This window comes from Streptomyces sp. NPDC058231 (assembly GCF_042882275.1).
Lineage (GTDB): Bacteria > Actinomycetota > Actinomycetes > Streptomycetales > Streptomycetaceae > Streptomyces.
In genome coordinates this window covers 1-55,943 of sequence record NZ_JBHVWN010000038.1, presented here as the reverse complement: position 1 = coordinate 55,943, position 55,943 = coordinate 1, and the positions used below count along the sequence as shown (strand labels likewise).

51 protein-coding genes (1 of these 51 running past the window's edge) are annotated in these 55,943 nt (G+C 70.1%); 20 read left to right on the top strand and 31 right to left on the bottom strand.

Features of this window, described 5'->3' with window-relative positions:
- The 6 genes from ACFVXE_RS23800 to ACFVXE_RS23775 all read right to left on the bottom strand — a co-directional run.
- Positions 1 to 150, bottom strand: partial view of an aldose epimerase family protein gene (locus ACFVXE_RS23800; RefSeq protein WP_389673876.1) — the 5' end (the start) only. Its footprint begins 1,005 nt before the window's first position; 150 of the gene's 1,155 nt are visible here — the first part of the coding sequence; the start codon lies at positions 148 to 150; the stop codon falls past the left edge of the window.
- A gap of 24 nt (positions 151 to 174) precedes the next feature.
- Entirely contained in the window at positions 175 to 1,419 is a 1,245-nt protein-coding gene (gene mmsB / locus ACFVXE_RS23795; RefSeq protein ID WP_389673874.1) for a multiple monosaccharide ABC transporter permease, read from the bottom strand.
- Entirely contained in the window at positions 1,416 to 2,966 is a 1,551-nt protein-coding gene (gene mmsA, locus ACFVXE_RS23790) for a multiple monosaccharide ABC transporter ATP-binding protein (RefSeq protein ID WP_389673873.1), read from the bottom strand. Before mmsA ends, mmsB begins: the two co-directional genes overlap by 4 nt.
- 57 nt (positions 2,967 to 3,023) lie before the next feature.
- A complete protein-coding gene (gene chvE / locus ACFVXE_RS23785; RefSeq protein ID WP_389673871.1) occupies positions 3,024 to 4,136 on the bottom strand; it encodes a multiple monosaccharide ABC transporter substrate-binding protein in 1,113 nt (370 codons plus the stop codon).
- Positions 4,137 to 4,140: 4 nt separating this feature from the next.
- A complete protein-coding gene (locus tag ACFVXE_RS23780) occupies positions 4,141 to 5,133 on the bottom strand; it encodes a hypothetical protein (protein WP_389673869.1) in 993 nt (330 codons plus the stop codon).
- A gap of 778 nt (positions 5,134 to 5,911) precedes the next feature.
- On the bottom strand, positions 5,912 to 7,021 hold the full coding sequence (locus ACFVXE_RS23775; protein WP_389673868.1) for an NAD(+)/NADH kinase: 1,110 nt from the start codon (positions 7,019 to 7,021) through the stop codon (positions 5,912 to 5,914).
- 543 nt (positions 7,022 to 7,564) lie between these two features.
- On the opposite strand from ACFVXE_RS23775, the gene ACFVXE_RS23770 reads away from it, so the two are divergent.
- The 3 genes from ACFVXE_RS23770 to ACFVXE_RS23760 all read left to right on the top strand — a co-directional run bounded on the left by ACFVXE_RS23770 (position 7,565) and on the right by ACFVXE_RS23760 (position 9,573).
- A complete protein-coding gene (locus tag ACFVXE_RS23770) occupies positions 7,565 to 8,359 on the top strand; it encodes an SDR family NAD(P)-dependent oxidoreductase (RefSeq protein ID WP_389673867.1) in 795 nt (264 codons plus the stop codon).
- Between the two features lie 558 nt (positions 8,360 to 8,917).
- Complete coding sequence (locus tag ACFVXE_RS23765) at positions 8,918 to 9,232, top strand: hypothetical protein (protein WP_389673866.1); 315 nt, start codon at positions 8,918 to 8,920, stop codon at positions 9,230 to 9,232.
- A 53-nt stretch (positions 9,233 to 9,285) separates the two neighbouring features.
- Positions 9,286 to 9,573, top strand: a complete 288-nt coding sequence (locus tag ACFVXE_RS23760; protein WP_389673865.1) for a hypothetical protein — start codon at positions 9,286 to 9,288, stop codon at positions 9,571 to 9,573.
- A gap of 316 nt (positions 9,574 to 9,889) precedes the next feature.
- Here the strand turns inward: ACFVXE_RS23760 and ACFVXE_RS23755 are convergent, their stop codons facing one another.
- The 3 genes from ACFVXE_RS23755 to ACFVXE_RS23745 all read right to left on the bottom strand — a co-directional run bounded on the left by ACFVXE_RS23755 (position 9,890) and on the right by ACFVXE_RS23745 (position 12,461).
- Positions 9,890 to 10,444, bottom strand: coding sequence for a cysteine hydrolase family protein (locus ACFVXE_RS23755; RefSeq protein ID WP_389673863.1), 555 nt, complete (start codon positions 10,442 to 10,444; stop codon positions 9,890 to 9,892).
- A gap of 95 nt (positions 10,445 to 10,539) precedes the next feature.
- On the bottom strand, positions 10,540 to 12,006 hold the full coding sequence (locus ACFVXE_RS23750; RefSeq protein WP_389673861.1) for an MFS transporter: 1,467 nt from the start codon (positions 12,004 to 12,006) through the stop codon (positions 10,540 to 10,542).
- Positions 12,003 to 12,461: a MarR family winged helix-turn-helix transcriptional regulator gene (locus tag ACFVXE_RS23745; protein ID WP_389673860.1), complete on the bottom strand. Its 459-nt coding sequence runs from the start codon at positions 12,459 to 12,461 to the stop codon at positions 12,003 to 12,005. Before ACFVXE_RS23745 ends, ACFVXE_RS23750 begins: the two co-directional genes overlap by 4 nt.
- A gap of 194 nt (positions 12,462 to 12,655) precedes the next feature.
- On the opposite strand from ACFVXE_RS23745, the gene ACFVXE_RS23740 reads away from it, so the two are divergent.
- A complete protein-coding gene (locus ACFVXE_RS23740) occupies positions 12,656 to 13,699 on the top strand; it encodes an alpha/beta fold hydrolase (protein WP_389673859.1) in 1,044 nt (347 codons plus the stop codon).
- A 289-nt stretch (positions 13,700 to 13,988) separates the two neighbouring features.
- Here the strand turns inward: ACFVXE_RS23740 and ACFVXE_RS23735 are convergent, their stop codons facing one another.
- Genes ACFVXE_RS23735 through ACFVXE_RS23725 form a run of 3 tightly spaced genes read right to left on the bottom strand, consistent with a single transcriptional unit; the run spans position 13,989 to position 16,753 of the window.
- Positions 13,989 to 15,032, bottom strand: coding sequence for an ABC transporter substrate-binding protein (locus tag ACFVXE_RS23735; protein WP_389673858.1), 1,044 nt, complete (start codon positions 15,030 to 15,032; stop codon positions 13,989 to 13,991).
- A 52-nt stretch (positions 15,033 to 15,084) separates the two neighbouring features.
- Positions 15,085 to 15,948 carry an ABC transporter permease gene (locus tag ACFVXE_RS23730; protein WP_389673856.1) on the bottom strand — a complete coding sequence of 288 codons (864 nt, stop codon included), beginning with the start codon at positions 15,946 to 15,948 and terminating at the stop codon, positions 15,085 to 15,087.
- A complete protein-coding gene (locus ACFVXE_RS23725; protein WP_389673854.1) occupies positions 15,938 to 16,753 on the bottom strand; it encodes an ABC transporter ATP-binding protein in 816 nt (271 codons plus the stop codon). The genes ACFVXE_RS23730 and ACFVXE_RS23725 overlap by 11 nt, the downstream gene beginning before the upstream one ends.
- 217 nt (positions 16,754 to 16,970) lie before the next feature.
- On the opposite strand from ACFVXE_RS23725, the gene ACFVXE_RS23720 reads away from it, so the two are divergent.
- The 5 genes from ACFVXE_RS23720 (at position 16,971) to ACFVXE_RS23700 (ending at position 22,287) form a co-directional block, all read left to right on the top strand.
- Positions 16,971 to 18,569 carry an ATP-binding protein gene (locus tag ACFVXE_RS23720; protein ID WP_389673852.1) on the top strand — a complete coding sequence of 533 codons (1,599 nt, stop codon included), beginning with the start codon at positions 16,971 to 16,973 and terminating at the stop codon, positions 18,567 to 18,569.
- Positions 18,566 to 19,264, top strand: a complete 699-nt coding sequence (locus ACFVXE_RS23715; protein ID WP_389673850.1) for a response regulator — start codon at positions 18,566 to 18,568, stop codon at positions 19,262 to 19,264. Before ACFVXE_RS23720 ends, ACFVXE_RS23715 begins: the two co-directional genes overlap by 4 nt.
- A 253-nt stretch (positions 19,265 to 19,517) precedes the next feature.
- Entirely contained in the window at positions 19,518 to 19,907 is a 390-nt protein-coding gene (locus ACFVXE_RS23710) for a hypothetical protein (RefSeq protein ID WP_389673849.1), read from the top strand.
- A 326-nt stretch (positions 19,908 to 20,233) separates the two neighbouring features.
- The gene (locus ACFVXE_RS23705; protein ID WP_389673847.1) at positions 20,234 to 21,760 is read left to right on the top strand and encodes an MFS transporter; all 1,527 of its coding nucleotides are present in this window, start codon (positions 20,234 to 20,236) and stop codon (positions 21,758 to 21,760) included.
- A gap of 116 nt (positions 21,761 to 21,876) precedes the next feature.
- Positions 21,877 to 22,287, top strand: a complete 411-nt coding sequence (locus tag ACFVXE_RS23700; RefSeq protein ID WP_389673845.1) for a VOC family protein — start codon at positions 21,877 to 21,879, stop codon at positions 22,285 to 22,287.
- Between the two features lie 105 nt (positions 22,288 to 22,392).
- Here the strand turns inward: ACFVXE_RS23700 and ACFVXE_RS23695 are convergent, their stop codons facing one another.
- From ACFVXE_RS23695 to ACFVXE_RS23670, 6 genes are read right to left on the bottom strand one after another with little or no spacing between them, the layout of a single operon-like run.
- The gene (locus ACFVXE_RS23695) at positions 22,393 to 24,774 is read right to left on the bottom strand and encodes a family 43 glycosylhydrolase (RefSeq protein ID WP_389673843.1); all 2,382 of its coding nucleotides are present in this window, start codon (positions 24,772 to 24,774) and stop codon (positions 22,393 to 22,395) included.
- A 5-nt stretch (positions 24,775 to 24,779) separates the two neighbouring features.
- The gene (locus tag ACFVXE_RS23690; RefSeq protein WP_389673841.1) at positions 24,780 to 26,291 is read right to left on the bottom strand and encodes a sulfatase-like hydrolase/transferase; all 1,512 of its coding nucleotides are present in this window, start codon (positions 26,289 to 26,291) and stop codon (positions 24,780 to 24,782) included.
- On the bottom strand, positions 26,288 to 27,271 hold the full coding sequence (locus ACFVXE_RS23685) for an aliphatic sulfonate ABC transporter substrate-binding protein (RefSeq protein WP_389673839.1): 984 nt from the start codon (positions 27,269 to 27,271) through the stop codon (positions 26,288 to 26,290). The genes ACFVXE_RS23690 and ACFVXE_RS23685 overlap by 4 nt, the downstream gene beginning before the upstream one ends.
- Positions 27,272 to 27,331: 60 nt before the next feature.
- Positions 27,332 to 28,105, bottom strand: coding sequence for an ABC transporter ATP-binding protein (locus ACFVXE_RS23680; RefSeq protein ID WP_389673838.1), 774 nt, complete (start codon positions 28,103 to 28,105; stop codon positions 27,332 to 27,334).
- The gene (locus ACFVXE_RS23675) at positions 28,102 to 28,929 is read right to left on the bottom strand and encodes an ABC transporter permease (protein ID WP_389673836.1); all 828 of its coding nucleotides are present in this window, start codon (positions 28,927 to 28,929) and stop codon (positions 28,102 to 28,104) included. The genes ACFVXE_RS23680 and ACFVXE_RS23675 overlap by 4 nt, the downstream gene beginning before the upstream one ends.
- Positions 28,926 to 30,134 carry an ROK family protein gene (locus ACFVXE_RS23670; protein ID WP_389673834.1) on the bottom strand — a complete coding sequence of 403 codons (1,209 nt, stop codon included), beginning with the start codon at positions 30,132 to 30,134 and terminating at the stop codon, positions 28,926 to 28,928. Before ACFVXE_RS23670 ends, ACFVXE_RS23675 begins: the two co-directional genes overlap by 4 nt.
- Positions 30,135 to 30,633: 499 nt before the next feature.
- Here ACFVXE_RS23670 and ACFVXE_RS23665 point away from each other — a divergent pair, with 499 nt between their 5' ends.
- Entirely contained in the window at positions 30,634 to 31,329 is a 696-nt protein-coding gene (locus ACFVXE_RS23665) for an NADPH-dependent F420 reductase (RefSeq protein ID WP_389673832.1), read from the top strand.
- A 96-nt stretch (positions 31,330 to 31,425) separates the two neighbouring features.
- Here the strand turns inward: ACFVXE_RS23665 and ACFVXE_RS23660 are convergent, their stop codons facing one another.
- The 5 genes from ACFVXE_RS23660 to ACFVXE_RS23640 form a co-directional block, all read right to left on the bottom strand.
- Entirely contained in the window at positions 31,426 to 32,652 is a 1,227-nt protein-coding gene (locus ACFVXE_RS23660) for a cytochrome P450 (RefSeq protein ID WP_389673831.1), read from the bottom strand.
- A 12-nt stretch (positions 32,653 to 32,664) separates the two neighbouring features.
- A complete protein-coding gene (locus tag ACFVXE_RS23655) occupies positions 32,665 to 34,038 on the bottom strand; it encodes an NAD(P)/FAD-dependent oxidoreductase (RefSeq protein WP_389673829.1) in 1,374 nt (457 codons plus the stop codon).
- Complete coding sequence (locus tag ACFVXE_RS23650; RefSeq protein ID WP_389673827.1) at positions 34,035 to 34,244, bottom strand: ferredoxin; 210 nt, start codon at positions 34,242 to 34,244, stop codon at positions 34,035 to 34,037. Before ACFVXE_RS23650 ends, ACFVXE_RS23655 begins: the two co-directional genes overlap by 4 nt.
- Positions 34,245 to 34,269: 25 nt before the next feature.
- A complete protein-coding gene (locus tag ACFVXE_RS23645; protein ID WP_389673825.1) occupies positions 34,270 to 34,779 on the bottom strand; it encodes a DUF664 domain-containing protein in 510 nt (169 codons plus the stop codon).
- Positions 34,780 to 34,905: 126 nt separating this feature from the next.
- Positions 34,906 to 35,361 (bottom strand): hypothetical protein, encoded by a 456-nt coding sequence (locus ACFVXE_RS23640; protein ID WP_389673917.1) that lies wholly within the window; start codon positions 35,359 to 35,361, stop codon positions 34,906 to 34,908.
- A gap of 356 nt (positions 35,362 to 35,717) precedes the next feature.
- On the opposite strand from ACFVXE_RS23640, the gene ACFVXE_RS23635 reads away from it, so the two are divergent.
- From ACFVXE_RS23635 to ACFVXE_RS23625, 3 genes are all read left to right on the top strand, one after another.
- Positions 35,718 to 36,089 (top strand): VOC family protein, encoded by a 372-nt coding sequence (locus ACFVXE_RS23635; RefSeq protein ID WP_389673823.1) that lies wholly within the window; start codon positions 35,718 to 35,720, stop codon positions 36,087 to 36,089.
- Between the two features lie 593 nt (positions 36,090 to 36,682).
- Complete coding sequence (locus tag ACFVXE_RS23630; RefSeq protein WP_389673821.1) at positions 36,683 to 37,144, top strand: cyclic nucleotide-binding domain-containing protein; 462 nt, start codon at positions 36,683 to 36,685, stop codon at positions 37,142 to 37,144.
- An 82-nt stretch (positions 37,145 to 37,226) separates the two neighbouring features.
- Entirely contained in the window at positions 37,227 to 38,264 is a 1,038-nt protein-coding gene (locus tag ACFVXE_RS23625; protein WP_389673819.1) for a zinc-binding alcohol dehydrogenase family protein, read from the top strand.
- Between the two features lie 60 nt (positions 38,265 to 38,324).
- Here the strand turns inward: ACFVXE_RS23625 and ACFVXE_RS23620 are convergent, their stop codons facing one another.
- Positions 38,325 to 38,876 carry a hypothetical protein gene (locus tag ACFVXE_RS23620; protein WP_389673818.1) on the bottom strand — a complete coding sequence of 184 codons (552 nt, stop codon included), beginning with the start codon at positions 38,874 to 38,876 and terminating at the stop codon, positions 38,325 to 38,327.
- Between the two features lie 301 nt (positions 38,877 to 39,177).
- Here ACFVXE_RS23620 and ACFVXE_RS23615 point away from each other — a divergent pair, with 301 nt between their 5' ends.
- The 3 genes from ACFVXE_RS23615 (at position 39,178) to ACFVXE_RS23605 (ending at position 43,801) form a co-directional block, all read left to right on the top strand.
- Positions 39,178 to 40,686, top strand: coding sequence for a glutamate synthase subunit beta (locus ACFVXE_RS23615; RefSeq protein WP_389673816.1), 1,509 nt, complete (start codon positions 39,178 to 39,180; stop codon positions 40,684 to 40,686).
- A 181-nt stretch (positions 40,687 to 40,867) separates the two neighbouring features.
- Positions 40,868 to 42,394: a carboxylesterase/lipase family protein gene (locus tag ACFVXE_RS23610; RefSeq protein ID WP_389673814.1), complete on the top strand. Its 1,527-nt coding sequence runs from the start codon at positions 40,868 to 40,870 to the stop codon at positions 42,392 to 42,394.
- Between the two features lie 189 nt (positions 42,395 to 42,583).
- Positions 42,584 to 43,801: a cation:proton antiporter gene (locus tag ACFVXE_RS23605; RefSeq protein WP_389673813.1), complete on the top strand. Its 1,218-nt coding sequence runs from the start codon at positions 42,584 to 42,586 to the stop codon at positions 43,799 to 43,801.
- A gap of 220 nt (positions 43,802 to 44,021) precedes the next feature.
- On the opposite strand, the gene ACFVXE_RS23600 is transcribed toward ACFVXE_RS23605, so the two are convergent.
- Both ACFVXE_RS23600 and ACFVXE_RS23595 read right to left on the bottom strand, forming a co-directional pair.
- Positions 44,022 to 44,375: an ArsR/SmtB family transcription factor gene (locus ACFVXE_RS23600; protein ID WP_389673811.1), complete on the bottom strand. Its 354-nt coding sequence runs from the start codon at positions 44,373 to 44,375 to the stop codon at positions 44,022 to 44,024.
- Positions 44,372 to 44,818, bottom strand: coding sequence for an SRPBCC domain-containing protein (locus ACFVXE_RS23595; protein WP_389673809.1), 447 nt, complete (start codon positions 44,816 to 44,818; stop codon positions 44,372 to 44,374). The genes ACFVXE_RS23600 and ACFVXE_RS23595 overlap by 4 nt, the downstream gene beginning before the upstream one ends.
- A gap of 237 nt (positions 44,819 to 45,055) precedes the next feature.
- On the opposite strand from ACFVXE_RS23595, the gene ACFVXE_RS23590 reads away from it, so the two are divergent.
- Both ACFVXE_RS23590 and ACFVXE_RS23585 read left to right on the top strand, forming a co-directional pair.
- Positions 45,056 to 46,714: an FAD-dependent oxidoreductase gene (locus tag ACFVXE_RS23590; RefSeq protein WP_389673807.1), complete on the top strand. Its 1,659-nt coding sequence runs from the start codon at positions 45,056 to 45,058 to the stop codon at positions 46,712 to 46,714.
- Positions 46,711 to 48,144 carry an ATP-binding protein gene (locus ACFVXE_RS23585; protein WP_389673805.1) on the top strand — a complete coding sequence of 478 codons (1,434 nt, stop codon included), beginning with the start codon at positions 46,711 to 46,713 and terminating at the stop codon, positions 48,142 to 48,144. The genes ACFVXE_RS23590 and ACFVXE_RS23585 overlap by 4 nt, the downstream gene beginning before the upstream one ends.
- A gap of 76 nt (positions 48,145 to 48,220) precedes the next feature.
- On the opposite strand, the gene ACFVXE_RS23580 is transcribed toward ACFVXE_RS23585, so the two are convergent.
- From ACFVXE_RS23580 to ACFVXE_RS23560, 5 genes are all read right to left on the bottom strand, one after another.
- Positions 48,221 to 48,760 (bottom strand): MarR family winged helix-turn-helix transcriptional regulator, encoded by a 540-nt coding sequence (locus tag ACFVXE_RS23580; RefSeq protein WP_389673803.1) that lies wholly within the window; start codon positions 48,758 to 48,760, stop codon positions 48,221 to 48,223.
- A 100-nt stretch (positions 48,761 to 48,860) separates the two neighbouring features.
- The gene (locus ACFVXE_RS23575; RefSeq protein ID WP_389673801.1) at positions 48,861 to 49,496 is read right to left on the bottom strand and encodes an SRPBCC family protein; all 636 of its coding nucleotides are present in this window, start codon (positions 49,494 to 49,496) and stop codon (positions 48,861 to 48,863) included.
- A gap of 52 nt (positions 49,497 to 49,548) precedes the next feature.
- Positions 49,549 to 51,936, bottom strand: coding sequence for a xanthine dehydrogenase family protein molybdopterin-binding subunit (locus ACFVXE_RS23570; RefSeq protein ID WP_389673800.1), 2,388 nt, complete (start codon positions 51,934 to 51,936; stop codon positions 49,549 to 49,551).
- A 5-nt stretch (positions 51,937 to 51,941) separates the two neighbouring features.
- Entirely contained in the window at positions 51,942 to 52,478 is a 537-nt protein-coding gene (locus ACFVXE_RS23565) for a (2Fe-2S)-binding protein (RefSeq protein ID WP_389673798.1), read from the bottom strand.
- Positions 52,478 to 53,347, bottom strand: coding sequence for an FAD binding domain-containing protein (locus ACFVXE_RS23560; protein WP_389673796.1), 870 nt, complete (start codon positions 53,345 to 53,347; stop codon positions 52,478 to 52,480). The genes ACFVXE_RS23565 and ACFVXE_RS23560 overlap by 1 nt, the downstream gene beginning before the upstream one ends.
- A gap of 142 nt (positions 53,348 to 53,489) precedes the next feature.
- Here ACFVXE_RS23560 and ACFVXE_RS23555 point away from each other — a divergent pair, with 142 nt between their 5' ends.
- On the top strand, positions 53,490 to 54,584 hold the full coding sequence (locus ACFVXE_RS23555; RefSeq protein ID WP_389673794.1) for an XdhC family protein: 1,095 nt from the start codon (positions 53,490 to 53,492) through the stop codon (positions 54,582 to 54,584).
- A gap of 125 nt (positions 54,585 to 54,709) precedes the next feature.
- On the top strand, positions 54,710 to 55,943 hold a 1,234-nt coding region (locus ACFVXE_RS23550), incomplete at its 3' end, for a TetR family transcriptional regulator (RefSeq protein WP_389673792.1).

The window sequence follows — 55,943 nt, the reverse complement described above, 5'->3', positions numbered from 1 at the left end:
GTGCACCTTCGTGCCGTCGGCGAGCCTGCCGAAGAGCTCTTTCACCGGTGCACCGCGTCCGCCTGCCGCGTGGGCCGTTCCGACCGACGTGCTCGCTGCGAGCCCGGCGGCCGCGGCCGCCGCCAACACCGTGCGTCTGCTCGTGTCCATGTCGTACGGCTCCTTCATCAGTGGTTACGAACCGACCTTGCGCTTGTTCCACACGTCGAAGCCGACCGCCGCCAGCAGCACCAGGCCCTTGATGACCTGCTGCCAGTCGGAGCCGACCCCGACGAGGTTCATGCCGTTGTTGAGCACGCCCAGCACCAGACCGCCGATGATCGCGCCCAGTACGGTGCCGACGCCGCCGCTCATGGAGGCCCCGCCGATGAACGAGGCCGCGATCGCCTCGAGTTCGAAGTTGATGCCGGCCTTCGGGGAGGCGGCGTTGAAGCGGGCCGCGAAGACCAGGCCGGCCAGGGCAGCCATCATTCCCATGTTCAGGAAGACCAGGAAGACGACCTTCTTGTCCTTGACGCCGGACAGCTTGGCCGCCGGGAGATTGCCGCCGATCGCGTACACATGACGCCCGATGATCGCGTTGCGCATCACGTAGCCGAAGGCGACGACCAGGACGCCCAGGATCAGCAGGACCACCGGTGCGCCGTTGTAACTGGCCAGCAGCATGGTGAAGGTGAGCACCGCGGCGATCAGAGCGGTGAGCTTCAGGGCGAACAGCTTCACGGGCAGGACGGCCAGGGAGAATTCCTGCTGCCGCTTGCGGTCGCGCACCTCCTGGTAGACCACGAAGGCGATCAGCGCGAGTCCGAGCAACAGGGTGAGGTTGTGGTAATTGGTGTCCGGGCCGACCTCGGGCAGGAAGCCGTTGGCGACGGTCTGCAGGCCGTCCGGGAACGGGCCGACCGTCTGTCCCTTCAGGAAGATCTCCGTCAGACCTCGGAACAGGAGCATTCCGGCGAGGGTGACGATGAACGACGGTATGCCCAGGTACGCGATCAAGTAGCCCTGCATCGCGCCCGCGACGGCGCCGAGCAGCAGCACCAGCACGACGGCCAGCGGCCACGCCATCTTGTGGTCGACCATCAATACCGCGGCCGCCGCTCCGACGAACGCGGTGAGCGACCCGACCGAGAGGTCGATGTGGCCGGCGATGATGACGAGCATCATGCCGATCGCGAGAATCAGGATGTAGCTGTTCTGCAGCACCAGGTTGGAGACGTTGCGCGGCAGCAGCAGGTCACCGCTGGTCCACACGGCGAACAGGACGACGATCAGGCCGAGGGCGATCAGCATGCCGTACTGGCGCATGTTGCGGCGCAGCCCGTCCAGCACCAACTGGAACAGGCCGCCTCCGGCCCTGTCCTTGCCGCCGCCGGACGGGGTCGCCGCCGGGGTCTTGGCAGTCACATTCGCGCTCATCGCTCTTCCCTCTTGTCCTTGGTCATCTGGCGCATCAGCACTTCCTGCGTGGCCTCGGCCCGCGGGAATTCTCCGGTGAGCCGGCCGGCGGCCATCGTGTAGATGCGGTCGCACATACCGAGCAGTTCGGGAAGCTCGGAGGAGATGAAGACGACCGCCTTGCCCTCGGCGGCCAGCTTGTCGATCACGGTGTAGATCTCGTACTTCGCTCCCACGTCGATACCGCGGGTCGGCTCGTCCAGGATCAGCACATCGGGACCGGCGAAGATCCACTTGCTGAGGACGACCTTCTGCTGATTGCCACCGGAGAGCCTGCCGACCCGTTCGAAGACGTTGGGTGCCTTGATGTTCATGCTCGTCCGGAAGCCCTCGGCGACCCTGCGCTCCCCGTGCTCGTCGACGACGCCGCGGCTGGCGACCTTGGGCAGGGCACTCAGGGTGATGTTGCGGGTGATGGTGTCGATGAGGTTGAGCCCGTAGTGCTTGCGGTCCTCGGTGACGTAGGCGATGCCGTGCGCCACCGCTTCGGGGACGGTCTTCGTACGGATCTCCCTGCCGTCCTTGAGGACGGTGCCACCCGCGTAACGCCCGTACGTGCGGCCGAAGACACTCATCGCGAGCTCGGTGCGGCCCGCGCCCATCAGACCCGCTATGCCGACGATCTCGCCCCGGCGCACCTGGATCGAGACCGAGTCGACGACTTTGCGCTGCTGGTCGATCGGATGGCGTACGGTCCAGTCGCGGATCTCCAGCGCAGGGGCGCTGCCCTCCTCCGCCTCGTGCGGGGTGCGCTCGGGGAAGCGGTGTTCGAGGTCACGGCCGACCATGCCGTTGATGATCCGCTCCTCGGTGGTCTGGGCCGCCTTGACATCGAGGGTCTCGATGGAGCGCCCGTCACGGAGGATGGTCACCGAGTCGGCGACCCGCTCGATCTCGTTGAGCTTGTGCGAGATGATGATCGAGGTTATCCCCTGGTTCTTCAACTCCATGATGAGATCGAGGAGTTTGCCGCTGTCCTCGTCGTTGAGCGCGGCCGTCGGCTCATCGAGGATCAGCAGCTTCACCTCCTTGGACAACGCCTTGGCGATCTCGACGAGCTGCTGCTTGCCGACGCCGATGTCCGCGACCCTGGTCTCCGGGTGATCGCCGAGACCGACCCGCCTGAGCAGTTCGGTGGCGTGCCGCAGGGTGTCGCGCCAGCTGATCACACCGTGCTTGGCGTGCTCGTTGCCGAGGAAGATGTTCTCCGCGAGGGAGAGGTAGGGCACCAGGGCGAGTTCCTGGTGGATGATCACGATGCCGCGCTGTTCGCTCGCCCTGATGTCCTTGAAGTGGCAGGGCTCGCCCTGGAACAGGATCTCCCCTTCGTAACTCCCGTGCGGGTGGACGCCGGAGAGGACCTTCATGAGGGTTGACTTGCCGGCGCCGTTCTCCCCGCAGATGGCGTGGACCTCGCCCTCGCGGACGGTCAGGGAGACGTCGGAGAGCGCCTTGACGCCGGGGAAGGTCTTGACGATCGAGCGCATTTCCAGGACGGGTCCCGCCATGGTCGTGCCTTTCTGATCCGCGTTGCCGCTGCTGATGGGTGTGGTGGACCCGGTGAACTACTTGAGGTCGCCGGCCGTGTAGTAGCCGGTGTCGATGAGCTCCTTGGTGTAGTTGCTCTTGTCGACGTTCACCGGCTGCAGCAGGAACGAAGGCACGGTCTTCTTGCCGTTGTTGTACGACGTGGTGTCGTTGATCTCGGGCTTCTTGCCCGTCAGTGCCGCGTCCACCATGTTGGTGGCGACCTCGGCGAGCTTGCGGATGTCCTTGTAGACCGTCTGGTCCTGCTCACCCTTGATGATCGACTTCACCGAGGCGACCTCGGCGTCCTGACCGGTGACGATCGGCCACGGCTTGCTGGCCGTGCCGTAGTGGTCGGAGCGCAGCGAGGACAGGATGCCGATCGAGATGCCGTCGTACGGCGAGAGCACCGCGTCCACCCGGCCCTTGGTGTACGAGGACGTCAGCAGGTCGTCCATGCGCTTCTGCGCGGTTCCGCCGTCCCAGCGCAGGGTGGTGACCTGGTTGAGCTTGGTCTGCCCGGACTTGACGACCAGCTGCTTCTTGTCGATGTACGGCTGGAGGACCTTCATCGCGCCGTTGAAGAAGTACTGGGTGTTGTTGTCGTCGTTGGATCCGGCGAACAGCTCGATGTTGAACGGCCCCTTCTTGCTGCCGTCCGCGAGCCCCAGCTTGTCCACGATGTACGTGCCCTGGAGCGTGCCGACCTTCTCGTTGTCGAACGAGGCGTAGTAGTCGACATGTTCGGTTCCGAGGATGAGCCGGTCGTAGGAGATCACCGGGATGTGGGCGTCCGCGGCCTGTTGCAGCACGTTGTTCAGCGACTTGTTGTCGATGGCCGCGATGACCAGGGCCTTCACACCCTGCGTGATCATGTTCTCGATCTGCGACACCTGGGTGTCGGGGTTGTCCTCGCCGAACTGCAGCTTGGTCTTGTAACCGGCCGCCTCAAGGTCCTTGACCACGTTCTTGCCGTCGGCGATCCAGCGCTCGGACGACTGGGTCGGCATGGCGATACCGACGGTGCCGCCCTTGGCGCTCTCCTTGCTGGTGTCCTTGCTGCCACCCGAACCGCTCTGGCCGCAGGCGGTGAGGGAGAGGCACAGGGCGAGGGAGGTGGCGGCAACTGTCGTGAGGGTACGGATATTCATGGTCTCAGTCCTTGTCGGTCTCATCGTCGAGAACGGGGAAACGGCGGAGGCTGCCCGGCTGCCGGGAGCCGAGCGGCGACATTCCGCCCTCGGCCCCGTGCCGGGCCAGCAGGTCGAGCGCGAGGCGTCCCCGGCGGACGCGTTCGCGCGCGGTGTTGAGGGTGTGGTCGCGCAGTTGCGCGCCGTAGGGGTAGATGCCGGGGGACTTGGAGAGCCCGAACTTGAGATAGATCGGGGCACCGCGCCGGATCAGCTCGGCCGCCTCGTACATCCGGACGTAGCCACCGAGGTCGTCCGGGGCCTCGATGTAGAGGTCCATGGGGGTCCTGGAAACCCGCCGGATCTCGGTGAAGTGAGCGAGCGTCAGGTCGGAGGGGATGTTGATGGAGTCCGCGCCCAGATGCTCGTACACCGCGTAGGAGGCCGGGTTGACCGGCCCGATCAACGCGGAGACCTTGAGTGTGGTGTCGGCGGGCAGCACGCCGCGTGCCCGCAGCCGGTGCAGCGTCCAGAGCACGCCCTCATCGGCGACGAGCAAGCAGGTGACTCCCAACTCCGTCGCGCGCAGGGCGTCTTCGACACAGCCGGCCAGTGCGTCATGGCCGCGTGCGCGCAGCCCGGCGCCGCCGGAGTCGGTACGCGTGGAGCCGCCTATGTCCCAGGTGCCGCGTGGTCCGGTGAAGAGGCAGAGCTCGATGTCGCGCTCGGCGCAGGCCTCTGCCATCTCGGTGATCTCGGCGTCGGTGAGCATCCACACGCCGCTGCCCTGACTGATGCGATGGACGGGAACGTCGAGGCGGGCCGACTCCTTCAGTACGACAGCCAGCGCCTCGGGGCCCTCCACGGAGGGGATCTCGGTGCGCCAGGTGCCGCCGTCGGGGAAGGTGTGCGGCGAGGAGTCGGCGGGGTTGTCGGCGGCTGCCGCGAGGCCGAGCTCGGCAAGAGCGGATTCGCCGGGACGACGGGCCCTTGAGGCGATGGTCACGTGACTCCTCATGGTTGTTCGGTATTTCGTACGCAGTTCGGCAACCACGGCACGGGACTGCCCCGCCACGGACGGCCGCTCACCGCGGGTCCCGGGACCGCCACTGCCCACCGGGGCGACCACGGAAGAGAGGTTCTTCCTGGCGCGTTCCCGTGGGACCGCTGGTTCCGGGTCCGACGATCCGGCCCCATGGGCCCGTGTGGAGCCGCACACGCGCGGGGTCACGCCAGGACGCACCGCTGGCGTGGGTGGTGATTCCCTTGGTGCGCAAGACAGTTACCCCCGGAGTCGTTCGGCATTTCGTCACATGTTCGAAATGCTGGCGTGAACTTATTCGCGGACGGCAGGCAGCGTCAATGGTCCTGCACCGGTCGATTTCACCGGCGCAGCAGGGGTGTTGACGGGAAGCGGGCCGAACGGCAGGCTCTCGTCAGCCGAAATACCGTCAAGCGTCCGACATCTCGAACCGCCTGTCGCGCCCGGCGAGGAATTCGTCCCTGCCACGGCGCGCTGTCCGGTCCGAGCAAGGTCACCACCGACGATCCCGGAAAGAGTTTCCTCGACGCGGCAGGGAGCGATCCCGGCTCCACCCCACGTACGACATCGGCGGAGCGGACGGGATGGACGGCGTGCCGCCCCACCGGCCGGTTCCTGCCGGGTGTTCCCCCGCGGACACGAACACTCTCACCGCCCGGAGTACCTCACTCCCGGGCCTCCCGGATCACCGGCCAGGACTGCGCCTACTCCTGTTCCTGCCCGCCCTGCTCGGTCGCCGTCCCGGAGATCGACGTCAACCCTGCGAGCTGCCGGCCGGCCCGGGCCGGTCCGCGCCGGCGTCCTCCCTGCCCGCAGGGGAGAAATGGAGATGAGCCAGGTCGTGCGGGATCGGGGCGTCGGGGCGGAAAAGGGGGGCACTCTCCCCGTCGGCGGCCGTGGCCGGCGCATCCGTGAGGCGGAGACGGGTGCGCAGCCGCCCGTAGAAGTCGTGCCGGCCGAGCCGGACGATCCGCAGGCGGCGCGGTGCCGCATACACTCCGAGCCAGTCCCCGGCGTCCAGCACGCCGCGCAGTTGGCCGTCGATCGTCACCGCGCCCTGCCCGGAGTGGGGCAGCACCCGGACCGCGATCGGTTCGTCCGGCGCGGCGACCACGGTGCGGTTGAACGTCATGTGCGCCGCGACGGGCGTGAAGATGACGGCGTCCGCGCGTGGTGAGATCACCGGGCCGCCCGCGGCGAAACTGTAGGCGGTCGAGCCGGTGGGGGTGGCCATGATGACGGCGTCGGCCGAGTAGGAGGCGAGGAGCCGGCCTCCGATGTAGACCCCGAGACTCACCTGCCGGTCGCGTGCGAGCTTCTCCACGACGACGTCGTTGAGCGCGGTGACGTCCAGTGCCACGCCCCAGCCCTCCGCCTCCGTCTCCGCCTCACGGTCGACCTGGGGAGGCGGCAGCATCGGACGCCGCCCGTAGCCCATCAGGGCGTCGATGTCCTTGGGCACTTCGAGCACCCGGGAAGCCCGCATCGTCAACGTCATGCGCTCCTCGACCACCGCCCTCCCGGTGTGGACGGCGTCGAGCGCCCGGACGACGTCCTCGACCGGCACCTCGGTCAGGAAGCCGACGCGGCCCAGGTCGATCCCGAGGACGGCGCCGTCGTTCTTGGCGGCGATCCTCGCCCCGCGCAGAAATGTCCCGTCGCCGCCGAGCGTCACGATCAGATCAGGGTTGCCCGCGACATCGGACTCCTCCCGCCCGCCGCGCCGGCGTTCGTCGTCCCGCCACACGTCGATGTCCGTGCAGGGAATACCTTCACCGACACACCACTCGCGTACGATGCACGCCGCGGCCACAGCCTCGGGACGGCCCTGGTGGACGACGATTCCCACCCGCTCGACACTCATGTCGGTCCAACTCCCCGCGTCGCGACGATGCCCTGACCCACCATGGCGTCCCCGCCGGTGCGTCGGCCGGTCGCCGTGCCGACACACCGCTGCCCGTCAGGCGATCGGGCCCACCCCGCCCCTGCCGGCCCGGGTGCGTCCACCGCGCGGCCGCGTCGTCCCGCTCGGTCTCCCGGCCCTGGTCCGGGTGGGGATCCGCGTACGCGGTCGGGGCGCGGGAAATCGGCGGGGGACGGGCCCGGTGGGAGACCTGCCGTCACCCGTCAGGGTCTTTCCCCGTCCGCTGTACGCGCCCCGTGGTCACCGCCGGCCCTCGAAGCGGAAGGATCAGCACCATGGGCATTCCCGCGCCGGACGTCTCGCTCGGCAACGGTGTTGTGACGCCCGACCCGCCGGTTGTGCCCTCGTCCGGATGCCCGACGAGGAGACCGCCACCACCGGCCCCGCCGATCCGGGCTGTGCTCCCGCCCGCCGGCCGTCTCGTCAGGGACACCGCCATCTCCGGACCGTGTCCGCACCGAACCATGTGAATGAGGAGAAACCGTGCTCATCGATCTCACCGGCAGGACCGCGCTCGTCACCGGATCGACGCAAGGCATCGGTTACGCCATTGCCGCAGGACTGGCCCGCGCCGGCGCCCGTGTAGCGGTCAACGGACGCCGCCCGCAGTCCGTGGACGATGCCATCGAGAAACTGCGGCAGGAGACCGGCCGTGACACCTTTCTCGCCTCACCCGGCGACATCAGCACCGATGACGGTGCCCGGCAGGTGATCGAAGCGGCCCCGGACACAGACATCCTCGTCAACAATCTGGGCATTTTCGGCGCCACCCCTCCCCTGGAGATCAGCGACGACGAGTGGCGCCGGTACTACGAAGTGAATGTTATGACCGCGGTCAGGATGATCCGCGCCCACCTCCCCGCCATGAAGGGCCGTTCCTGGGGCCGCATCCTGAACATCGCGAGCGATGCGGCCGTGGTCACTCCGGTGGAGATGATCCATTACGGCGTTTCCAAGACCGCGCTCCTGGCCGTCACGCGGGGCTTCGCCAAGGACGCCGCCGGTACCGGAGTCACCGTCAACTCGATCATCGCCGGACCGACCCGCACCGGTGGCATCGAGAAGTTCGTCCACGACCTCGTGGGATCCGGTCTGCCCTGGGACCAGGCGCAGCGGGAGTTCATGGTCAAGCACCGGCCCCAGTCGCTTCTGCAGAGACTGATCGAGCCGGAGGAGATCGCGAACCTGGCCGTGTATCTCAGCTCGGACCTCGCCTCGGCCACGACGGGCGGAGCCGTGCGCGCGGACGGCGGTTACGTCGACTCCATCCTCCCCTGACGGGTCGGCGACACCGGAGACCCGCAGCCGCCGGTCCTGCGATCCCCGAGCCCGCCACCACTCTCCCGGCGACGCTGCCTCGGCGTCCGTGTCGCCGAGGCGGCGCCACCGGCCCGGAGTGGGGCGGACCGGGCGAAAGGGCTGCACACCGGGGCCGACACAGTTCGAAATGACATGGTCATGGAAATTTCACCGCTCGAGGTCTACCCGCATAGACCCCGTGACGTCATTCTGGTTCCGCACGCCCGACCGGCACCCCCCACCGTCAGGAGAGCGCCACGCACCCGCGCCCGGAGCCGCACCGCGGCAGGACATCCACGTCGCCGCCGCTCCGCCGACGCCGGGGATCCGCGTGATCCGCCCCGACCCGGTCCGCGGTCCCGGCGGGACCGTGACATCGCGCGCAGCGCGTCATGCGCACCCACCCACGGCGGCGACCGCCCCACGGCCCGTCGTCGCCCGCACCGGCGGGCCCGCCTCCGCCGGCATCCGAACGGCCGCCACCCCTCCGCTCGGAAGACCCGACCAGCATTCCCACGCGACACGAGAGGACGAACGATGAGAATCGCGACAAAGGCACTGGCGGCGGCAGCTGCTGCCGCCGCTTTGACAGTGGGATCCCAGGTGTCCACGGAGGCGGTGGTGCCCCCCGAGCACGCGGTGATCGTGTGTCAGAGCGCGAGCTTCTATGCCAACTACGACAGCTCCTCGGGGCCCACCGGGCTGATCCGCGTGCTGGGCTACGGCAACAAGGTCGGCCACACCCGTGGCGCCCATCCCGTCTACAACGGCTGGGCCGCCACCTTCGACTTCGGCAAGGGTGACTGGGGCTACGTCCGAAACGAATGCCTCGGCGGCTACGACTCCTGGTAGACATCGCGCCGCATCGCTCAGCTCCCCAACCGATTCCAGGGAAGGAACTCGCCATGCCCGCACTCCGAACCGTCCGAGCAGCCGTGACCGTGGTGGCCCTGTCCGCCGGCCTGCTGCTGGCCGCGGGGCCGGCCCAGGCGGCCGACGGAACCGTCGGCCAACGCGAAACCGTCTGCGCCCAGGACCTGTTCGTGCGCACCGATCCGGGCGGGGCCTGGATGGGGACCCTCTACTCGGGCCAGACCTTCACCGTGGAGCGCAAGCAGAGCGGATGGGCGTACGGATTCGCCTACGGCGACATCAACCGTCACGGCTGGGTCCAGGACGGCTGGTTCTGCTGACCACCGTCCGGCTGCCACATCCCCGCACCGGGGCGCCCGGCCACACCCCGGGCGCCCCGGTGCGGTGAGGGACCCATGGACGTGGCCGGCGGCCGTATCCGTGTCAGGTGAGTGTTCGGCGCCTCTGCCGGTGGTCGGGCAACACCTCGGGAGTCTCCCCCGGAGCGCAGCATCAGGCGCACGGAACGGCGTTCCCCGTCCGCCGGCGACGGCACACACCAGGAGCCCACCGCGACGGCGAGCGACCCGGGCGGAACCGGAGCGTCCCTCGGACCGCCGGGGCACCCCGGCTCGCCGGTCCGCGGACGGCGGGTCGTCAGGCGAGAGCGGAGATCCAGGCGTCGACGGTGGTGACGTCGGCCTGGCGCGGGAAGACCTTCTCGGTCAGCACCCGGTGGACCTCGGGGTCGGCGTCGCCGCAGCCGTCGGCGAGGACGGTGAGGCGGTAGTCGAGGTCGGCGGCCTGACGGAGGGTCGACAGGACGACGCCGCTGGTGGCGAGGCCGGTCAGAATCAGGTGGTCGATGGCGCCACCGCGCAGTACGAGGTCGAGGTCGCTTCCCGTGAAGGCGCTGACGCGCTTCTTGGTGACGATGCTCTCACCGGGCAGGGGCACGACGTCGGGGTGGATGGCGGCTCCCGGGTCGGCGTCGGTGAAGGCTCCGTCGGGCAGGGCGCTGAAGGACGGGCTGGACTTGGTCTCGGGGTGGCCGGGGCGGAGGCCGACGACGACGTGCACCACGGGTACGCCCGCGGTGCGGGCCGCTGTGACGGCGCGTGCGAGGCGGGACGTGTAGGCAGGGTCGTGGTCGGGAAGGCGGTCGACGATGGCCTGCTGGACATCCATCACGAGCAGTGCGGAGTTGGTCACGGTTCTTCCTCGGCGTTTCGGGGTGGATCGGGGTCGCCGTGCGCGGCGGGGCGCCGCGGGGCGAGTCCTGTCGGGCGGGGGCCCGGAGGTCTCGGTCACCGGCCGGTGTCCTGGAGTTCGGTCCCGGCGGTGGTGTCGTTCACGCCTGGCGCGCCGACGCGGCGCAGGGAGCGGTCGGCGACCGTCACCCCGAGGGAGAGGGCACTGACGGCGAGCATGAAGGCAGCGAGATGGTGCAGGCCGCCGGTATCGGCGCGTTGCCCGAAGAAGGCGCCGTCGGCCGCGGAGGCGATGATGGCGCCGAGGTAGCCGAAGGTGCGCAGCAGCCCGGCGGAGGAGCCCATGCGTTCGGCGTCGGCCTGGTGGAAGACCGCGTTCTGCAGGGCGAGGCTGTTCAGACCCTGTGGAACTCCGAGGACGAACACGACGGCCAGAAGCATCCACAGGGGACTGTGAGCGTGCAGGAGGAGGAGCAGGGCGCAGGCCACGATCTGGCCGACGGCGCCGACCAGGAGCTTGCCGCGGATGGCCTGACGGCGTCCGGTCAGGGTGGAGACGACGATCGCGGTGGCGAACAGAGGGAGTTGCACCAAGCCGGCCTGGGACGCGGACAGTCCGCGTCCCTGCTCCGTCCACTGGGTGTAGCCGTACAGGAAGGCATAACTGACGACGTAGGAGAGCAGGGCCCGGGCGTAGGTGGCGAGGAGCGACAGGTTACCGCCAAGAACGCGTACGTCGATGAAGGGCTGCCGCGCTCTCAGCTCGCGCCAGGTGAAACCGGCTGCCGCGGCGACTGCCGGTATCGGCAGGTACCAGTGGCCGCCACCGGGGTTCATGAGGAACAACAGGAGACAGACGAGGGCCAGGGCGAACAGGCCCATGCCCGGCAGATCCAGGTCGCTCACGGGGTGGCGGCCGGAGTCTCGCCGGGAAGGGCGAGTCGCAGGGAGGCGGCGGGCGCCGAGAAACAGGCCGGCTATCGCCAGCGGGATGTTGACGGCCAGGGTCGCGCGCCAGCCGCCGATGCCGATCAGCAGACCGCCGAGGCTGGGGCCGATGACGGCGATGGTCTGCGTGGTGACGGCAAGGGCGGTGAGAACGCCGGCAGGACTCTCCCGGCCGGTGCGTCCGGCCTCGCTCCGAATGAGGTACATGGCTGCCGGATAGCCGGAGCAGGTGCCGAAGCCGAGGAGGACCCGTGCGGCGATGAGCACGCCGAGGTTGGGGGCGAGCATGCCGACGACGCCGGCGATGCCGGTCAGCGCCGTCCCGGCCAGGAACAGACGGCGGGGGCCGAAGAGGTCGATCAGCCGTCCCACGACGGGTTGCCCGATGGAGGTGGCCAGGTAGAGGGCGGAGATCAGCCACGCCGTCTGCGAGGGAGGGGCACCGAAAGCGGCGCCGATCGGCACCAACGAGACCGAGAGGATCGATGAGTTGACCGGGTTGAGCAGCGATCCGAGCATCATCGGGGCCAGCAGGCGCCGGTCGAAGCCGTTCGCCGACTCCTTGGCTCCGCCGGAGCATATCCGGCGCAGTATCCGGATCGGGTTGCCGGTCATGAGCGGACGATGCGTTCCAGTAGGGCCGCCGCCTCGATGAGGGTGCGGCGCTCCTCCTCCGTGCACCTGTCCTCCAGGGCCCGGGTCAGCCAGCCCTCACCGGCCAGGCGCCGGTCCTCGAGGAAGGCGTGGCCGCCCTCGGTGACGAAGACCAGTTGGCGGCGGCCGTCCTCGGGGTCCGGGCGGCGGGAGACGAGGCCGCGCTCCACGAGAACGCCGACGGTGGCGGCCACCGACTGGTGCCGGACGCGTTCGGCGGCCGCCAGGTCGCTGACCGACGCCTCGCCGTCCTTGTCCAATCGGCTGAGCACGGAGGTCTGGGAAGGGGTGAGGTCACCGGGGTCGTAGGTCTCGCGCATCCGGCGTTTCAGCCGGCTGAAGACCACACGGACCTCACGGGCCGCGCGGGCGGCTGATTCGGAAACGCCATCAGTGGGGCCGACTGTCTCACGCATATGCGCAGGCTAACTTGCGCAGGCTGGGCTGCGCAAATTCCCCGCATCGGCGGAACCGGTCCCGTCGACAGCCCAGCTCCGGCGTCGACACCGACACCCGCCGACACCACGATGCGAAACATACCGATTTACCCGCTACGTCCGATTTATCCAATCGTTTGGTATGCATGAGCGCATAGAACCTTCGCGGAGAGGTGCACACCATCGACAGGCGAACGTTTTCCAAGATTCTCGCCGTAGGAACAGCCGGAGCCTCGGTTTCGGCGCTCTCGGCGACAACGGCTTCGGCGCCCTACCGGAAAGGAACGGCGGCGCCTCCCTCGGACAAGCCGGGGAACACATCCCTCGGGCCGCTCAAGCAGATCAATGCCGGGGTTCTGAACATCGGTTATGCCGAAGCCGGCCCGGCAGGCGGCCACCCGGTCATCCTTCTGCACGGCTGGCCCTACGACATCCACAGCTTTGTCGACGTGGCGCCTCTGCTGGCCGAGCGGGGCTACAGAGTGATCGTCCCGTACCTGCGGGGCCACGGCACGACACGCTTCCGTTCGAGCAAGGCGTTCCTCAACGGCCAGCAGTCGGTCTTCGCTGTCGACCTCATCGCACTGATGGACGCGCTGAAGATCGAGAAGGCGATCCTGGCCGGGTTCGACTGGGGATCGCGGACGGCCGACATCGTCGCGGCGCTCTGGCCGGATCGCTGCAAGGCGCTGGTCTCGGTGACCGGCTATCTGATCACTGATCGTGAGTTCAACAAGAAGCCGCTCGTACCCAAGGCCGAGTGGACGTGGTGGTACCAATTCTATTTCGCGACGGAAAGGGGTCAGCTCGGCCTTGCGAAGTACAGGCACGATTTCGCGAGACTGATCTGGAAGAACGTCTCCCCGACGTGGAGATTCGACAACGCGACGTTCGATCGCACGGCAACGGCGTTCGACAATCCGGACTGGGTCCCCATTGTGATCCACAACTATCGCTGGCGGCTCAGCCTGGCCAAGGGCGACCCGCAGTTCGACGGTCTCGAGGCGCAGCTCGCCCGGAGCCCCGCCATCTCGCTCCCCACCCTCACCCTCGACGGTGAGCTCGACCCCTTCACGCCCCCTGGGGACGGCGCGAGCTATCGCAGCCACTTCACCGGCGCATACGCGCACCGAACGCTGAAGGGCATCGGGCACAACGTGCCGCAGGAAGCGCCGAAGGCCTTTGCCGACGCCGTCGTCGAAGTCGACGGCCTCTGATCAGCCGGCCCACGGACGGACCTGCGGAGGAGTTCGTCCGCAGGTCCGTGCGTGTCGCACCCCATCCGGGCACGGCAGTTCGGGCAGGCGTGCCCGGATGAGGTGCCGCGCGCGGGAGCGGAGCCCCCCGCTGAACGGCTTCTCCGCCGAGCGGATCAGGCACGTTCGGGAGCTCCGCCACCCGGTGCGTACGTCATTCACGTGGTCGCGTCCATCGAGGTGCCGACGGCCCGTCGACCGGTGGCGGGCCGGCAACCCTGGTGTGGGCGGCCGCGGTGGACGCGTGCGGTCAGCCCGCCTTCTTGACGAACTCGGTGGTGAACGTCTTGTCGAGGTCGACCTTGGCGTTCTTCAGGTTCGGGTTGAAGGCCTTCAGGACCCGCTCGACGGTGGCCGGTCCGTCGGCCGGCATGACACCGTCCTTCGTGAACATGGGCAGCGTGCTCTTGATGGCCTGCGCATAGAGAGCCTTGCCGCCGCCCTGTGCGTAGTCGGCGGGCATCTTGGCCGCGATGTCGTCGGCGCTGTGCGTGGACATCCACTTCAGCGTCCGCACGAACGCGTTGGCCAGCTTCTGGACGGTGTCCTTGTGGCTGTCGACCCACTCCGTCTGCATGTAGAGGCTGGAGGAAGGGTAGAGCCCACCGAGCGCCTGCTTGGAGCCCTCGGGGGTGCGCATGTCGATGAGGATCTTGCCGAGCTTCTTGTCCAGGATGGTGGCGACGGTCGGGTCGGTGGTCATGCCGCCCTGGATGGAGCCCTGCTGAAGTGCGGAGATGAAGGTCTGGCCCGCGCCCACCGCGACCGGCGTGAACTGGCTGGTCTGCACGTCGCTGTTGACGGCGAGGTACTTCGTCAGGAAGTCGGTCGAGGAGCCGATGCCCGTCACACCGAGCTTCTTGCCCTTGAAGTCCTTCGCCGACGTGATGTCGCCCGCCGCCTGGTTGGAGACGATCTCGACCTCACCTGGAGCCTGCGAGAGCTGCACGACCGACTCGACCTGCTTGCCCTTCACCTGGAGGTCGAGGGTGTGGTCGTAGAAGCCCACCGTGCCCTGGACATCACCGGAGACCAGCGCCGTCTCGGCCTGGACACCCGCGGGCTCGGTCAGGAGCTGGACCGACACTCCCTCGTCCTTGAAGTAGCCCAGTCGCTCGGTGAGCATCGCGGGCAGATAGATGACCTTGTCGAGGCCCCCCACCATGATCTTGACCTTGACGTCCTTGCCGCCGGAGGCGGAGGTGGAGCCGGAGTCGCCGCCGCAGGCGGTCAGGGTGGTCAGGGCGAGTGCGCCGGCGACGGCGACGGCCGAGATCCGGGTGAACGTACGCATCTGGTTCACGTCCTTGTGAAGAGACAATCGGGTGAGCGGATGGCAGGTGATGTCAGCGTGCCGAGCCGGAGTCGACCGGCTTCCAGCGGAAGAGCCGCTTCTCCAGGAAGGTCAACAGACCTTCGGCCAGCAGGGCGACGACCGCGAGGATGACCATGGCGGCATAGACGCCGGCGGCGTTGAAGGTGCCTTGGGACGCGGCGACCAGCAGCCCGAGCCCCTTGGTGGCACCGATGTACTCGCCGACGATGGCTCCGATGAGCGCGAAGCCGAAGCTCACGTGGAGGCTGGTGAAGATCCACGACGTGGCCGAGGGAATGACCACCTGGAAGGTGACCTGACGAGCGCTGGCACCCAGGATGCGGGAGTTGGCGACGAGGTTCCGGTCCACTTCCCTGGCGCCCTGGAACGCGTTGAAGAAGACGGGGAAGAACACCAGGACGACCGCGGAGGCCACCTTCGATGCAGGGCCGAGACCGAACCAGATCAGGAAGATCGGCGCGAGCACGATGCGCGGCAGGGCGTTGAGCACCTTGATGTACGGGCCGAGGACGTCGGCGGCGAAGCGGACGCGTCCCAGCGCGATCCCGAGCAGCACACCGGCGATCACACCGATCACCCAGCCCAGCAGCGCTTCGTAGAGCGTGTACCAGATCTGCTCCCACAGAGAGCCCTGGGCGGTGCCGTCGACGACCCAGGTACGGATCTGGTCCCAGATCTTCGACGGCATCGAGAAGTTGAACGGGTCGATGACCGCGGTCCGGGCCAGCCACTCCCACAGTCCGACGACCGCGAGGAGCAGTGCGATCCGGCTGCCGAGCACCAGGATCCTGCGGTTGCGGGTGGCCCGTGCCCGGGCCTGGGTCCGTTCGGTCCCGGGGGCGGCGGAGCTCGCGGTGATGGTTTCAGGCGACATCGAGGGCACCCCTCTCGCGGGTGATGCGGACCTCTTCGCCGAGCGAGGACCAGATCTCCCGGTAGATCTCGAGGAACCGGGGCTCCAGACGGACCTGTTCCACCTTGCGGGGGCGGGGCAGATCGATCTCGAAGACCTCCTTGACGGTGGCCGGTCCCGCGGTCATGACCACGACCTTGTCGGCCAGTGCGATGGACTCCTCCAGGTCATGGGTGACGAACACGACGGAGGCGCCGGTCCCGGCCCACAACTCCAGCAGCTCGTCCGACATCAGCGCCCGGGTCTGCACATCGAGTGCGGAGAAGGGTTCGTCCATGAGCAGGATCTCGGGGTCGTTGACGAAGGTGGCCGCGAGGGCGACACGCTTGCGCTGACCGCCGGAGAGCTGGTGGGGGTAGCGGTCCTCGAAGGAGGAGAGGCCGACCCGGGCCAGCCACTCCCGGGCCCGTTCCTTCGCCTCGGGCTTCGGGACGCCCCGGAAACGAGGGCCCGCCATCACGTTGGACAGCACGGTGCGCCAGGGGAAGACGGCGTCCTGCTGGAAGACGAAGCCGACCTTGTCGCCGATGCCGCGCACCGGCTCACCGGCCACCAGCACCTCTCCCTCGGTCGGCTCCTCCAGGCCGCTGACCAGTGTCAGCGTCGTCGACTTGCCGCATCCCGTAGGTCCCACCACGGCAACGAACTCACCGCGCCCGATCGTGAGGTCCAGATCCCGTACGGCGGTGTGGAGCGCCCCCGACGGAGTCCGGAACGCTTTGCTCGCCCCCCGCAACTCGATGGCGGGGCTCGTTTGGCTGTTCATGGAGCGGGACGCTAGGTGCGACCCGGTCGTGGCGGCACCCTTGCGCTCACAACTCCTGCTTCTGCTCATAACCTGCGGTTCTGCTCGTTCTGCTCACGCACGCACAACAAAAGCGCTACGGGGGCTGGTCAGCGGCGGCAGCGGCGTTTACGTTGCGTTCACACAAGTCAAGCGGAGCTTCGGATTCCAGGGCCGGCGGAAGGCAGAGTGCGTACGCATGCGGATTCACTGGCCCCGCCGCGTCTTCGCCCAGGTCCTGTTCACCCAGGTGGCCATCACGACCGGGGTGGTCATGCTCGTCACGGGGCTCTTCCTCGCCCCGCTCAGCCATCAGCTCGACGACCAGGCGATGCGTCAGGCCCTGTCCATCGCCCAGACCGCCGCCGCCGAACCCGAACTGGCGCAGCACCTGACGGGCAGCGACCCCAGCCCCGACGGACCGGTGCAGGCCGAGGCGGAGCGGATCCGCCGGGCCACCGGTGCGCTCTACATCGTGGTCATGGACACCCGTGGGGTCCGTTGGTCGCACACCGACATCGAGCAGATCGGCAGGCACGTCTCCACCGATCCCAGCACGGCTCTCGCCGGCCGGGAGATCATGCAGATCGACAACGGAACCCTGGGGCGCTCCGCACGGGCCAAGGTCCCCCTGCGCGACGAGCACGGGGCAGTCATCGGCGCCGTCTCGGTGGGAATCGCCTACGACAGCGTCCGTGAGCGGCTGCTCGGAACCATTCCCGGGCTCCTCCTCTACTCGGGCACCGCACTCGCCGCGGGGGTGCTGGCGGCCCTCGCCGTCTCGCGTCGCCTGCAGCGCAGCACCCATGGGCTTGCCTTCGCCGACATCTCCGCACTGCTGGACGAGCGCGAGGCCATGCTGCACAGCATTCGCGAAGCGGTTCTCGCGCTCGACGCCCGGGGACGGATACGGCTCCTCAACGACGAGGCGCAGCGCCTGCTGGAGTTGACCCCGGACGCGGTCGGACGTGAGCTGGGCGAGGTACTGCCCCCGGGCCGCACGGCGGAAGTGCTGGCAGGTCGCGTCGACGGGGCGAACCTGCTGACCGTCTGCAGGGGGCGTGTCCTGCTCGCCAACCGCATGCCGACCGGGGACGGCGGGGCCGTGGTCACCCTGCGCGACCGCACGGAGCTGGAGCTGCTCGGCCGCGAACTGGACGCCACACACGGGCTCCTCGACGCGCTCCGCGCTCAGGACCACGAGCACGCCAACCGGTTGCACACCCTGCTCGGCCTGCTGGAACTCGGGCGGCACGAAGCGGCGGTGGAGTTCGTCGTGGAGGTGGCCGACGGTCACCGGGCATCGGCGGAACAGGTGACGGAGCGCGTCAAGGACCCTCTGCTGTCCGCGCTGCTGGTGGGCAAGACGGCCATCGCGGCGGAGCGGGGCGCATCCTTGCACATCTCCCCCGGCACCCTCCTGCCCGACGTGGTGGTCGACCCCCGCGACCTGGTGACCGTCCTCGGCAACCTCATCGACAACGCACTGGACGTCGCCTCGTTCATCGAGGTCGAGCTCCTGACGGAGGGCACCACGGCGGTGCTTCGGGTCAGCGACAACGGTCCGGGGGTGGCGCCCGACATGCGCGAACAGATCTTCACCGAGGGCTGGTCCACCAAGAAGTCGCCCGCGCACCGGGGCCGCGGGCTCGGCCTGGCGCTGGTACGCCGTCTCGCAGAGCGTTACGGAGGCGTTGCCCGCGTCAGTGCCCGGGCCGGCGGTGGCGCGGTCTTCACCGTCGTCCTGCCCGAGACGCTCGCCGTCCGGCAGTTGACCGAAGTGGGAGAGTTGCAATGATCGACGTCCTCGTCGTGGACGACGACTTCCGTGTGGCCGAGATCAACGCGGCGTACGTGGCCAAGGTGCCCGGTTTCCGCGTCGTCTCCCGTGCGCACACCGCTGCGCAGGCGCTGTCCGTGCTGGAACGCGACCATGTCGACCTCGTGCTTCTCGATCACTACCTTCCGGACGAGACGGGACTGACGCTGGTACGGCGACTGCGCCAGCGCGGCCACCAGGCAGACGTGATCATGGTGACGGCGGCTCGCGATGTCACGACCGTCCAGACCGCCATGCGCTACGGCGCCCTGCAGTACCTGGTCAAGCCTTTCAACTTCAACGGTCTGCGTTCCAAGCTGGAGAGCTACGCGGCCCTGCGCCGCACTCTCGAAGGGGTGGGCGGCGGCCGGGGCGAGGCCGGCCAGGAGCAGGTGGACCAGATATTCGGGGCGCTCCGCACCCCTGAGGCCGTCGCCGCGGCCGGGCTGCCCAAGGGGCACTCCGCTCCCACCGCCGACGTCATCCGTCACGTCCTGGCCGCAGCCGACGAACCGCTGTCCGCCCACGAGGTCGCCGCCCGCGCCGGTTTGAGCCGTTCCACCGCCCAGCGATACCTCAAGTACCTGGAGAGCGCGGGCCGCATCAGCCTCAGCCTCAAGTACGGCGACACCGGCCGGCCGGAACACCGTTATGCGTGGGCCCGGTCGAGTTGAGCCGGCGAGGCCCGCAGCGCTGAACCGGGCCCCTCGGCTGCCGGGCCGCCGGGAATTTCCCGGGTCACGCGCCGCCCGCGAAGCAGATCGCGCCGCTGCAGTTCATCACACAGCGTGACAACGCCGGCGTCCGGGCCTTCCTTCCGTTCGATATGACCGGTTTACGGGCACATGAAAGAATTGCCCTGTCAGCTCGTGGGCCGGTACCCGGGCCCTACGGGCCGGAAGACCGAACCTCGATGGAGGGCATTTCATGTCCGAGCAACGGAAGCCATCCCAGCCATCGCACGGCGAAGGACCGAGTCGGCACGGTGGAAAGCACCAGCACGGCTGGTCGTCGGATGTCGACGAGACCCACCAGCAGGACAACCCGAGCGCCCATCGCTCCTTCCATCCCGAGGAATACGCACCGGACTCGGGGAGCGGGCGAAAGGTGTCCAAGGAAGAGAAGACGGGCGTTCCCGCCGACACCGCAAAGAGCACCAGCCGTCGAGGTGAGGACCTGGCCGGGCGGTCCAAGGAAAAGGGCCTGCACGACACGGGCAGCAAGGGCCACTCGGGTCGGCCCAGCGGGACCAAGGACGCGTCGGCCGGCACGGGGGTGGACCCCCAGGACCCCAAGGGCGGCCCTCGACAGGGTTAGGCTGCACCAGCCGCTTTCGCCCCGGTGAGTGACCTCTCCGGGGCGGTTCCACAGGGCGGAGGTGTCCCGCAACCCCGGCGCACCGTGTGGTGACGCTGAACGCGACCTGCACGGCCCGTGGCCGCGCAGTGCACCTCGCACACCTCTGCTCATGGACCCACTGCTCGTACACCCTCGTGTTTCTGCTCGTACACCCTGATGGACAACCGGCGCGCCCTCTCCACCAGGGCCTCGACCCATGGTGCTGTTTATCCCCTTGGCCCCGGGGTACCCGGCCTCGGCGCCAAGGGCGGCGCCGGAAGCCGCCCTCCCAGGAGGCGGAGTCCATGAGCCGAAGCGGACAAGCGGTCACCGGAACGGTCACGACGAAGGTCCCCGCGAGACTGGACCGCCTGCCGTGGTCCCGATGGCACTGGATGATCGTCATCGGCCTGGGCACCGTCTGGATCCTGGACGGCCTGGAAGTGACCGTCGTCGGGAACATCGCCGGCCGGCTCTCCGAGCCCGGCAGCGGTCTGCCGATCAGCAGCGCCCAGGTCACGGGCGTGGCGGCAGCGCTCTACGTGGCGGGGGCCTGTTCCGGCGCCCTCTTCTTCGGCTGGCTCACGGACCGTCACGGCCGCAAGAAGCTCTTCCTGCTCACACTCACCGTCTATCTCGCGGCGACCGCTCTCACCGCCGTCTCCTTCTCCGTCTGGTGGTTCTTCCTCTTCCGCTTCCTGACCGGGTTCGGCATCGGCGGCGAGTACGCGGCCATCAACTCCGCCATCGACGAACTGATCCCCAGCAGGTTCCGGGGCCGGGTGGACCTGATCATCAACGGCAGTTACTGGCTGGGGGCGATGGGCGGCGCCCTGCTGTCGGTCCTCGCACTCGACACCGACATCTTCCCCAAGGATGTCGGCTGGCGGCTGACGTTCGCCCTCGGCGTCGTCCTGGGACTGGTCATCCTTCTCGTACGCCGCCATGTGCCGGAGAGCCCGCGGTGGATGTTCATCCACGGACGGTCCGAGGGCGCGGAAGAGCTCGTCGACGAAGTGGAGAGGGAGATCGAGGAGGAGACGGGCCGCCCGCTCCCCGCGGCAGAGACCGAGATCACCGTCGAACAGCGCCGCAGCATCGGCTTCATCGAGATCGGGAAGACCGTCTTCCGTGACTACCCCAAGCGTGCGACGCTCGGCTTCGCGCTCTTCGTCGGGCAGGCGTTCCTCTACAACGCGATCACTTTCGGCTTCGGCTCGATCCTGGTCACGTTCTTCGACGTCTCCACCGGAACAACCGGCTACTTCTTCGCCGCCATCGCGTTCTGCAACTTCCTGGGCCCACTGTTCCTGGGCCGTCTCTTCGACACCTGGGGCCGCCGGCCGATGATCGCGGGGACGTACATCCTCTCCGGTGTGCTGCTGTTCCTCACCGCCTGGCTGTTCGATGCCGGACGGCTCGACGCCGTCACCATGACGCTGTGCTGGTGCGTCGTCCTGTTCTTCGCCTCGGCGGGTGCCAGTTCGGCGTACCTGACAGTCAGTGAGATCTTCCCGATGGAGACGCGGGCCATGGCGATCGCCTTCTTCTACGCGATCGGGACGGCGACCGGTGGCATCTCCGGTCCCCTGATCTTCGCGGGCCTGACGCAGAGCGGAGTCGTCGCGGACGCCGCTCTCGCGTTCTGTGTGGGGGCGGCCCTGATGGTGATCGCGGGCCTGGTGGCCGTCTTCTTCGCGGTGGCCGCAGAACAGAAGTCGCTGGAGCAGATCGCCACGCCGCTCTCGGCGGTCACGTCACAGGACAGCGCTCCGCGACGCGGGCCCGACGACAGGAAGCCGGGGTCCCCGCCGGGTGCGCCGACGATGTGACGCCCCCTCGGACGGGCTGCCGGGCCGGGGGTCGCATCCGGCTCCGTTCGGACGGCCCCGGGAGCGGGTCACGTGCGGCCCGGCGTGAGCGGACGGACCCGGGGTAGCCGGGGAACATGACTGTCGAGAAGACGAGCGTCCTGGTTCTGGACTGTGCCGAACCGCTGGAACTGGCCGAGTTCTACTCCCACTTGCTCGGCGCGGAGACAAGGATCGGAAATGATCCCGACTTCGTGGAGATCGTCGGACACAGCGGCGTACATCTGGCGATCCACCGCGACCACGGCTACGCGCCACCGAGCTGGCCGCGCCCGGAGGACTCCCAGCAGGCGCATCTGCGGATACTGGTGGGCCGCGGCGACATGGACGAGGCGGAGCGTGAAGCGATCGGTCTGGGCGCGAGGCCGGTCGACACGAAGGACAACAGCGGTCCGCGCGATGTCAGGGTCTACATGGATCCCGCGGGGCATTCGTTCTCGCTCGCCGTGTACCCGTTGCCGGATCCGGTGCTCCGGCCGAACGTCTGAGCAGCCTCGGCTCCGCCCGGCCGGTTCCGGGAGCGTGGACACTCCGTGCAGGTGTGCGCTCGCCCTCGCACGCACACCTGCACGGCCCTGCCCGACGGTGACCGGTCAGTGTGACCGCCGCGACGCGCCGTAGGTCCGCACGTAGTCGAAACCGGCCACGGCTCCCGAGCGGTTCAGGGAAATCAGACCGATCTTCAGGTCCCCCTTGACGGGAAGGGTCCAGACGCTGCCGCGGGACCAGTGGATGCCGTCGCGACTCGTGGACGCGCGGACCTCGTGCTCCTGGGCGGCGGCGTCCAGACGGTGCGTCAGGCGGAGCCACAGCGTATCGGCGGTCGGCCCCCCGAACATGGGCCCGTTGGCGACCGGGGTCGGCGGGGTGGTGGTGGGACGTTCACCCTCCTTGCCGAATTCGGTCACGTGGAGAAGGGCACCGTTCCCGTTGTTGAGCGGCAGCACCGAGTGGACGAGCTTCAGCCAGCGGTCATCGTTCTCGTACAGGACGAGGCCCGCCTGCTGCGCATCCCGGTCCGGGGCGAAACGCAGCTTCGTCTCGACCGTGTAGTCGCCCTCCGGCGCGTCCCGAACGAGTACCGAGGCGCTGTTGTCACCGAGGTGGAGCTCGGCGTCCTGGGTGGGCCATGTGAGGGAGCCGCCCGCCATCGCGACTCCGGCGGCCGGGCCGCGGACCCATTGCCACGGTGAGCCGGCCGTCGTGCCGGGGACCGTGGTCGAGTCGAATTCGTCGCTGTGGCCGGTGAGCAGCTTCCCCGGCTGCGCCACGTCCGCACGGACCGTCACCGGGTGGGCGAGGGCCGCCGCGCCCACGTTGTCCGCGGCGGCGCCCGTACCGCGTACAGCCGCGCCGACCGCACCCGCGCGGACCGCGACTGCGGGCAGGTCGCGGGTCTGCGAGGCCACCGGGTCGCGCAGCCGGTCGCCGGTCACCTCGACGGTCATCCGGGTGCCGCGCGTCTCCACGGCGACGTTGTGCCAGGTGTCCCAGGAGAATCCGGCCGGCAGGGCGCTGGTCCGCTCTCCCCTGCTGGTGCCACCCACCCGGACTTCGGTGACGAGCGCGGAGCGTGCGCGGTCGAGCCAGGCGACGACCTGGTTCCCTGGGTCCCGGTAGGCGAAGGCGAGGCCCGCCGCGCCGTCGGGCGAGGCGACCCTGAGGTCGGCCTCGGCCCGCAACTCCGCAGGTGCGTCGGCGGCGGAGACCAGATAGGCGGGACCGCTGCCCGACGGGGTGTGCGTGACATAGCCGTGGGCGTCCTGTTCCGACGCCGCCGACCAGCCGGTGGTGTTGTCACCTTGCGGGCGCCAGCCCGACAGGCCCGCCTCGTTGAACGTGCCGCCGGCGGCCCAGGTGGTCACCGGAGCAGTCGTCGGGCCGTCCGAGGGGCCTTCGCCCGCCCGTACGACGGGCCAGCCGTCGATCCAGTCGAGCCGGTCGATGAGCATGGGGCGCCGGGACAGCTTCAGCGAGCCGTTCGACGCCGGCGCCAGGTCCGGGGAGTCGGCGGGGATGCCGTGGTAGACCAGCCAGTCCTGGCCGGCGAGGTCGGTCTGGATCGCGTTGTGGCCCGGCCCGGTCCACCGGTTGCCGTCGGCGCCGACGACGACGCCCGCTTTGCTGGTGAGCGCCATCAGATCGGTGCCCTCGTCATCGGTGAACGGGCCGGTGGGGCTGGTCGAGCGCCCGGCCTTCACCTGGTAGCCGCTGTACGCGCCGTCGCAGCAGCCCCCGTCGGAGTAGAAGAGGTAGTAGAAGTCGTCGTGCCGTACGACGAACCCGCCCTCGACACGGCGGCCGCGGGCGACCTGGGTGACGGCGCCTTCGGTGCGGGTCCGGTCGCCGTTCAGTTCCGCCACGCAGATCGTGTCGTAGCTGCCCCAGTAGAGGTAGGGGGTTCCGTCGGTGTCGGTGAACTGTGCCTGGTCGATGTTGCCCGCCGGGCAGCCGCTCGGTGCCGGGAGCACGGAGCCCCGGTCGGTCCAGGGGCCGGTGGGAGTGGGGGCCGTGACGAGACCGACCGTGCCGCGGCCCGGCACGGAGTAGTAGAGGTAGTACCGGCCGAACGCGTAGTGCACGTCGGGGGCCCACAACCGCGAACCACCGTGCCAGGAAGGCTGGGTGGCCGGCGTGAAGACCTCTCCCGCGTACTCCCAGGTCACCATGTCGGCCGAGCGCAGGATCGGCAGGATGCGCTCACCGTCCTCGCCCTTGCTCTGGAAGACCGGGTTCTGGGTGCCGTACGCGTACCAGAGACCGTCCTTGCCGCGGATCATCGACGGGTCCGGGAAGGTGTCGACGGCCCCGGCGGACACCGGGTTGGTGTACGTCGCGATGGAGCGGTGCGCCGCCCCGCCGCGGGGCGCGTGCGCCGCCTGGGACGGCACGGTACCCAGGGCGGACAGCCATATCAGCGCGGCGAGTCCGGCGGCCCAGCGCGGGACGGACCGCCGGCGGATGGTCGTGCCCATGCGTCTCATCGTGTCTCCGTGATCGTCCCGCCCGGGGCCGCGGATGCGGTCCAGGCCGTGCCACCGGTCTCGAAGGAGCTGAGGCTCGGGTCGTGGTCCGAGGCACCGATGTCGTACATCGATGTCATCCAGTGGTAGAAGTTGTCGCCCCGGTCGCGCAGGAGTTCGTAGAGCCGACGCATCAGACGGCCGCGTACCGGGGCGAACTCGGGGTGCTCGTACCGGTTGCTGAGTTCGTGCGGGTCCCCCGTCAGGTCGTAGAGCTCGTTCACGGACTCGGGGTTGACGACGAGTTTGTAGCGGTCGTCGCGGATCATCCGCTGCGGGTACGGGAAGTGGTGGCCGTGGAACTCGGCAACCAGCTCCTGCGGCCAGTCCGGGTGCTCGCCGCGCACCAGCGGGACCAGGGAGCGGCTGTCCACGGCGGGTGAGGGGTCGCAGCCCGCCAGGTCGAGGAGGGTCGCGGTGCAGTCCGTCAGACCGACGAGCTCGTCCCGCACCTGCGGGGCCGCCCCGGGGATCCGCACGATGCCGGGGATGCGGTAGATGTCCTCGTACATGGCGGGGCCCTTGTCGTGCAGGCGGTGCGCACCGGTGAACTCGCCGTGGTCGGCCGTGAAGAACACCGATGTGGTGTCGTCCAGACCCAGTTCGTCCAGACGGGTCAGGATGCGGCCGATCTGCTCGTCGATGAGGGTGACGTATCCCCAGTAGACGGCGATCAGTTTGCGGCTGACCTCGATCGGAAGGGTGTCGAAGGTCCAGTGGGCGCTGTAGTTGCGCTGCACGGGAGGTTTTCCCTCGAAGGTCTCGGCGATCGACGCGGGCAGTTCGACGAGTCCGGGGTCGTACAGGTCGAAGTAGCCGTCGGGGAGCAGGTAGGGCAGGTGCGGGCCGAAGAAGTGCGTCGCGAGGAAGAACGGCCGGCCGTCCGCGGCATACCGTTCCAGTTGTTCGATGGCCCGGGTGGCGAGGTAGTACTCGAAGGTCGCCTCGACCGGCTGGTGCAGTCGCGCCGCGAGCAGATTGCCCGGGTTGCCGCCCGGTGCCGTACCGCGGACCGGATCGGAGATGCGGTACGGCGGCAGTCCGCGTTCCTCCAGGTAGGCCAGGTAGTCCGGATGGTCGACGGGGTTGTGCCAGCCGGGCAGGTCGGGTCCGTCGAAGCCGTAGGAGGCGGCGTTGCGGTGGGTGCCGCCGTGCCACTTGCCGATCAGCCCGAGCTGGTAGTCACGCTCGCTCAGCGCCGACGGGAAGGTGAAGGCGTCCTCGCGCAGATCCTCCAGATACCCCACGTTTCGCTCGTAGTTGGCGAGTAGCCGGTGGCGGAAGGGGGCCTGCCCGGTGAGCAGGCTGGCGCGGGCCGGGGTGCAGATCGCGGTCGGTGTGTAGAACCGGTCGAAGCGTGTCCCGGTGGCTGCGAGCCGGTCCAGGTGGGGGGTGGCGATGTGGGGGTTGCCGTAGCAGCCGAGGGTGTCCACCCGGTGCTGATCGGTCATCAGGAACAACAGGTTCACTTGCCGTACGCCTTCGTGTAGAGGTCACCCTCGTAGTACGTGTCCGGCGCCGGTGCCGACTTCAGCTGGCCCGTGCCGACGAAGAAGTCGCCGAGGCTGTTCAACCAGGAGTCGACGGTGCCGTCCTCGGTCTTCGCGACCAGGTCGGCGGTGGACATGGTCGTCACGTGGGCCGCGTCGGCAGCCACCTTCGCGCGGTCGACCTTCAGCAGGGCGGCCGCGGCGTCGATCGCCTCGTCGGGGTGGTCCGCGCGCCAGTCGTTCGCCCGCTGGAGCACCTTGACGACCTTGGTGTCGATCGTGGACTTCGTCGCGTTGCCGGCCACGAATGCGGTGGGGAATGCCTTGCCGGAGAATTCCTTGGTGCTGGCCACCTCGGTCAGGCCCGGCCTCCTGGCCTTGATGGTGTCGATCAGGGGGTACCAGAGGCCGGCGGCGTCGATCTGACCGGAGACGAAGGCGGAAACCACGGTGGACGGGTCCATCGGGACCTTCTTGATGTCCTTCGTCGTCATTCCCGCCTTCTGCAGGGCGAGGTTGAGGACCATGTCGCCGGAGGTGCCCTCGGGCACGCCCACCTTCTTGCCCTTGAGGTCCATCATGGAGGTGATGCCGGGCTGGGCGATGACCCGGTCGGCGTAGGCGAGGGTGTTCACGGCGACGACCTTCGCCTTGCCGGAGGCGGGCAGCCACATCGCGCCGGGTCCGATGTAGCCGTAGTCGAGGTCGCCCGCGCCCAGGGCCTGGATCTGGACGGGGCCGTTGGTGAAGACCTTGTAACGGGGCGACAGTCCCTCCTTCTTCCAGAGGCCCTGCTTGTCGGCGATGGCCAGCAGGCTCGCCCCGTTGTAGTCACTGATGTAACCGAACCGGACCGTCGTTCCGCCGTCGGCGGCGGAGTCGCCGGAGCATCCCGTGACGGAGAGTGCCAGGACGGACACGGCGGCGGCCGCCGCCAGAGCAGGCTGAGGTATACGCATGGCGAAGTGATCCTTGTGAGAGGGGTGGTGACGGAAGGTCGCTGCCGGGTCCCGGCAGCGTCAGGCGGTGGGGACGGGCTGGTGGTAGACGGCCTGCCACACGGTGTTGCGGATCCGGGCGAACTCGGGCGAGAGGCGGATGGCCTCGGTACGCGGATACGGCAGGTCCACGTCGACGGCCGTGTGGACGCGACCGGGCCGGGCCGCCATCACCACGACGCGCCCGGCGAGGTACACGGCCTCGTCCACGTCGTGCGTGACGAACAGCACCGTGCGCCGCTCCCGGTTCCAGGTGTCCAGCAACTGGTCCTGCAGCTGGACCCTGGTGAGTGCGTCCAGGGCCCCGAACGGCTCGTCCATGAGCAGGACCTGGGGATCCACCGCGTAGGCGCGGGCGATGGCACAGCGTTGTTTCATCCCGCCGGACAGGGTCTTGGGGAGCGCGTCGGCGAAGTCACCGAGTCCGACCAGCTCGATGGCCCGTTGGGCCCTGCGCCTGCGTTCCGCGGGCGGCACGGAGGTCAGCTTCAGCCCGAACTCGACGTTGCCGCGTACGGTCAGCCAGGGGAAGAGCGCGTACTGCTGGAAGATGACGCCCCGGTCCGGTCCGGGACCGGTCACCGGCGCCCCGTCGACCAGGACCTCGCCCGACGTCGGGGTGGTGAGACCGGCCGCCAGGCTGAGAAGGGTGCTCTTGCCGCATCCGGACGGGCCCACCACGGTGACGAACTCCCGGTCCCCGATGTCGAGTGACACGTCGTCCAGAGCGGTGAACGTGGTGTGCTTCATCGGAAAGGTCCGGGACACGTTCCGGAAGGAGATCTTCGCGTTCATCGGGTTTCCTGCCAGCGGGTGAGTCGGTGTTCGGCGAGTTGCAGCAACCGGTCCATCAGCAGACCGAGGACGCCGATGGTGATCAGTCCGACGAAGATGGTGGGAAGGTCGTAGTAGAGCTGCGCCTGCTGCATCCGGAAGCCCAACCCTTCCTGGGCGGCGATGAGTTCGGCGGCCACCAGCGTTCCCCAGGCCGACCCGAGTCCGATTCGCATCCCGACGAGGATGAACGGGGCGGACGCGGGCACCACGACCTTCAGAAAAATGGTCCCGTCGCGCGCACCGAGCACGCGCGCCGCGTCGATCAGTGTCCGGTCGACTCCGACGACGCCCTGGAACGCCGCGACGACGCTCGACAGAAAGGCCGCCAGGAAGATCACGAACACCTTGGGCACCTCGCCGATGCCCAGCAGGACGATCGCCAACGGAATCATGGCCAGCGGCGGAATCGTACGGAAGAACTGCACGAACGGCTCCAGCAGACCGCGGGCCAACGGGTACCAGCCCATGAGGAATCCGACCGGCACCGCCGCGAGGGTGCCGAGCGCGAAACCGGTGAGGACGCGGCGCAGACTGGCCGCCGCGTCACCGGCCAGTGTGCCGTCGGCGATGAGTTCGCCCGCCCTGTCGGCCACGGCGAGCGGACCGGGCAGCGCTTGCACGCCGACCGAGGCGAGCAGCGCCCACACCGCCACACCGGCCGCCAGCGCGGTGAGGTTGAGGCCGAGAGCGGGAAGGCGCGGGCGCCGGGGCACACGGGCACGGGCCGGAAGAGCCTTGCCCTGCGCGGCCACCACCTGGACGGGGGACTGTGGGGAACTCATGCGTCGTCCTCGGGGTGTTCGGGGCCCGGGTAGCGGGCGAGCAGGGGCGATTCGTGGAGGGCGAGGGCCACCCCGCCATGGGCTCCGCCCGCTTCGCCGAGCGCGGCGCGCCGTACCGACACGCGGTCCCTGGCGAGGGGCAGTACGTGCGCGTCGAGCGCCTGTCCGACCGGTGCGAGCAAAGCTTCTCCGGCCTCGGCGAGTTCGCCGCCGAGCACGATCACGCCGGGGCCGACGGCGTTGACGACCGCGGCGAGTACCGCTCCGATCCGTGTTCCGGCCGCCCGCAATACGTCGTGCGCCACCCGGTCGCCGGATGCGAGCGCCGTCAGGAGAGCGGGCATCTCGGCGGCGTGCCCGCCACGGGCACGGAAGGCCTCGAGGACTGCGCCCACCGATGCGACCGTCTCCAGGCACCCGGTGCCGCCGCACTCGCAGGGGCCGCCGCGGGGGTCGGCGGTGATGTGCCCGAGCTCGCCCGCGAGACCCTCGGCGCCCCGGTGCAGCGAGCCGTTGACCACGAGACCGCCGCCGACCCCGTGCGAGAGCCGGAGGTACAGGACGTCCCGGCTGCCGGCCGCCACGCCCCAGGTGGACTCGGCGAGTGCGGCGAGCCTGGTGTTGTTGTCCAGCAGCACCGGCGCGCCGAACCGCTTCCCGAGCAGCTCGTCCAGGACCGCGTGCGGCCCGTCCGGTCCGTCATCGCCGGCCTGGAGTACCGGCCCCACCACACCCACGCCGATCGCACCGGTCGCACCGAGCGCCGACAGCCGCAGTGTGCCGCCGGCCAGCGACGCCACCAGCCGCTCGGCCAGTTCGACCCGGCCCTCCCAGGAGAGCTCCGGTGGGTGCGCCAGGCTCGCGGATCCGATCACCTCGTGCGCGACATTGGCCGCGGCCACATGGACGGCGCGGCGCGCGAAGTCGATCCCGACGGCCTGCCCGGCCGCCGGGTCGAGCGTCAGACGTTCGACCGGACGACCACGCCTGCGGGGTCCCGGATTCGCCGCCGACGAGACGACGGCACCGCTCGCGACCAGGGTTCCGACGATGTCGTACAGCGTCGTGCGCGACAGCCCTGCCCGGCGCCCCAGCTCGGCGCGGCTCTGCGGGCCGTGCCGGCGCAGCAGGCCGAGTACGCGTTCCTCGTGCCCGCGTCTGAGACGCGCGAGAGGGCCACCTTGAGAGTGCATGGCGCTCAGCATGGTGAGGGCGCGATTTTTTCGTCAACGTCCCGGAAAAATATTCATGTTGCCGCAATACGCAACCGCAGGGCCCCGGCGCCGTCCCCGTCGGTCCCTCGGCCGGACGTCACGCCTGCGGCGCAATCCCGGGTTCGCGGTGGTGCTGTCCGGGGTCCCACGGGTACGGGCCGGCGCCCGGCAGCTGCGCACCCCGTCCGGCGGAACCGTACGGGCGGAATCCACCCTGGTCCCGCAAGAATCCGGTCCCGCAAGGTGACTCCGGGAACGGGACCGGCACCCGGGCCGCCGCTCGCGAAGCCCGTCCCCCACGCCTCCGGGCCGTCGCCGGCCGGGCGGAGACGGCCGCGAGGCGCTCGTCCCCCGGGTTGCACTCGGTAGCGGCCTCTCACAGTCTGGAGATTCGGGCACGGACAGCCCGCCGGGCGTCGTCGTCCGCGCGCAGCTGTCCGCTCCTGCGCTGTTCCCCCTGTCCCCCGCCCTCTCCTGTTCAGGAGCAGTCGTGAAGATCGGCATCATCGGCGCCGGAAACATCGGCGGCACTCTGACCCGGCGTCTGTCCGAACTCGGGCACGATGTGTCGGTCGCCAACTCGCGAGGCCCGCACACCCTCGTCGACCTCGCCTCGGCGACCGGCGCACACAACGTTCCGGTGGAGGCGGTGGCCCGCAGGGCGGAACTCGTCGTGGTGACGATTCCGCAGTTCCGGGTTCCCGACCTGCCGGCCGGGATCTTCGACGGGGCCGCCGACGAACTGATCGTCGTCGACACCGGGAACTACTACCCGCAGCAGCGGGACGGCCGCATCGACGAGATCGAGGACGGCATGCCGGAGAGCCGGTGGGTCGAGACACGGCTGAAGCGGCCGGTGATCAAGGCGTTCAACAACATCTACGCGCAGCATCTCTCGGACAACGGCCTGCCGGCCGGAACCCCCGGGCGTATCGCGCTGCCCGTGGCAGGGGACGACAGGGCCGCCCGGGCGATCGTGATGGACGTGGTGGACACGCTCGGCTTTGATCCGGTCGCCGCCGGGGAGATCGAGGAGTCGTGGCGCCAGCAGCCGGGCACCCCGGTGTACACCACCGACAAGGACGCCGACGGCGTCCGGCAGGCACTCGCCCAGGCAAGCCCCGAGCGGGCCCCCGAGTGGCGGGCCACCACCGGCAGCCCCGGTACCTTCACCCAGCCCGCCTGAGCCACCTTCGCCAGGCCGGCACGGCCCCGGTCCGGGGATCCGTGCGCCACGGCCCAGCAGGCCCGGGCAGGGGACCCGCTGGCCGATGGCGGCGGCCTACTCTCCTGCGCCGCACCCGATCAGGAGGTGGCGGGGACCGCGCAGCACGGGGCTGCGCCGGTACGGGGGCGGGTCCTCGATCAGCCGTGTGCCGTCGAGGACGCGAAGGAGCGCGTCGAGTGCGATCTGCGCCTCGATCCGGGCGAGCGGGGCGCCGAAGCAGTTGTGGATGCCGCTGCCGAACCCGAAGTGCTGATTGTCCCTCCGCATCGGGTCGAAGCGGTCCGGGTCGTCGAACCTCCGGGGATCGCGGTTCCCGGAGGCGAGCACCAGAATCAACGCGGAGCCCCGGGGAACGGTGATGCCCGCGACGTCGATGTCGGTGAGCGGCGAGCGCTGGGGCAGGAATTGGACGGGCGGCTCGTAACGCAGCAATTCCTCCACCGCCCTCGGAATGAGCTCCGGCGCGGCACGCAACTGCTCCATGACCTCGGGGTGGCGGAACAGGGTGAGCATGCCGTTGGTGATCAGGTTGACGGTCGTCTCGTGTCCGGCGATGAGCAGCAGTACGGCTGTGGCCATCAGTTCCGGCCGGGTGAGACGCCCCTCGGGCCCCTCGTCGTTCGCGAGGGCGGAAAGCATGTCTCCGGTCGGGTGGCGGCGCCGGTCCTCCGCCAGATCGCCCAGGTATGTCGCCATGGCCGACCGCGCCTCCTGGGCGGCTTTCCGGCGCTGCGCCGGGTCGTCACCCGGAGTGGGGTCGAAACCGGCGATGACGGCGTTCGTCCAGGCGCGGACGCGCTCCACGTCCTCCTGCGGCACGCCCAGCAGACCGCAGATCACGGTGACGGGAAGCGGATAGGCGAAGTCTTCGACGAGATCGATCCGGCCCTTGTCCCGGAACGACCGGATCAGTTCCTCGGCGATCCGGGTGATGTCGCCGTGCAGGGCGTCGATCCGCCCCGGGGAGTGCGGCGGCCCGAAGGGGCGCATGGCGAGGCGGCGGAGCCGGTCGTGTTCGGGGTCGTCGACACCGATGAAGGCCGGCGGCATGTCGTCCGACCTGGCCAGGGCCACGTCCGGGTCGGGGTCCTTGCGGTTGCCGAGGTCCGAACTGATCCGCGGGTCATGGAGCAGAGCGGCGATCTCGTGGTAAGTGCCCACCAGGTAGCTGCCGTTGTCCTGTCGCACGACTCCGCTCTCGCGCAGCTCCGCGTAGAGCGGATAGGGGTCGGCGCGGTTCGCGTAGTCGGTGATGCGCTCGAAGAGGGTGTTCGGGGGCATGGTCGGAGCTCCTCATCGACGGGGGTCGGCGGCCGGGGTCGGCACGAGGGTGAGATGCCGGTCCGGCAGATGACCGGTGAGAGCCACGGTCGGGCCGTGCGAGAGCAGTTGCGGGGCCGGTACGTCGGAGGGGACGGGTACGGGCGGACCCGGCCGGTCGGCGGCACCGGGCCCGGGCGGAAACGGTGCGGCCGTCTCGATGAGGTACCGGTAGTACTCCAGCCACTTGGCTCGGTTCACACTGACGGCGGCGGTGACACGTCCGCGGTAGCCGTAGACCGCGACGAAGCGCCCCTCGCGCAACGAGCCCTGGGCGATCACCACTTGGTCGGAGAAGGTCGGTACGCCCACGGATTTGATGTTGAGGCCGAACTGGCTGGACCAGAAGGCGGGCACCGTCAGGTGCGGGCGTCGCCGTGGACCGGGGCTGATCATGTTGTGGGCCGCCACCTCGGCCTGTGCGACCGCGTTGCCCCAGTGTTCGAGGGAGAGCATCTGGTAGTCGAAGAGCGGGTGCGGGAAACGCGCCACGTCTCCGGCGACGAAGACATCGTCGGTGACGATCCCGTACATGTCGAAGGCACGGCACCCCGCGTCGCAGGCAATGCCCCGGGGGCCCGCGGCCAGGCCCGATCCGTCGAGCCATTCGACGTTGCGGACGGCGCCCAGAGCGACCACGGCGACGTCGGCATCGATCCGGCCTCCGTCGGAGAAGTCGGCGCCGGTGAGCCGGCCTTCGCTGCCTCTCAGCGCGGTGACGGTCACACGGCAGCGCAGGTCGACCCCGTGTGCGCGTTGCAGCTTCCCGGCGTAGCCGCCGAGCGTCCCGCCGAGCGCGCCGACGAGGGGCGAGGGTCCGCGTTCGGCGACGGTCACTTCGAGGCCGCGTTCCCGGCACGCGGAGGCGATCTCCGAGCCGGTGAACCCTGCGCCGATCACCAGCACCCGGCGCGGACCGGCGTCGAGGCGTTCGGCGAGGCGGGCCGCGTCGTCGTTGGTACGCAGGGTGAGCACGCCGTCCAGTCGGGCTTCGCCGGGGTTCGGCCAGGGGCGGGCCCGGGTTCCGGTGGCGATCAGCAGCCGGTCGTAGGCGAGCTGTTCACCGTCGGCGAGAGTCACCTTCTTCCCGATCAGGTCGACCCCGGCGGCGCGCACTCCGAGCCTCCACCGTGCGTCCACCTCGCGGCGGCCCGGCAGCCCGACGTCCTGCGCGCGCACCCGCCCGAGCAGCACCTGCTTGGACAGCGGGGGCCTGTCGTACGGGGGATGTGGCTCCTCCCCCACCAGGGTCAGCGATCCGGCGAAGCCTTCCTCGCGCAGTGTCTCGGCGGCACGCAGACCTGCCAGTGACGCCCCGACGACAACGATCCGGTCCGGTCCGTTCACCGGACTCCGATGCCTGCCGGCTCGCCGACGAGGATGGCCTGCACCGGACAGGCCGCCGCCGCCCGGCGGACGCGTTCGTGCTGAGCGCCGGGGACGGCCGGCGTGAACATCAGTGCCTCCTCGCCATGCAGCTCGAACACCTGAGGGGCGAGGAAAACGCACTGCGCGTAGCCCTGGCAGCGGTTGAGGTCGACAACGATCTGCATGCCCGGATCCCGTCCGTGTCCGCTTCTACCGGCGTTCGAGCGAGCCCCGGACGAACGCCGCCTGGCCCACGTGCTGCAGGTCGTCCGCGATGACGCTGATCAGGCGGACGCCGAGGGTGACCGGCGGCGACCAGGACTCGTCCACGACGCGCGCCAGGGACCTGCCGTCGAGCCCGCGGATGAACTCGACGCTCTGTTCGTGAACGGCGTCGTGATAGCCGAGCAGCAGGTCGGGCGAGTCCACCTGCACGGCCGCGACCTGTCCGCTGCTCTGCCCGTACCCGGTGGCCCCCTTCTCGAAGGGGAGGTCGAACCGGGAGACCCAGTCCTGGGCGAACCAGACCTGTTCCACACCGGCCGCGTCCGAGACGTGGTCGTCCTGGACCCGGGTGAGATGCCACACGAGCCATGCGATCGAGTTCGCACCGTCGTCGAGCCGGGCGTTCAGGTCGCCGGCGGAGAGGCCCTCCACCGCCGAATGGACCGATTCCTGAATACGTGTGAACGCATCCGTCAAAAGGTCTGCGCTGTTCATGCGAACACCATCCCCGCTCGCGCACCCGGGCCCGGCCACCGACACGCGCCCGCGCGGCCCGCCGGCCTCGGTTCGCGTACGGCCCCGTGCCGCCGACCGGACTCCGGTACGTCGTCGCACGGCCCGTCAGCGCGGTCGGCGACAGCGCCTGGAGGCGTTTCCGCCTGCTCCGCGTGGCCCCGCCCCGAGGAAGCCGATTCCCATCCCCAGCAACCAGGAGTCCTTGGCCAGCGGAATGCCTGCCTGGGTGGGCCGCAGGCTGCCGGGCTCACGCAGGCCGGGGACCCGGAGGTAGAGACCGACCAGGCCACCGGAGAAACCGGTCAGGGCCAGTCCCGCCAGTCGGGTCGGGACGAAGGGCACGAGCAGTGTTCCGCCGACCGTGATCTCCGACCAGGCGAGCAGCCTGGTGAAGCGTGCCGCGTCCAGTTTCTTGAGGAACGGATAGGCGACGCACGCCATACCGTGCACGGCCGCGGCCGTCTCCGCGTCCGCCTTCAACTTGCTCAGCCCTGAGTTCAGGAAGAACGCACCGGTGACAAGGCGCGGGGCCACGTCACGTGTTTCGAGTTTCATCGCCATGGGAGTCTCCGTCGGTCTGCGGCTCGGCCCCTCGTCGGCCCCAAGGGCTGTCATGCGATCCGTGGTGGGTCGGCGCGCGGCGTCGGATGAGGTGCGTCGCCGGCCGCAGGGGCGTCCTCATACTGGGCGTATCCGGGCGTTCCGGCAACGCAGCGAGGTGCCGTGCCTGTCGTCCTGCGCCCGTCGGGGATCACGGGCAGCGAGCCGGCCAGGAGGTACCGGGGGTGCCCGTGGAGAGGGCCGGCTCGCTCGGCGCCGGACCGCGCAGCCCGCCGTAGCCGGGGTGTCCGCGTGTCGCATCGACCGGGCGGAGGGCCCCGGGTCCCGTTGCGCCGGCGTCTGCTTGACTCGGCGTCATGCTGAACATCGGATCGGTGGTGCTGGGCGTGTCGGACGTACCGCGTGCGGCCGCTTTCTGGACGCGGGCGCTGGGATACGTACCGCGCGACGCGATCGACGACAGCTGGACGGTGCTGCGGCCCCCGGAAGGGGCCGGGGTGCAGCTGTCGCTGGGGCGGAGCGGGACACCGGCGCAGGATCGTCCTCGGGTCCATCTGGACCTGTACGCGCGTGACGCGGCCGACCAGGCGGCGGAGGTGGAACGGCTGGTCGCGCTCGGGGCGACGCGGGTGGCGTGGGACCTCTATCCCGAGGACCCGGACTTCGTGGTCCTGGCCGATCCGGACGGGAACCGGTTCTGTGTGATCGACGCCGCCCGGGGCGGCTGAGCACGCGCCCGGCAGAGGCCGTGGCATGCCTGCCACGGCCGGCCCGGAGCCCCACTTCGGCAGGGGTCCCGCTTTCGCGGGCGCCGCACCGCCGCGGCCGGCACGCGTCACGGCCGACGATCCGGGCCCCGGCGCCATCCGTGAACGCACGGCGCCGGGGCGCCGCGGTCCTCCCTCAGTACGGCAACGGCCGCCCGGACGGGGTTCGCAGGTCAAGGGGCGGCGGGCCCGACGGAGGCGGCGGTCGACGGACGATTCTGATGCGGCTCACTGCCACCACCTCCTGGCGCTCACCGGGTATGTGCCCGGACGCGACCTCCGCAATCCTGCCGGAGATGATCCAATTTCGGGCCGACCGGGCCAGGCAGCACCCCCCGTACGGCCCAAACGGGCGGATCGCCGGGAAATCGCCCGGCGTACGGGGCACGCGGCCGATGCGGTACAGCGGGGTCGCACGTACGGCCTGTCCAGGGGTGGCCCACGAGCGAGCCGAGGCGCCGAGCCGCGCCTATCGTTCACACCGGACGGTCAGGCACGTGAACGGAGCTGTCACGCACGGTGGCCGCCGTTGTCCACCAGGGACGGAGGAGCCCATGGCGACGCGCTCAAGTCTGCTCGACGCACTCCCGCCCGAGAGCCGGCAGCGTCTCATCGACGAGGCGGCCCACGAGGTACCCCTGATTCTCGGTTCGCGCGTCTTCCGGGAAGGCGGGCGGGCCGACCGTTTCTGGATCATCAGGTCCGGCCGGGTCGAGATCGACCTCCATGTCCCCGGCCGTCGCGCGGCAGTCATCGAGACGCTGGGCCGGGACGACCTGCTCGGCTGGTCCTGGGTCTTCTCGCCGCACGTGTGGCGCCTGGGCGCCCGCGTGGTCCACGCGGGTCACGCCCTGGAGTTCGATGCCGCCACCGTCGAAGCGATGTGCGAGGAGGACGCGGTGCTGGGCCGGGCGGTGTACAAGTACGTGGCCGAGATGGTCGCGGCGCGGCTGTACGGTACGCGGACCCGGTTGCTGCAGCTGTACGGTCCCCAGGCCGGCCCCTCCGAGGACTGACCGGCGCCCGCGGCGCTGCCACTGCAACGGGGTACGTCACGGCCGGTTTGCCGGAGCCACCACGCGGTCGCAGGCTGGAACCATGGGGCTCCCCCATCACACCGCGCAGCGTGTCAGCGGCTGGGCCGTCGGAACGCCCGGGCCCATCCGTACAGGTCCCCTCGTGCGCGCACCGCGCCGGACGGTCTCGCCCGGCAGGGGCGAACTCCTGCTCCAGGTGGAAGCCTGCGGTGTCTGCCGCACGGATCTGCATCTGGCCGAAGGAGATCTGGCCCCGCACCGTCCGCAGACCATTCCGGGGCACGAGATCGTCGGCCGGGTGGCAGCACTCGGCGAAGCGGTCACGCTGTTCCGTGCGGGGGACCGGGTCGGCGGCGCCTGGCTGCGCGGTACCTGCGGGAGCTGCCGCTTCTGCGGGACGGGGCGGGAGAACCTCTGTCCCCGCTCCACCTACACGGGGTGGGACACCGATGGCGGCTTCGCCGACCTGGCCCTCCTCCCCGAGGCGTTCGCCTACCGTCTCCCCCCAGCCCGGGACGCCGCCCTGCTCGCCCCTCTCCTGTGCGCGGGCATCATCGGGTACCGGTCGCTGCGACGGAGCGCGCTGCCGAGGGGCGGGCGGCTCGGCATCTACGGTTTCGGCGCGTCGGCCCATCTGGCCGCCCAGGTCGCCCTGGCCGAGGGCGCGACCGTACATGTGATGACGCGATCCGCCCAGGCGCGTGAACTCGCGATACGCCTGGGCGCTTCATCGGCGGGCGGTGCCCACGCGAGCCCGCCGGAACCGCTGGACTCGGCCATCCTGTTCGCTCCGGTGGGTGACCTGGTGCCGGTGGCCCTGGAAGCGCTGGACCGGTCCGGCACCCTCGCCGTCGCCGGAATCCACCTCTCCGACATTCCCGTGCTGAATTACCAGCGGCATCTCTTCCAGGAGCGGAATCTGCGCAGTGTCACCTCCAACACCCGCCAGGACGGGCGGGAGTTCCTGGAACTGGCCGAGCGCATCGGCATCCAGGTCACCGTCAGCCGCTATCCGCCGGACCAGGCTGATCGGGCACTCGCCGACCTGGCCGCGGACCGGGTGAACGGAGCCGCGGTGCTCACCCCCGACAGCCGGTGACGGCCCACCGGACGGCAGGCAGGCCGTTCCGTCGGCGGCCCCGGAGAGCGCCGGTTCGGCTCAGGCCGTGAGCTCCAGACGCATCGCGACCAGCTCGCGGGTGGCCGCCGGAAGATCACCCGGACCGGGATGGGTGAGGGCGTCCTCCCAGAACATGTACACCTGGCCCGAGCGCGACCAGGCCAGAAGATCGACGACCTGGGTGAACACCGACGGCGCGAACGTCGGGATCAGGTCATCGCCGTCGTCGAGTTCCGTACGCAGGTCGCGCCCCGCCCACAAGCGCAGCCAGGCGGCCGCGGCAAGAGCCGACTGGGATATCACGTGCAGCTCGGGGTCCTGGTCCTCCGAGTAGACCAGCCCGACCGTGGTCAGACTGTCGTGGATCGCATCGGCATCGACCGGCTCCCCGGCCGCCGCACGGCGGAATCCTCGCACCGCCTCCTGCGGGGACAGCATCGGCTCGTCGCCGACCTCGTCCGCCTCCCGCTCGACGCGTTCGAGCAGCGGGGCGATCAGGCCGAAGAGGTGGGCGAGTCGCTCATGCGGAGGCAGGTGCTCCGCGAACTCTTCGATGGACCGCAGGAGTTCTCGGTACGTGGAATCCGTCATGGGATCTTGGTAGCACGTGGCACTGACATCCGGCCCCGGCGCGAAGGGCTGCCGGGAGAGCGGAGGGGGGCCGGACCCGGGCCTCCCTGAGACCGGTGCGCCGGGAGCAGCGGACCGGGTCGGCACTTCCGGATCTCGTCGGCCGTGATCAATCCACCGTCGACGTGCCCGCCGCAACCCACGCTTCGTTTCTCGCCGCCGCGGGCGAAACCGACCGCTCGCAGGGTGATGAAGGCAGAACGAAGCAGGCGTAGGCTGGACAGAACGCCGATACACCGCACCTGAGCGATGGAGGCGGAGCGTGACCGACCCCCACGGCTTCCTCAAAGTCTCCCGTCAGCCCGTCCCGGCACGCCCCGTCGAGGAACGCCTGCGCGACTGGAACGAGGTCTACGCAGGGCAGGCGCGGCTTCCGCTCATTTCCCTGCAGGCGGGGCGCTGCATGGACTGCGGCATACCGTTCTGCCACAGCGGCTGCCCGCTCGGAAATCTCATCCCCGAGTGGAACGCCTACGCCGCGCGGGGCGACTGGCGGGCCGCCGCCGAGCGCCTGCACGCGACGAACAATTTCCCGGAGTTCACCGGTCGCCTCTGCCCGGCGCCCTGCGAGGACGCCTGCGTGCTGACCATCAACGCCGACCCGGTGACGATCAAGAACGTGGAGCAGGCGATCGCCGACCAGATCTGGGAGCGCGGGTACGCCGCACCGCAACCGCCCGAGCAGCTCAGCGGGAAGACCGTCGCCGTCGTAGGGTCGGGGCCCGCCGGACTGGCGGCAGCCCAACAGCTCACCCGCACCGGTCACACCGTCGCCGTCTACGAGCGTGCCGACCGCATCGGCGGACTGCTCCGCTACGGCATCCCCGCGTTCAAGATGGAGAAGCAGCACTTGAACCGCCGCATCGAGCAGATGCGGGCGGAGGGCACGAAGTTCCGCACGGGTGTGGACGTCGGCAGCGATTTCGACGCCGCCGACCTGCTCAGACGTCACGACGCGGTGGTCGTCGCCGTGGGAGCCGGCGGGCAACGGGAGCTCCCCGTCCCCGGTCGCGAGCTGGCCGGTATCCATCAGGCCATGGACTACCTGACGCTCGCCAACCGGGTCAGGGAGGGGGACTACATCTCTCCCCCGGTCAGCGCCGAGGGCAGGCACGTGGTGATCATCGGTGGCGGAGACACCGGCTCGGACTGTCTGGGCACGGCCCTGCGGCAGGGGGCGGCATCCGTGGTGCAACTGGACATCAATCCGGAACCGGGCGAGGCCCGGCGAGACACCGAGCCCTGGCCCGTCTACCCGAAGGTCTACCGGATCTCCCACGCCCACGAGGAGGGCCGGCAGCGGGTGGGGACGGATCCCAGGGTGTTCGGCTCCGCCACCCTCCGCTTCGAAGGCGACCGGACCGGACACGTGCGTGGGTTGTGTCTGACCGAGGTGGAACCCGGGACGAGAGCGCCGCGGCCGGGCACCGAGCGCCTCATCCCGGCGGATCTGATCCTGCTCGCCCTCGGCTTCTACGGTCCCGAACGAGGCACCGGCCTCAAGAAGCAGCTCCGGCTCACCCTGGACGAACGGGGGAACTACGCCCGGGACGCCGCCTTCACCGCCAGGATGACGGAGCACGCCGGAGAAGCCGGCCGCCCCGGCACGGACGGGGTCTTCATCGCAGGTGACGCCGGACGCGGCCAGTCCCTCGTGGTGTGGGCCATCGCGGAGGGACGGTCCGCCGCGGCTGCGACGGACCGCTACCTGAGTGGCTCCACCGTGCTGCCTGCTCCCGTTTCCCCGATGGACCGGCCGCTGACCGCGTGATCATCACCGGTGCGGGAGCGGCCCTCGCTGATCGGCACGGAGCGGCGGCCGGCCGAGCCGGTGATTGACATCTCGAGTGCGTCAATCGAGCGGGTTTCGGTATTGGTGCGGAGGCCGGCCCCGCTGGCAGGCTAGGAACTGTTCCGGCCCGGCGGCCTTCGGGAGGCCGGCGGGCGATGTGATGCTGCGCGGCGGAGGAGCCACTGTGGTCGTACGCAAGACGAACGACGGTCCGGTACGGGGTCGTCGGCCGGTCCCTGGTGTCCTGGCGTTCCTCGGTATCCCCTACGCCGCTCCGCCCTTCGGGCCCGACCGTTTCAGGGAACCGCGCCCGGTGCGGCCGTGGGAGGGGGTCCGCGCATGTCACGAGTTCGGCCCGATAGCCCCGCAGTCGGCGCAGCTGCCCGGGGCCCCGTCCTGGTCCCCGGGTGACGAGGACATCCTGACGCTCAACATCTGGGCGCCGTCGTCCGACAACGGCCCGCTGCCGGTCCTGGTGTGGATCCACGGCGGTGCGTACACGTTCGGATCATCCGCTCAGCCCGATTTCGACGGCACCGCACTGGCCGGCGCCGGCGTGATCGTGGTGACCTTCAACTACCGGCTCGGATTCGAAGGCTTCGGCCACCTCCCGGCCGGCGACGCGTCACCGTACCCGGACAATAGGGGCCTGCTCGACCAGATCGCCGCACTGCGGTGGGTGCGGGACAACATCGCCGCCTTCGGCGGCGATCCGGCCAACGTGACGGTGGCCGGGCAGTCCTCCGGTGCGGCCTCGGCCGCCTGTCTGATGGTGATGGACCGAGCCCGCGGGCTGTTCCGGCGGGTCATCGCCCATAGCGTCGTCGGCCCTTGCCATTCGACCGAACTCGCCGCCGAGACAACCCGGAAGGTGGCCGCGGCGGCCGGCGTCCCTGTCACCGCGGCGGACCTGGTGTCGACGGCCCCGCACACCCTCGTCGCCGCCTCCGACCACGTTGTCGACCACTACCGGCGGCACCCCGCGTCCGGGAGCCGCCACTACGACCCGGTGATCTACGGCCCGGTCGTCGACGGCGACACCCTGCCCTGCGACCCGCTGTCCACAACAGCCCTCGGGGCGGCCCGCGAGGTGGACCTCCTCGTCTGCCACACGACGCACGAGTACTGGCTCCTGGACGCCGTCGGCAGCAGCGCAAGGGTCACCACCGACGCACAACTGGCGATATTCGCAAGAGACTTCGGCCTCCCCGACACCTTGGTTCCGGGCTACCGCGCGCTGATGCCGCACGCTCCCGTGCTCGACATCTACCTTGCGATCCTCGGCGACATGGCGTTCACCGAGTACAGCAATCGCCTTGCCGAACAGCATGCCCTCGCCGGCGGCCGGTCCTTCCTCTCCCGGTTCGCCCGTCGGCGCGGCGGCCCGCAGGAAGCGGTGCACGCCTGGCACTGTGCGGACATCCCTTTCGCCTTCGGCAATCTCACCGCCACGGGCGCCGAATTCCTCATCGGCGGGCCACCGAACACCGCGGACCACCAGCTCTCCCGTCGCATGGTCGACGCATGGGTCCGCTTCGCCACCGACGGCAATCCTGGCTGGCCCCCGCTCGACGGCTCCGCCAACACCCTCCGGACCTGGGTCACATCGGACAGCACCGCCCCGCCATCGGCCGGCGCGGTCCGTGACCTGTGGCGCCGAGCCGGCTTCCCGCTCCAGCGCCCCTGAGCCGGAACCCTCCGATTTCCACGGACGGCTCCGTGATCCCGCACTCCGGCACCACACAGGTGACAACGGAGTGGCCGGGCGGTCGCGCGCGGGAGCGGCCCTTGCCGCGCGCCTCTCCCGGATGAATACCCCCGCAAATCTAAACTCGGCACGAGTTCGAGGTACGGTCACAGCCGGAAGCAGGGGGCCATGCTCGCCGTCGCGGTCATCGCGGGAATTCTGTTCGTCTGGACGCTTCTCGCGCACCGGCTGGCTCGCTGGAGCATTACCGCACCCATTGCCATGATGGCAGCGGGTATCGCACTGACCGGCGGTTCGAATCCCCCACTGCGTTTCGACCTCGATACGGCCACCTTCGAGCACACGGTGGAAGTGATTCTGGCTCTCCTCCTCTTCGTCGATGCCATCGAGGTCCCGGGCGGAATCCTCGGGAGGGACAAGGGCCTTGTGGTGCGTCTGATCGGAGGGGCACTGCCACTCACTCTGTGCGCCGCCTTCCTGACCGCTCTCGCCTTCTTCCCCGACCAGCCGGGTTGGATCCTGGCGGTCCTGGCGACCGTCGTCGTCCCCCTGGACCTGGCTCCCACCTCGGCCGTCATCAGGGACAGCAGAATTCCCGCGCGGCTCCGCGAGGTGCTCAACGTCGAAGGGGGACTCAACGACGGAATCGTCTCGCCCGTCTTCGTGCTGTGCACCGCCGCCAGTGTCGAATCACACGGTGCGGGCGCCCACTTCGCGGAGGCGCTGCTCGAAGCGGTCGCCGGCGCCGCGTGGGCGATCGCCACGGGGCTGGTCATCGGGTACGCGGGAGGATGGCTGCTGCGCCTCTCCTGGTCACGCGGGTGGACCCAGAAGTCCGCGATGAGGCTCGGCGTGCTCACCGTACCGGTGGCCGCCTACGCCCTGTCCGGCGCGCTCGGCGGCAACGGGTTCGTCGCCTCCTTCGTCGCGGGTGTCTGCTTCGCCCCCACGGCACGGCGGCTTCCCGCGAGCGCGGTGGAAATGACCGACGATCTGGTCACGCTGATGACCATTGCGCTCTGGTTCCTCTTCGGACAGATCGTCAACGACGAATTCTGGGACGGGTTCAATTTCACGGTGATCCTCTACGCTCTGGTCGCCGTCACTCTCGTCCGCATGATTCCTGTCCTGCTGGCGCTCTCGGGCACAGGGATGAATCTGATGGACAAACTGTTTCTGGGATGGATGGGCCCGCGGGGTGTGACATCCATCGTCTTCGGATCCCTTGCCGTCATCGATCTTCCGACTCGGAACGGTGACTTCATCTCCCAGGTGATGACCATGACGGTCATGCTCAGCATCGTGCTGCACGGGCTGAGCGCCGAACCGATCGGCCGCCTCTACGGTCGCGCCGACCGCGTTGTTCCAGCGGTCGGCCTGCGGTGATCACCTCGGCGCTCCGCCCGCGATCGCGGGCGGTGACACGTCACTTGCACCTGCCGCGCCGCAGCAGGAACGCGGCTTGTGCGGCAACAGACCGAACCGGGCCGTGCAGGCCCGTACTTGTCGAGCCTCCGGGCCGCGTACGGACGGTGCCGCACCGCGGGCCAGGTCCTCCCGCGCACGCCGTGGCGGCCCGGACCGCGATGGCAGCCTGACCGGTTCGCTACCGCGGATCCCGCTCCGCCGCCTCGGCGACTCGTTTGATGTTCGCCAGCCGCCGGTCCCAGTCGGCCGCGAGCGCGGCCATCCACCGCGCGGTCGCGTCCAGCGCCGCGGGCCGCACCGCGTACCGCACCTCGCGCCCGACCCTGCTGCCGGACACCAGCCCGGCGGCGTCCAGGACGGCGAGGTGCTTGACCACCGCCTGCCGCGAGACGGGGAGCTGCCCGGCAAGCGTCGTCGCGGTGACCTCGCCCTGCGCGGCGAGCAGATCGAGAAGTCGGCGCCTCGTCGGGTCGGCCAGCGCGGCGAGGACGCTGTCGACCGGCCCTTCGGCGTCGCGGCGTCCGTCCGTCACACGGATGGCCGTTCGGCGCGCGTCCTGAACGCGTCCAGCACCTGGGGCCAGCCGCCCGTGTTGTCCTTCAGTGCCCGGCTGCGCAGCTCCTCGGACCCGGCCAGCGACTCGAACCCGCTCTCGACGACACGGAGCAGCGTCTTGTCGCCTTCCCGGGTCAGGGTGAACTCGACCAGGGTGCTGTTGTCCTCGCGCAGCTCCTCCCCGGGGAATGCGCTGGCCCAGCGGTACGACACGTAATGCGGCGGCTCGACCTTCTCCACACGTACCGGGAACTCGCCGTACTCGGGGTTCTTCACCACCGTCGAGTCGCCCTCCCTGGCCACGGTGCCGGTCAGGCTCGTCTCGTCGGCCACCCAGAATCCGGGCTCGGCCACCAGTGGCCAGACCCGCTCCAGGGGTGCCGCGATCAGGGTTTCGCGTTCGATCCGTTGCGCGTTCATGAGGGGAACTCCTTCACTGCCGTCATTGGATGCAACCCCAGGGTTGCACGTTGCGAGGGCACGCGCAACCTTGGGGTTGCACTCCGAACGGGTGGGCCGGCCCTGGACCCGCACCACCCTCACCCCGGCGCCGGACCGGCGACAGGGAGCAGCCCACAGGACGACGTCCGGCGATATCGAAGATTCGTTCGGATCTTCATCCGCCATTTCCCGGCCCTTGCGGGAATGATGGGAGCCATGGCGAACCCGACGATCCTGACCGTCGACGACGACCCCGCGGTCTCGCGGGCGGTCGCGCGTGACATCCGGCGGCAGTACGGCAACCGCTACCGCATCGTGCGGTCGCTCTCGGGCAGTGATGCCCTCGAAGCGCTGCGCGAGATCAAACTGCGCGGCGATCAGCTCGCCCTCATGCTCGCCGACTACCGCATGCCCCACATGAACGGCATCGAGTTCCTCGAGGCCGCCATGGACCTCTTCCCGCTCGCCCGCCGGGTGCTGCTGACCGCGTACTCGGACACGGAAGCGGCGATCGACGCGATCAACGTGGTGGATCTCGACCACTACCTCCTCAAGCCCTGGAGCCCGCCGGAGGAGCACCTCTACCCGGTGATCGACACGCTGCTGGACGTATGGCACGCCACCCCGGACCCGGGCGAGACGGAGGCCCGCGTGGTCGGGCACCGCTGGTCCGCGCCGTCCTTCGCGGTCCGTGACTTCCTCACCCGCAACCTCGTGCCCTACCGGTGGCTGCTGGCCGACGAGCCGGAGGGCGAGCGTCTGCTGACTGCCGCGGGGCTGACCGCGGCCGATGTACCCCTGGTCGTCACGACGGACGGAAAGCCGCTCGTCCGCCCCACCGAGCGTGAGCTCGCCGCGCAGGTGGGACTCAGTACGGTGCCGGCCTCGGACTTCTACGACCTGGTGGTGGTCGGCGGCGGGCCGGCCGGCCTGGGAGCCGCCGTCTACGGCGCGTCGGAGGGGCTGCGCACGGTCCTGGTGGAGCAGCAGGCGACCGGCGGACAGGCCGGACAGAGCAGCCGCATCGAGAACTACCTCGGTTTTCCGGACGGCGTCTCCGGCTCCCAGCTGACCGACCGGGCCCGCCGCCAGGCACTGAAGTTCGGGGCGGAGATCCTCAGCGCGCAGCGGGCTGTCGCACTGGAGGCGGCAGGAACGGGGCGGGTGCTGCACCTGGGGCCGGAGGGCTCCATCGCCGCGCACACCGTGGTCCTGGCGACCGGGGTGTCCTACCGGCTGCTGGCCGCCACCGGGCTGGAGGAGTTCACCGGCGCGGGCGTCTTCTACGGATCCGCCGTCACCGAGGCACCCAGCTGCTCCGGCGAGGAGGTGTACATCGTCGGGGGCGCCAACTCCGCGGGACAGGCGGCGGTGTATTTCTCGCGCTACGCGCGAAGGGTGCACGTCCTCATCCGGCAGGGCGATCTGACCCGTTCGATGTCCAGCTATCTGATCGACCAGATCACGGACATAGACAACATCGAGATCCACCCCTGGACCGAAGTGATAGCGGGTGAGGGCGACGGCCATCTGGAACAGCTGACCATCCGTCAGAACCGGTCGGGTGCCCTCCGTACCGTCGCCGCGTCGTGGCTCTTCGTCTTCATCGGGGCGGAGCCGCGTACCCAGTGGCTCGAAGGAGTGGTCACCCGCGACGAGCGCGGCTTCGTCGTGACCGGGCCGGACCTGGTGGCCAAGGGAAAGCGTCCGGCAGGCTGGCGACTGCCCAGGGATCCCTACCATCTGGAGTCGAGCGTGCCCGGCGTCTTCGCTGCCGGCGACGTGCGTTCGACCTCGGTAAAACGTGTCGCGTCGGCCGTCGGCGAGGGAGCCATGGCCGTCTCCTTGGTGCACCGCTATCTGGAGGCCCAGTGAGCACGTCAGCACATCTGTCGCCGGAGCAGTTGCGGACCCTGTTCCTGTTCGAGGAGCTCAGCGACGGGCAACTCGACTGGCTGGCCGAACGCGGACGTACGGAGCGACGTCCCGCCGGAGGCGTGGTGTACGGCGAGGGCGAGCCGGCCACCTGCTTCTTCGTGCTGCTGAGCGGAGCGATCGCGCTCAGCCGTGTGCTGCACGGCGACGATGTGGAGGTCAACCGCACCGATCAGCGCGGGGTGTACAGCGGAGCGACTCGCGCGTACCTCGGCGACCGGGTCGAGCAGCGGTATCCCCACACTCTGCGGGCCGTCACCGATGCCGAGTTCTTCGTGCTGCCTGCCAATGAGTTCGCCCACGCGGTGCAGACGTGGTTCCCCATGGCGCTGCACCTGCTGGAGGGTCTGTTCTTCGGAACGCGTGCGGCCAATGCCATCATCAGTGAGCGCGAACGGCTGATGGCCCTGGCGTCGTTGTCGGCGGGCCTCACCCACGAACTGAACAATCCTGCGGCGGCCGCTGTGCGCGCCACCGCTGCTCTGCGGGAGCGGGTGGCGGGCATGCGTCACAAGCTCGCCATGATCGCTGACGGCCGGCTCGACGGTACCGAACTGCACCGGCTCGTGGAGCTGCAGGACGATGCCGTTCAGCGGGCCGCCACGGCCTCCGCCCTCCCCGCGCTGGCCGCTGCGGACGCCGAGGATGCCGTCGGCGACTGGCTCGACGAGCACGGGGTGGCGGAGGGCTGGGATCTGGCGCCGACTCTGGCCGCGGCGGGCATCGGAGTGCCGTGGCTGACCACGGCCGCCGGCACCGTCGGCGAGGACAATCTGGGCCCCACCGTGCGCTGGCTGGTCTACACCGTCGACGCGGAACTCCTCATGGGCGAGATCGACGATGCCGTGACCCGGATCTCCCGCCTGGTGGGCGCCGCCCAGCAGTACGCGCAACTGGACCGGGCGCCGCAGCAGACGGTGGACGTGCACACGCTCATCGACGCCACACTGACGATGCTGCAGGCGAAGATCCCGTCCGGTGTCGCGGTGGTCAAGGAGTACGACCGTGAGCTGCCGCCGATCCCGGCGTTCGGAGCCGAACTCAACCAGGTGTGGACCAACTTGATCGTGAACGCCGTCGACGCGATGCCCGCCGGGGGCACCCTGACGATCCGGACGTGGCGGGAGGACGCGCTCCTGGTCGTCGAGTTCACCGACACCGGCACCGGGATTCCGGCCGACATCAGGCCCCGGATCTTCGAACCGTTCTTCACCACGAAGCCGGTGGGCGAGGGCACCGGCCTGGGACTGGACATCTCGTACCGCATCGTCGTCAACAAGCATCACGGAGACATCCGGGTGTCCTCGCAGCCGGGTGAGACCCGCTTCAGGGTGTGTCTGCCGGCCGGTGCGCAGGACGAGATCTCCTGACGGCTCCCTATGCGCAGCCGCCCGGCCGCGGCGGGAGGCAGCGGTCCGGGCCGCCCCGCCCGAAGCGCCGGGACCTTCACCCGGTGGCGCCGGACGGCTCCTCGTCGGAATCGAGGATCGAGTCCTCCAGCTTGCGCAGCAGCCGGGCCAGTTGGCGGCACTGGGACGGCGACATCCCGCCGAGCATCCGCCGTTCGTTGTCGAGATGCTCCTCGAACACGGTGTCGACCGTGGCGAGACCCTTGTCGGTGAGGCGCGAGTAGACGACCCTGCGGTCCTCGGCGTCCCGTTCACGGACGATCAGACCGTCCTTCTCCAGCCGGTCGATCCGCAGGGTCACCCCCGCCGACGACACCAGCCCGGAGTCGGCCAGTTGTCCGGCGGTCAGCCGGTACGGCTCGCCCGACCGGCGCAGCGCGGTCAGCACGTCGAAGCCCGCCACGGACAGACCGTGCCGCTCGATCGATGCGGTGAGCCGGGTGCTGTAGCGCAGGAAGGAACGGTGGAGACGGGCGAGGACCTCCAGCGGGCTCGTGTCCAGTTCCGGCCGTTCGCGCGCCCAGTCCGCGATCACATTCGCGACGGCGTCCCGGTCCCCCGGCCTCGATGCAGCCATGGTCCATCCCCTCGTCCGGCTCCCGCAAGCTCTCACGGTACTGAGAATCTTACCGCTGAGGCGATGAGCCGGATCGGGGGCGGGGGCGGCACGCACCGGATCACCTGCGAGAACGCCGCCTCAGCAGCTGAACCATCACGGCGACGACGAGCACGGCCGCTGCCGGCCCGGCCGCCTTCCTGAGCAGCACGGGCAGCGCCGCCGCTCCGAGGTCCACCGCTTCCGGCTCCGGCGGGAGCAGCCCGTCGGTGGTTCCCGTCGCACCTGACGTGGCCGCCACGGGCCCGGTCCGACCGGCGTCCCGCAGCAATTCTTCGAGACGGGTGGCGAACTGCTGGACGATGCGGTCGCCGACCTCCGTCATGATGCCGCGGCCGAACTGCGCCGGACGGCCGGTGATGTCCAGGTCCGTGCGGACGCGCACCCGGGTGCCGGCCGGGTCGGCGGTCAGCGTCGCGGTGACTGTGGCGGACGCGGTGCCGGAGCCGCGGGTCTCGCTTCCGCTGAGGTCGAGGAACATCGAACGGGCGGACTCGTCGCGGGTGACGGTGCCCTCCCCTCCGTAACTCATCTGCACCGCACCGACCTTGACCTTGACGCGCCCGGTGAAGGTGTCGCCGTCCAGGGTGTCCAGCACGGCGCCGGGCATGCAGGGCGCGACCCGGCCGAGGTCGAGGAAGAGCTTCCAGGCGTCGTCGGGATCCGCCGGAACGGTGAAGGAGTGGTCGAGCTGCACGGTGGTCCAATCGTCGGAGCGGCCGGGGCCGGAAAGGGGGTGCGGGGCGGAATCAGGTGCGGGAGGCCGTACGGATCAGTTCGCGTACCCGGCTCGGCGAGAGGGGTCCGCGGCGTACGACCACGCCGAAGGAGCGCAGCGCGTCCTCCACGGCGCCGGCCAGTACCGCCTGCGGGGCGATGGCGCCGCCTTCGCCGAGCCCCTTCACGCCGAGGTCGTTCATGGGGCTGGGGGTGAAGAGTTCGTCCATGTCGAGGTCGGGTATCTCCGAGGACGTGGGCACCAGATAGTCCATGTAGGTGCCGGTCCGGGGCTGACCGTCGGGGCCGTAGACCATCTCCTCGTAGAGCGCTCCGCCGATCCCCTGCGCGATACCGCCGGTGACCTGGCCTTCCGCGATCATCGGGTTGACGATGTTGCCCGCGTCGTGGACGACGACGTAGTGCAGGATCGCGACCCCGCCGGTCCGCTCGTCGACCTCGACGACGGCCGCATGCGCTCCGCTCGCGACCGCGAACCCCGGCGGGCGGAAGTGCACGGTCTCGCTGATCTCGGTGCCGTGCCGGCCGTCGGTGGGCTCGGGGACACCGGGCAGCGGGGCCCGTCCGGCCAGCTCGGCCAGCGTGATGGACGGGCCGCCCGGTTCCTCGGCCGCCACGACACCGTCGCTGAGAACGAGACGGTCCGCCGCGACGCCGAGACGGCGGGCCGCGGCGTCGACGATCTTCTCCCGGACCAGACGGCCGGCCCGGTGGGTGGCGTTGCCCGCGTTGACCAGGGCGCGGCTCGCAATGGTGCCCACGCCGAACGGGGTGGCCTCGGTGTCGCCGCCGATCACGTCGATGACATCCATCGGCACCCCGATGGCGTCGGCGGCGATCTGTGCCATGGACGTGCGGTGCCCCTGCCCCTGGGAGGGGGCGCCGATGGCCAGCCGCACCCGGCCGCCGGGTGTGATGTCGATCCGCGCGGTCTCGAACGGCCCGAGACCGGTCGCCTCGATGTACATGGCGAACCCGATGCCGACGTGCCTGCCGTCGCGGGCGCCCTCGCGCTGCCGGGCGCGTACCCCTTCGACGTCCGCCTTGGCGACGGCGCGGCGCAGGAGTTCGGGGAAGTCCCCGGAGTCGTAGGACTGCGGGCTGCCCGAGCGGTCCACCAGTCCGGTCGCGTAGGGCATCTCGTCGGGCCGGACGAGATTGCGGGCCCTCAGTTCCTCCGGTTCGATGCCCAGTTCCACGGCCAGCCGGTCCATCGCCCGCTCCATCGCGAACACCGTCTCCGGGCGGCCGGCTCCGCGGTAGGGCGTGGCGAAGGTGGTGTTGGTGAGTACACCGAGGACGTCGATGTGCACGTTCGGAACGCGGTAGGGGCCGAGCAGGTGGCAGAGCGAGTTGTACGGCACGACGAGGCCGGTCATGTTGTAGGCGCCGAAGTTGACGGTGATCCGGTCGCGTACGGCGACGATCCGCCCTTCGTCGTCCGCGGCGAGCTCTATGCAGTGGATCTGCTCCCGGGCGTGCGAGGAGGCGGTGAGATTCTCGTTGCGGTCCTCGCGCCACACCACGGGGCGGCCGAGGCGGCGAGCGGCGTGCGGGACGAGGAGCTCCTCCACGTAGAGAATGCCCTTCTGCCCGAAGCCGCCGCCGACATCGGCCGCGATGACGTGGACCGTCGCGGGCTCCCGACCGAGGGTGTGGGCGATGGCGTCCCTCAGCCGGTGCGGGGTCTGGGTGCCCGACCAGACGGTCAGCCGGCCGCTGTACGGCTCGACCTGCGCCGCGATCGCACGGGTCTCGATCGGTGAGGCGACGTACCGGTGCGCCTCGAACCGCTCGCTCACCACGGCGTGCGCGCCGGCGAAGGCCGCGTCCGGGTCGCCGACGCGGGTGGCGACGGCGACCGCGGTGTTGTCCGGCAGCTCCTCGTGGAGCAGGGGTGCGGCCTCGTTCAGGGCGAGTTCGGGGTCGACGAGTACGGACAGCGGGGCGTAGCGCACCCCGATGAGCTCCAGGGCGTCCTCGGCCAGGTAGCGGTTCTCCGCGAAGACCACGGCGACCGGCTGGCCGACGTACAGGACCTTGTCGCAGGCGAGCAGTGGCATGGGGGTCATCCGTACCACCGGGTCCAGGAGCTCGGCGAGCCCCGGAGGCGTGCGCAGTTCCTCCTTGTTGAGCATCGCGGGCAGGTCCGCTACGTCCTCGCCGGTCCACACGGCGACGACGCCCGGCGCGGCCAGGGCCGCGGACACGTCGACGGATTCGATCCGGGCATGGGCGTGCGGGCTGCGCAGAAAGGCGGCCTCGACCGAGCCGGGCAGGTCGATGTCGTCGACGTAGCGCCCGTTGCCGCGCAGCAGCCGGTCGTCCTCGACACGTGGCACGGAACGGCCGATCCAGTTGCCGTCACCCTGCCGGGACCGTTCGGAATCGTGGGACATACGGGTCACTCCCCGAAGCGCTCGTCGAGTGCCTGGCACACGGCACGGCGGATGTTGCGGTAGCCGGTGCACCGGCACAGGTGCCCGCTGAGCGCGTCGGCTACCTGTTCCTCGTCCGGGCGGCAGGACTGCTCGGTCAGGGCGGTCGCCGTCATCACGAACCCCGGCGTGCAGAAGCCGCACTGCATGCCATGGCATTCGTGGAAGGCCCGCTGCACGGTGGTGAGGGGAGCATCGCCGGGGGCGAGGCTCTCGACGGTGCGGATCCGGGCACCTCGGCACTGCACCGCCAGGGTCAGGCAGGCGCGTACCGGCTCGTCGTCGACGAGAACGGTGCAGGCCCCGCAGACTCCGTGCTCGCAGCCGACGTGGGTGCCGGTGAGGCCGAGCCGGTCGCGCAGGAAGTCGCTGAGCAGCAGCCGGGACTCGACCTGGGCGGTGAGCTGCTGTCCGTTGACGGTGAGGCTGATCCGGTGCCAGGCGGAGGGCTCGGCGAGCGGCGGCGTGCGGGCGGCGAGCGGGGTGGGGACGGAAGGGTTCATCAGCAGCGCTCCCAAGCGGTGGTGCAGGCGCGGACGAGGAGATGGGCGGCGCCCTCGCGCCGGTATTCGGCGGTGGCGTGGACGTCGTCCGATGGGGTGAGGCCGGCCAGCGCGGCGCGGGCGGCGGCGGCGCGGGGCTCCTCGCCGGCGTCGCTGCCGACGAGTGCCTCCTCCGCACCGGGCAGCCGCACGGGAACCGGGCCCGCGCCGCTGAAGACCACCCGGGCGGAGCGGACGGCGCCCGCCGCCGCGTCCCGTTCCAGTACGACGGCCACGCCGACGGTGGCGAAGTCGCCGTGCCTGCGGGTCAGTTCCTCGAAGGCCCAGCCATGGTCCGCCGGAAGCGGCGGAAACACGACCTCGGTGAGGAGCTCGTCCGCTTCGACGGCGGTGGCGAAGGTGGCGACGAAGAAGTCCTCGGCGGCGACCGTGCGGGTGCCGCGAGGCCCGGTGATCACGAACCGGGCGTCCAGCGCCAGTGCCGCGGTGGGCAGCTCGGCGGCCGGGTCGTGATGGGCGAGGCTGCCGCAGACGGTGCCGCGGTTGCGGATCTGCGGATGTCCGATGTGCTCGATCGCCGCGGCCAGCAGCGGCCATCCGCCCCGTACCTCGGTGTCGGCCGCGGCGCGGGCCTGCCGGACGGCCGCTCCGACACGGAGGCTGCCCGACTCGTCCACCCGCAGCCGGCCGAGCTCGGGGATGCGGGAGATGTCCACGAGCACCTCCGGCCTGGCGAGACGCATGTTCAGCATGGGGATCAGGGACTGGCCCCCCGCAACGACCTTGGCCTCCCGCTCCTCATCGGCGAGCAGGGCGACCGCCTCGCCGACGGTGCTGGGGACGGTGTAGTCGAAGGATGTGGGTTTCAACCTGCTGCCACCGGGCCTCTCGGGTTGTCGTCGCGCCGTGGCAATCGTCACGCGCAGATCTATCTAGCACCTGAAATGATTTACACTAAAGTTTCTCCTTGGCAAGAGGCTGCCCGAGATTTCATGGCCCGAGGAGAGCGATATGCGACACGTCATCGAGCAGGCAGCCACCTGGCAGCGCTCCGGAACCCGCTTCGCCATGGCGACCGTGGTGCGGACCTGGGGCTCGGCGCCGCACGAACCCGGCGCCTCGATGCTGGTGGCCGAGGACGGCCGTGTCGTCGGCAGCGTCTCCGGCGGCTGCGTCGAGGCCGCGGCCTGCGCGGTCGCGGAGGAGGTGCTCGCGGGCGCCGCACCGACCGTGGAACGCTGGGGGGTCGGCGACGAGGACGCCTTCGCGGTGGGCCTGACCTGCGGCGGCACGATCGAGGTACTGATCCGTGAGGTGGGCCCCGAGGTACCGCTCAGCCGGCTCGCCGCCGATCTCGCGGCCGGAGTCCCGGCGGCCCTGGTCACGCGGGTCGACAGCGGAGACGCGCTGGCCGTGGGCGGCGGCGCGGTGACCGGCTCGCTCGGGGATCCGGGCACGGACCGAGCGGCGGCCCTGGCCGCCGAAGGCATGCTGGGACGGGCCATGAGCGGGCTCGTGACCTGCGGAAACGACGGTTCCGCCGAGGTCGCCTGCGGGCCGGGGCGCCGGCTTCTGGTGCAGTCCTTCGCCCCCCGGCCACTGCTGCTGGTCTTCGGCGCGGCCGAGTTCGCCCGCCCTCTGGCGGCCATCGGCGCCACACTCGGACACCGGGTGACGGTCTGTGACGCCCGGCCCGCCTTCGCGGCGGCCGAGCGCTTCCCGGGCGCCGACGAGGTCGTCACCGACCGGCCCGACCGCTGGTTCCGTACTCACGAGGAGCGGGTCGACGCGGCTACCGCGGTATGCGTGCTGACGCATGACAACCGGTTCGACGTACCCGTGCTCGGGCTCGCCCTGCGCAGCCGGGCCGGTTACGTGGGGGCCATGGGCAGTCGCCGCACCCACGAGGACCGGCTCGCGCGACTGCGTGCGGCCGGGGCGACCGAGGCGGAACTGGCGCGGCTGCGCTCGCCGGTCGGGCTCGATCTCGGCGGGCGGGGTCCCGAGGAGACCGCCGTGTCGATCATGGCCGAGATCATCGCGGTACGGCGCGGCGGCAGCGGGCTGCCGCTCACTCTCCGAAGCGGTCCCGTTCACGTGATGTGACCATTTTTGAACGACTGTTTTTATGAACACTCGTTTAATGTAAGGACGTGGAAGCAGAGAACACATCCCGCCGCGGACCTGCCGGAACGCCCACGCCAGGGGCCGGACAGGAATCCGGCCGACCGGTGTCCGCGCCGCGCCGCCCCGGCTCCCATGACCCTGAGGGCAACCGCAGGGCGGTCCTCGACGCCGCCCGCCGGCTGTTCGGCGCGCACGGCTACAAAGGGGTCGGCGTCCGCGCCATCGCGGCCGAGGCCGGAGTGGCACCGGGCCTGGTGATGGCGTACTTCGGCACCAAGGACGGCCTGTTCCGCGAGGCGGTCGGCGGCGGGACGGGGGTCACCGCCGAGGTGCTCGCGGCCGACAGCACCGGCGATCTCCCCGCCGGCCTGGCCCGCGCCTACCTGGACCGGTGGGACCGGTTGCCGGCCCATGATCCCTGGCCGGCGCTGATCCGCTCGGCCGTCAGTCATCCACCGAGCGCCGAGCTGCTCCGTACGATCCTGGAGAAGCAGGTCGGCGAGCCTCTTGCTCGCCTGCTCGGCGACTCGGCGGAGGCGGATGTGCGCGCCGCCGTGATCCGCAGCGTCCTCTTCGGCGTGATCATGGAACGCTATGTCTTCGCACACGAACCGGCGGCGTCCGTTCCGACCGGCGAGCTCGCCCCCGCGCTCGCCGATGTGCTCACCACCGCTTTCGGCGACGCTCTCGGCGACGCGCCTGCCCGGCCGCCGGGCCCGGTGGCCGCGGGCCAGGACGCCTCCGACCGTGCGTACGGGGAAGGCCCGGCCCAGGCCGGCGCGCGGGTGCCGCGACTCGCCGCACCCGAGGCGGAGCCCGTACACCGGGAAGCGCGGCACCCGGCGCCCCCGAAGCCCGGCGCGGACGACTCCCCCGCTTCGCTGTTCGCCAGGCTGAGCGACTGCGCCGTGCGCCATCAGGCACTCGTCAGCAGGACCGTCCGCGAGTACGGCATCAGCCTGCCCGCATACGACGTCCTCGCCGCACTCCGCGACGCGGGTGAGCCCTATCGGCGGACGATGGGCGAGGTGGCGGCGGCCGGCCCGGTCCGCGCGGGTGGTCTGACCCAGCACGCGGACCGGCTGGAGGCCGCGGGCCTGATCCGGCGGGAGCGCGACGCCGACGACCGCCGGATCGTCCGGCTGTGTCTCACCCCCGAGGGCGTCGAGCTGGCCGACCGGGTCCACGCCGTACGGTCCGCGCAGGAGCGGGAGCTGCTCGCCGGACTGGGCCCGGCGGACCGGCGCCGGCTGTCCGGGCTGCTCGGCACCCTCGGACAGACGCTCGGGGCCGGTGTCCCGGAGCAGGTCAGGAGCTGCGGGACACCCGCGGCCGGCC

What these genes read in the sequence shown, in the direction of transcription:
- ACFVXE_RS23590 (WP_389673807.1), top strand. Translation starts at nt 45,056, where the DNA reads ATGGCGAACCCGACGATCCTGACCGTCGACGACGACCCCGCGGTCTCG.
- ACFVXE_RS23710 (WP_389673849.1), top strand. Translation starts at nt 19,518, where the DNA reads ATGTCCGAGCAACGGAAGCCATCCCAGCCATCGCACGGCGAAGGACCG.
- ACFVXE_RS23645 (WP_389673825.1), bottom strand. Translation starts at nt 34,779, where the DNA reads ATGAACAGCGCAGACCTTTTGACGGATGCGTTCACACGTATTCAGGAA.
- mmsB (WP_389673874.1), bottom strand. Translation starts at nt 1,419, where the DNA reads ATGAGCGCGAATGTGACTGCCAAGACCCCGGCGGCGACCCCGTCCGGC.
- ACFVXE_RS23750 (WP_389673861.1), bottom strand. Translation starts at nt 12,006, where the DNA reads ATGACCGGCAACCCGATCCGGATACTGCGCCGGATATGCTCCGGCGGA.
- ACFVXE_RS23610 (WP_389673814.1), top strand. Translation starts at nt 40,868, where the DNA reads ATGCTGCGCGGCGGAGGAGCCACTGTGGTCGTACGCAAGACGAACGAC.
- ACFVXE_RS23695 (WP_389673843.1), bottom strand. Translation starts at nt 24,774, where the DNA reads ATGGGCACGACCATCCGCCGGCGGTCCGTCCCGCGCTGGGCCGCCGGA.
- ACFVXE_RS23725 (WP_389673854.1), bottom strand. Translation starts at nt 16,753, where the DNA reads ATGAACAGCCAAACGAGCCCCGCCATCGAGTTGCGGGGGGCGAGCAAA.
- ACFVXE_RS23555 (WP_389673794.1), top strand. Translation starts at nt 53,490, where the DNA reads ATGCGACACGTCATCGAGCAGGCAGCCACCTGGCAGCGCTCCGGAACC.
- ACFVXE_RS23775 (WP_389673868.1), bottom strand. Translation starts at nt 7,021, where the DNA reads ATGAGTGTCGAGCGGGTGGGAATCGTCGTCCACCAGGGCCGTCCCGAG.
- ACFVXE_RS23715 (WP_389673850.1), top strand. Translation starts at nt 18,566, where the DNA reads ATGATCGACGTCCTCGTCGTGGACGACGACTTCCGTGTGGCCGAGATC.
- ACFVXE_RS23670 (WP_389673834.1), bottom strand. Translation starts at nt 30,134, where the DNA reads ATGCTGAGCGCCATGCACTCTCAAGGTGGCCCTCTCGCGCGTCTCAGA.
- ACFVXE_RS23650 (WP_389673827.1), bottom strand. Translation starts at nt 34,244, where the DNA reads ATGCAGATCGTTGTCGACCTCAACCGCTGCCAGGGCTACGCGCAGTGC.
- ACFVXE_RS23625 (WP_389673819.1), top strand. Translation starts at nt 37,227, where the DNA reads ATGGGGCTCCCCCATCACACCGCGCAGCGTGTCAGCGGCTGGGCCGTC.
- ACFVXE_RS23595 (WP_389673809.1), bottom strand. Translation starts at nt 44,818, where the DNA reads ATGAACGCGCAACGGATCGAACGCGAAACCCTGATCGCGGCACCCCTG.
- ACFVXE_RS23760 (WP_389673865.1), top strand. Translation starts at nt 9,286, where the DNA reads ATGCCCGCACTCCGAACCGTCCGAGCAGCCGTGACCGTGGTGGCCCTG.
- ACFVXE_RS23685 (WP_389673839.1), bottom strand. Translation starts at nt 27,271, where the DNA reads ATGCGTATACCTCAGCCTGCTCTGGCGGCGGCCGCCGCCGTGTCCGTC.
- ACFVXE_RS23680 (WP_389673838.1), bottom strand. Translation starts at nt 28,105, where the DNA reads ATGAACGCGAAGATCTCCTTCCGGAACGTGTCCCGGACCTTTCCGATG.
- ACFVXE_RS23565 (WP_389673798.1), bottom strand. Translation starts at nt 52,478, where the DNA reads ATGAACCCTTCCGTCCCCACCCCGCTCGCCGCCCGCACGCCGCCGCTC.
- ACFVXE_RS23780 (WP_389673869.1), bottom strand. Translation starts at nt 5,133, where the DNA reads ATGAGGAGTCACGTGACCATCGCCTCAAGGGCCCGTCGTCCCGGCGAA.
- ACFVXE_RS23620 (WP_389673818.1), bottom strand. Translation starts at nt 38,876, where the DNA reads ATGACGGATTCCACGTACCGAGAACTCCTGCGGTCCATCGAAGAGTTC.
- ACFVXE_RS23745 (WP_389673860.1), bottom strand. Translation starts at nt 12,461, where the DNA reads ATGCGTGAGACAGTCGGCCCCACTGATGGCGTTTCCGAATCAGCCGCC.
- ACFVXE_RS23720 (WP_389673852.1), top strand. Translation starts at nt 16,971, where the DNA reads ATGCGGATTCACTGGCCCCGCCGCGTCTTCGCCCAGGTCCTGTTCACC.
- mmsA (WP_389673873.1), bottom strand. Translation starts at nt 2,966, where the DNA reads ATGGCGGGACCCGTCCTGGAAATGCGCTCGATCGTCAAGACCTTCCCC.
- ACFVXE_RS23730 (WP_389673856.1), bottom strand. Translation starts at nt 15,948, where the DNA reads ATGTCGCCTGAAACCATCACCGCGAGCTCCGCCGCCCCCGGGACCGAA.
- ACFVXE_RS23605 (WP_389673813.1), top strand. Translation starts at nt 42,584, where the DNA reads ATGCTCGCCGTCGCGGTCATCGCGGGAATTCTGTTCGTCTGGACGCTT.
- chvE (WP_389673871.1), bottom strand. Translation starts at nt 4,136, where the DNA reads ATGAATATCCGTACCCTCACGACAGTTGCCGCCACCTCCCTCGCCCTG.
- ACFVXE_RS23640 (WP_389673917.1), bottom strand. Translation starts at nt 35,361, where the DNA reads ATGGCGATGAAACTCGAAACACGTGACGTGGCCCCGCGCCTTGTCACC.
- ACFVXE_RS23660 (WP_389673831.1), bottom strand. Translation starts at nt 32,652, where the DNA reads ATGCCCCCGAACACCCTCTTCGAGCGCATCACCGACTACGCGAACCGC.
- ACFVXE_RS23630 (WP_389673821.1), top strand. Translation starts at nt 36,683, where the DNA reads ATGGCGACGCGCTCAAGTCTGCTCGACGCACTCCCGCCCGAGAGCCGG.
- ACFVXE_RS23675 (WP_389673836.1), bottom strand. Translation starts at nt 28,929, where the DNA reads ATGAGTTCCCCACAGTCCCCCGTCCAGGTGGTGGCCGCGCAGGGCAAG.
- ACFVXE_RS23705 (WP_389673847.1), top strand. Translation starts at nt 20,234, where the DNA reads ATGAGCCGAAGCGGACAAGCGGTCACCGGAACGGTCACGACGAAGGTC.
- ACFVXE_RS23765 (WP_389673866.1), top strand. Translation starts at nt 8,918, where the DNA reads ATGAGAATCGCGACAAAGGCACTGGCGGCGGCAGCTGCTGCCGCCGCT.
- ACFVXE_RS23700 (WP_389673845.1), top strand. Translation starts at nt 21,877, where the DNA reads ATGACTGTCGAGAAGACGAGCGTCCTGGTTCTGGACTGTGCCGAACCG.
- ACFVXE_RS23735 (WP_389673858.1), bottom strand. Translation starts at nt 15,032, where the DNA reads ATGCGTACGTTCACCCGGATCTCGGCCGTCGCCGTCGCCGGCGCACTC.
- ACFVXE_RS23580 (WP_389673803.1), bottom strand. Translation starts at nt 48,760, where the DNA reads ATGGCTGCATCGAGGCCGGGGGACCGGGACGCCGTCGCGAATGTGATC.
- ACFVXE_RS23570 (WP_389673800.1), bottom strand. Translation starts at nt 51,936, where the DNA reads ATGTCCCACGATTCCGAACGGTCCCGGCAGGGTGACGGCAACTGGATC.
- ACFVXE_RS23635 (WP_389673823.1), top strand. Translation starts at nt 35,718, where the DNA reads ATGCTGAACATCGGATCGGTGGTGCTGGGCGTGTCGGACGTACCGCGT.